This window comes from Arthrobacter sp. 4R501 (genome assembly GCF_002929755.1).
Taxonomy (GTDB): Bacteria; Actinomycetota; Actinomycetes; order Actinomycetales; family Micrococcaceae; genus Arthrobacter.
In genome coordinates this window covers 1-56,841 of record NZ_PJIW01000016.1, presented here as the reverse complement: position 1 = coordinate 56,841, position 56,841 = coordinate 1, and the positions used below count along the sequence as shown (strand labels likewise).

Genomic DNA, 56,841 nt, shown 5'->3' with positions numbered 1-56,841 from the left:
GGGGGAAGTGCGGCCAAGGCCGCGACTATCGAATCCAGATCGTAAGCCTCGCGCAGGACGACGAAGGCCCTGGCAACAGCGGCGGCGCTTGCCGTGGTTTCCTCGATGGCGCGGAACGCGAAAGTAATTCCGCCGATATTGACGATGTCGTTGGCCATGATGGTTCCCACGATCTCGCGGCGCAGCGGATGCCTGTCCAGTTCGGCGCCGAAGCGTTCCACGATCTGGCGGGGGAAGTAGCTGCGCAGGGCCTGGTGGAACCAGGGGTCGTCGGCGAGGTCGCTGGCGTTCAGTTCCCGGGCCAGTTCGATCTTGGCGTAGGCGGCCAGCACGGACAGTTCGGGGGACGTCAGACCTTCCCCGTGCTCCAGGCGGGCGTGCAGGGAGGCCGCGCTTGGCAGCCCCTCGAGGTTCCGGTCCAGGTCGGCGGTGGTTTCCAGCCAGTCCATGGTCCGCTCGAACCCGGGGCTCCAGTTCAGCACCAGCTGCCGCTCGGCCACGAGGAGCGCGTTTTGCTCGGTGTTGTCCTTCAGGACGAGCCTGGCCACCTCATCGGTGAGCGAATGCAGGAACCCGGGCCGCTCCTCCCGGCGCATCAGTCCTGCCGCGATCATCGCATCGACGAAGATCTTGATGTTGACCTCGTGGTCGGAACAGTCGACGCCGGCCGAGTTGTCGATCGCATCGGTGTTCAGGAGGACTCCGTGCAGCGCGGCTTCGATCCGGCCCCGTTGGGTGACGCCAAGGTTCCCGCCTTCGGCGATGACCCGGGCCCGCAGCTCGTGTCCATTGACGCGGATGGCGTCGTTGGCTTTGTCTCCCACCTCGGCCTGGGTTTCGCTGGAGGCCTTGATGTACGTCCCGATGCCGCCGTTGTAGATCAGATCCACGGGGGCGCGCAGGATGGCCTGCAGGAGTTCCTGCGGCGCCATGCTGCTCCGGCCCTTTTCGAGGCCCAGCGCGATCCGGACCGGATCGCTGATCGGGACGGTCTTTGCGGACCGGGGGTAGACGCCGCCGCCCGCGCTGATGGCCCGGGCGTCATAGTCAGCCCAGGAGGAACGGGGCAGCTCAAACAGCCGCCGGCGTTCGGCGTAGGAGGCGTCCGGATCGGGGTTGGGGTCCAGGAAGATGTGCCGGTGGTCGAAGGCTGCCACGAGCACGATATGGCGGGAGAGCAGCATCCCGTTGCCGAAGACGTCGCCGCTCATGTCGCCGATGCCCGCGACCGTGAAATTCTCCTGCTGCGTGTCCAGGCCCAGCTCGCTGAAGTGCTGCTTCACCGACGCCCACACGCCGCGTGCCGTGATGCCCATTTCCTTGTGGTCGTAGCCTACGGATCCGCCGGAGGCGAAGGCGTCGTCGAGCCAGAAGCCGTACGTGTGGGCCACCTCGTTGGCGGTGTCCGAAAAAGCAGCCGTCCCCTTGTCAGCGGCCACCACCAGGTAGTAATCGTCGCCGTCGTGCCTGACCACATTCTTGGGGGCCACCACAGTGCTGCCGCTTCCGGAACTAAGCAGGTTGTCCGTGAGGTCGAGCATTCCCCGGATGAAGATCCGGTAGCTCTCCTGTCCCTCCGCCATCCATGCGGCCCGGTCAGTCGTAGGATCCGGAAGCCGTTTGGGGTAGAAGCCGCCCTTGGCCCCGGTGGGTACTATGACCGAGTTCTTGACGTTTTGGGCCTTGACCAGCCCCAGGACTTCGGTGCGGAAGTCCTCGCTGCGGTTCGACCAGCGCAGGCCGCCGCGGGCCAGCATGCCGAAGCGCAGGTGAACCCCTTCCACGCGCGGCGAGTACACCCAGATTTCGAACTTGGGCCGCGGAAACGGTGCGTTGGGGATGGCGGCCGGGCTGAGCTTGAAGCTCAGGTGGGGCCTGTCCAGGAAGTAGTTGGTTCTAAGTGTGGCTTCGATCAGGTTCATGAACGTGCGGAGCAGCCGGTCGGCGTCGAGGCTGGGGATTTCCTCGATCGCGGCCATCAGTTCTTTCCTGGCGGCAGCCGTGTCGCGGAGGCGCCTGGTCCAGTCAATGCCGGGAACGAATTTGCCGTGGAAAAGCGCCAGCAGTGCGTGCGTGGCCCGGGTGTTGGACAGCAGGGTGTCCGCCATGAAGCCATAGGAATTCAGGGTGCCCAGCTGCTGCAGGTATTTGGCGTAGCTGCGGAGGACCACGGCCTGGCGCCAGCTGACCCCCTCCCTGATCGCCAGGGCATCGAAGCCGTCCGACTCGATGTCTCCGCGCATGGCCGCGCAGAACGAATCCGCCAACAGCATGCTGGTTTCCAGGGGATCGATGCCGGGCGGGTACTTCAGCCCGAGGTCGTAGAGGAAGAGGTCCTGTCCGTTGGCGCGCCGAAGCTCAAAGGGACGCTGGTCCAGCACCTCAAGCCCCAGGTTGTGGAGGAATGGCAGGAACCGGGTGAGGCTCTGGGCGCTGGTCAGGTAGAGGCGCATCCGCGCGTCCTCTGCCGGCGGCCGCGTGGCTTCCGGCCGGACATAGACAGTCAACAGAGGGTTGTCCAGCGCCCGCCCGCCCGTCCCGTCAAGGTCGAATTCCTCGAAGGCGGCGATGTCGCGGACCGCGTCCTCGGCGTCGTGGTCCGCACGGTAGCCGGGCGGAAACGAGCCCTGCCACAGTGTCGAGAGCCGCGCCGCCTCCTCTGCGGTGAATCGGTCACGGAGGGACTCGTCCAGGCCCTCCGTCCACGAGCGGCTTGCCGCCACTACACGCCGCTCCAGCTCCAGGGGGTCGACGTCGGGTGCTGGCGTCCCGGGGCCCAGCAGGATCCGGAAGAACACCCGGGCCATGGGGGAGTCGCCCAGCCGGACCTCGAACTCGATGGACGGGGATTTGAAGGCGTGCCTGAGTTCCTGCTCGATCCTGAGCCGGACCGCAGTGTTGTAGCGGCGCCGGGGAAGGAAAACCAGGGCGGACATGAAGCGACCGATGCTGTCCGGCCGCAGGAAAAGCCGCGTTTGGCGGCGCTGCTGCAGGCGCAGGATCTCCGTGGCCAGCTGGGCCAGATCGAGCTGTTCCATATGGAACAGCTCGTCGAGTGGAAACGACTCCAGCACAGCCAGCAGTTCCTTGCCCTGGTGCGAGGCAGTCTTGAAACCAAGGTGCTCCTGCACGGCCAGGACCTTGTCCCGGACCACCGGAATGCGGCGTACGGACTGGCCGGTGGCGCCCGGAGCGAGCAGGCCCACAAAGCGCCGCTCTCCGGCAACGGCTCCGCCATCGTCGAAGATCCGAAGACGGATCTCGTCCAGGTAGGCGGGCCGGGGGACCGAGGAACGCAGATCCGAGGTAGCGAGCGTGAGTGCTCGCGGGCTGAGGAGGCTTGCCTCCACGGACTCCGCTGTGTGCGGTGCGCCGGAGGCCGGACCAGTCCCGCCTTCCGGTCGGTCCTCCCGGAGCAGCCCCAGCCCCGCGCCCGCCCGCACGCGCAGGGCATCCCGGCCGCCCGCCGTCGTGCGCTCATATTCGCTGTACCCGAGGAACACGAAGTTGCCGTTGTCCAGCCAGAGCAGCAGTTCCCGGAGCTGATCCGGGGCCGGGTCCGTGGCGCTGGGGAATCCGTCAACGGAGCCGACGGCGGCTGTCACCTGGGCATGGATGGCTGGGAGGTCTTCGGCGACTGCCTGAACATCGGCCAGCACCCCGTGGAGGTTCGCGATGACTTCCTCGGCGCCCAAGTCCCCAGGCAGCCTGCCGATTTCCACAGCCACCCAAGTCTCTGTGGCCCCATCCTGGATGCCGTCCAACTCGTCCGGGCGGACGTCCGGGATTTCCGCGTGGCCCGCGTTCGCCGCTGTCAGTCCGGCCCGCGATGGCCCATGCGCGACGTCCAGCAACGCATGCGTTTCAGGGTCCCGCCGCACCCGGAACGTGGGGTGCACGAGCAGCCGGATCGACGCGCTCTCCCTGGTCAGCTCGGCTGTCACCGAGTGAACCAGATGGGGCATGTCATTGGCGACCACCATCACGATGCTCGCATCGGTTTCATTCAGGACCCCGACGACGGACTGTCCGGGAGCGCGGATGCCCGCTAATTCCGCGTGGTACCGGGCCCGCCGGCCCAGGGTCTCCGGACTGTAGTCCAGGAGGTCCTCCGCCGCGACGTGCTCGTAGTAGTCCGCGAAGAACAAATCGTTGGCCTCGAACGGACCGGCAGCCCCTCCCTGGGCAGCCGGTGCGGTTTCGCGTGACATTCCACTGCGCCTCCACGGCAAGGGCTGGCACCACTGGCCGTGGTCCCCTGGGGAAGCCTCATGCCTGACTTCATCATGGACGCCCCGCCGCATGGCGTCCAGTGTTTCCCAGCGGCTACGCGGCGCCGCCCATAGGGTCCTCGGCGGTCGGATCCGCGAGAGCGAGGCCGCCCACCGGGCTCCCGTCCCAGTGGATCAGCTTCCAGCCTGCGCCGGGGTCCCCTTCCAGGGCCACGATGCCCGTGTTGGACAGGACATGGCGGGCCGCGAACTCATGGTCGGCGCCGGCGGCGCGGAGCCCGGTCCAGGTGCGGATGGCCGCGCCGTGACTCACCACAGCCGCGACGGCGGAGCCACCATTGCTGGCCGCGCGCTCGGCAATCCGGTTGATGGCGGCGTCGTACCGTTCGAAAAACTCGTGGCCGTCCGGGCCGGCAGGCATCCGGCGGTCCAGGTCACCGGCTGCCCATGCGAACACTGTCCCCATGTAACGCATGTGCGACTCGTGGTCGGTCAGTTTCTCCAGCGCCCCTGCTTCGATCTCGTGCAGCCCATCCAGGACTTCAACCTCAAGCCCGCGGAGCCGGGACAGCGGGGCGGCCGTGATCTGGGTCCGCAGAAGGGTGGATGCGTACACTGCGCCTATCTGCTCGTTGGCTAGGGACCGTGCCATGGCCTCGGCCTGGCGTTCTCCCAGCTCGGTCAGCCCCGGCCCCGGGTGGGCGGTGTCCAGCTGGCCGAGTACGTTGCCGGGGGTCTGTCCGTGGCGGATGAGGAGCAGCTTCATGACTCCAGTTTCGCATCCGGCGGCGAGATCCGGAGTCTGCCTGCCGGGCCGACGTCGGGCGCGCCCACCGCAACCGTTCGGCAGGCTCAACCACGGAAGGCGCCGGGCCCGCCAAGGACCCGGCGCCGCCGTCGTACTTCTTGTGCCTGCAGCGTCCTACTTGAGGTGGTCCACCAGCTGGTCCGCGATGCCAGTGTACTTGCCGGGCGTGAGGGCGAGCAGCCGCGCCTCGGCCTCGGGGGAGAGCCCCAGGGACTGGACGAATTCCTGCATCCGGGCGGCGTCAACGCGCTGTCCGCGGGTGAGGTCCTTGAGCCGCTCGTACGGGTTTTCCATGCCTTCGACGCCGGCAATCGCCTCGGCGCGCATGACCATCTGGATAGCCTCGCCCAGGACTTCCCAGTTGGTGTCGAGGTCGCCGGCGAGGACGTCTTCGGCAACATCGAGGCGGTCCAGGCCTTTGGCCACGTTGGAGATCGCCAGGAGGGAGTGGCCGAATGCCACGCCGATATTGCGCTGGCTGCTGGAGTCGGTGAGGTCGCGTTGCCAGCGGGAGGTCACCAGCGTGGAGCCCAGCACGTCCAGGAGGCCGGAGGAGATTTCCAGGTTGGCCTCGGCGTTCTCGAACCGGATGGGGTTGACCTTGTGCGGCATGGTGGAGGATCCGGTGGCGCCGGCCACGGGGATCTGGGCGAAGTAGCCGATGGAGATGTAGCTCCACATGTCCGTGCAGACGTTGTGCAGGATCCGGTTGAACCGGGCGACGTCGGCGTAAAGCTCGGCCTGCCAGTCGTGGCTTTCGATCTGGGTGGTCAGCGGGTTCCAGGTCAGGCCCAGGCCCTCGACGAAGCTCTTGGCCACCTGCTGCCAGTCGGCGCCGGGGACAGAAGCCACATGGGCTGCGTAGGTTCCGGTGGCGCCGTTGATCTTGCCCAGGTATTCGGTCTTCGCGATCCGGTCCAGCTGGCGGGTCAGGCGGTGCGCGATGACTGCCAGTTCCTTGCCCAGGGTGGTGGGCGTTGCGGGCTGGCCGTGCGTGCGGGACAGCATGGGGACTGCGCGGTTGTCCTCGGCCATCTTGCTGATCTGGGCCACGAGGGCGCGTGCGGCGGGCAGCCACACGTCCTCCACCGCACCCTTGACGCCCAGTGCGTAGGAGAGGTTGTTGATGTCCTCGGACGTGCAGCCGAAGTGGACCATGGCGGTCAGGTTCTCGATGCCGATGGCGGGCAGCCGGCGGCCGATGTAGTACTCCACGGCCTTCACGTCATGGACGGTGACGGCTTCGATTTCGGCGAGCTCGGACACCGAGGCGGAGTTGAATTCGGTGACGATCGCGCGGAGATTTTGCTGCTGTTCCGCGGTGAGCTGGCCTGCGCCGGGAAGGACATTGTTGCTGGTCAGGTGGATGAGCCACTCGACTTCCACGGCCACGCGGTCACGGTTCAGGGCTGCCTCGGACAGGTAGTCAACGAGGGGCGCAACGGCGGACTGGTAACGGCCGTCCAGCGGACCCAGGGCAATCTGGTCCGGTGACGCGGCGAGGGCCAGGCGTCCGGAGGGCGTGCGGGTATCAGCTGTGGCGGCAGTTTCAGGCATGTGCTGATTCTTTCATGAACTCCTCACTGCCGCTGAAGCGGTCCGTCGCATGTGAACAGCGGCGTGACTTGTCCACATAGCCGACGGCGGTGCTTCCGTCGTGGGGGCGGCGTTCCGTAGCGTCGGGGTTCAGGAGTTGGCCTCACATGTGGTGGCGAGGGGGAGAGGGAATGAGCAGCGACTTCATAGTAGGTGACTTGGCGGCGCTCACAGCGAGGGGCAACGAGGTTCAGCACCTGGCGGGGCGGGTGGCCGTGTGCGAAGGGCAGGTGGATACGGTTCTTGCCAGGTTTAGGGAGATCCAGATGCTGGACTGGCAATCACCGGCCGGGCGGGCGTACCGGGTCTCGGTGGCTCTACAGGAGGTCGCATTGGGAAGGGCGCTCGCACGGCTCGAGGACGCACGGCTGGCAGTGAACCGCCACGCGCAGGAGGTGGGGCTGTCCTCCGGCGGCAGCCTGGTTGGGCAGTACTGATGGCCGAGGTGACGCCATCTGGAAGTGCTGGGCCCATTCAGGTGAGCGGGCCTGCCGTTGACGGCGGTCTGGAAATCAGGGGCGGAATTGGCGGCATCGCATTCCAGTTCGAGGAACTCATGGGCGGGGCGGAGAAGCTCGATGACCTTGCCAGCGAGCTGGCGGCGGTAGAGGCTGAAGTGAGCCGAATCCAGAGTGGTTTGCGTCTGTCCCAGGCCCAGGCATTCGGGACAGAAGCCGAAATCTCCTTGGGCGAGGCGCAGCGGAGCGTGCAAGCTGTCCGCGCAGAGCTGCAGGCGATCAGCAGCCAGGTGCGGGCCAGCAAACACGACTACGAGATGGCGGAAGCGGCGACCAACTGTTTTGCTGACATGGGAATTCCGTCGCTCAAGGACTTTGAACACGTGCGAATGGACGTTGCGGGCATGTTCCCAGACCTACGTGGCACTGATCTGGTGTTTCGCAACGTCGCGAGGGCACGGCACCACATTCTTGGCCTTGCGGAAACCCTGGTCCCTCCGCTCAAACCCCGGCCTGTTGCTGTTGAGCGGCAGGAAACGGTGCCTATTGAGTTCGACGGCTCCCTCGCTTCGCTCTTGGAGCGGGTGCGGATCATCGACGAGAGGGGGCGCGGCTACATCGAGGTCCTGGAAACGGACAACGGCGGACAAAAGGCCTATGTCGTCGTTCTTCCAGGTACTCAGACCGGGGGCGAATTGGGCGGAGCCAACCCGTTTGATGAAGCCGGCATCGTTGACGGCGTCGGAAACGGTTCCGCTGAACTAAACGCGGCCGTCTTGCAGGCCTTGGAGGATGCCGGCGCCGAAAGGGGTGCACCCGTAGTGGCCGTGGGCTACAGCCAAGGTGGAATCCATGCCATGAACCTTGCCGCCGACGAGTTGTTCCTGAACGAGTACGACTTGAAATATGTGCTCACGGCCGGCTCCCCCGTGGGTGGCATTGTTCCAACTTCCGACGTCGAGGCCCTTCATCTGGAACACAGGCAGGATTGGGTGCCCGGAACTGACGGGACACCGAACCCGGACACCAGGAACCGAGTTACAGTGACGCTCATCGACCAAGTGGGGACACCAGAGGGTGCAGGCTTCGGTCTGGGTCCGGGACATCAGATCACGCACTACCAGGAGGCGGCCCGCCGGGTCGCGGCCAGTGATGATCCCTCCCTCATGGCATCAACCGCGGTTCTTGGCGGGGTGCTCGGAGCGGGCGGCACGGCAACGGCCACGCGTTTCGCTCTGTCTCGCTCGAAGCGTCCCGAGTCGCCGACCCCTCCGAGGCCGTCTGAGATTGGCCGGGCGCGGTGACCCGCCCGTCAGCGCCGGTCAGCGCCTGCCGGCGCCTGTCAGCCGCCCGGCAACCAGTGAAATGAGCGTGATGATGATGGCAGCGAGGACGGCCGTCCAGAAGAACGAATCGATGGTGAAGTTCACCGGCGTGTAACTGCTGAGCCAGGACGTCAGATACAGCATGGCGGCGTTGATGACGATGGTGAACAGGCCCAGCGTGAGGATGGTGATGGGCAGGGACAGGAAGCTGACCAGGGGGCGGACAAACGCGTTCACCACGCCGAAGATCAGCCCGATAAACAGGTACGCGAGAACGACGCCGATGGTCTCCGTGCCCTGCGTGACGCCCGTGGTGGCCACCGCCTCGGTAGTGGCGGAAGTTGAGATATCCAGGCCCGGCAGTATCCAGCTGGCAATCCAGAGGGCCAGCCCGTTGATAAGGACTCGAACAATAAAAGAGCGCATAGGCCCATGCTGTCACACTGCCCTGAGCCCCGCCTGGGCGCCCACCCGGCCCGTGCCGGTCAGGCGAAGTAGGCTAGTTTGCATGTCATCAGAGATCCTGCCTGGCGAAATCCGGCCGCGCCCCGTGGTTAGCCGGCTACCCCGGTACGCCGCAGGAAAGCCTCCCGTCGCCGTGGATGGGCTGGCCAGCTACAAGCTGTCCTCCAACGAGAACCCCCTGCCCCCTCTTCCGGCAGTGCTGGAGGCAATTTCCAGCCAGACGGACTTCAACCGCTACCCCGATCCCCTCAGCAGCAAGCTTCGTGCGGCGCTCGCCGAATTCCTGGCAGTGCCGGCCGAGGACGTGGTCACCGGCGCCGGAAGCCTCGGCGCCCTCAACCAGCTGCTGTCCACGTTCGCCGGCCAGAACGACGACGGCAAAGCGGACGAGGTGATTTATGCGTGGCGGTCCTTCGAGGCGTATCCCATCAGCGTGGGCCTCGTGGGCGCAGAGAGCGTCCGCATTCCGCTGACGGCCGAGGGACGCCACGACCTGGATGCGATGGCTGCAGCCGTAACGGTCCGCACCAAAGTCATCCTGCTCTGCACCCCGAACAACCCCACGGGCCCCGTCCTGACCACTGCGGAAACGGAGAGGTTCATCCAGGCGGTCCCGTCTGACGTCGTGGTGGTGATTGATGAGGCCTACCAAGAGTTCGTCCGCGCCAGCGGTGCTGTGGACGGCATCGCGATGTACCGCAAATACCCGAACGTTGTGGTGCTCCGGACGTTCTCCAAGGCACATGGACTGGCGGGCCTGCGGGTGGGCTACAGCGTCTCGAACCCTGTGCTGACCCAGTACTTGCGTGTGGCGGCCACGCCGTTCGCCGTGTCACAGATCGCTGAAAATGCAGCCATAGTGTCGCTGCAGAATTACCCCCTGGTTGTAGAAAGGGTACAAAGCATCGTGGACGAACGAACCCGCGTAACCTCCGGACTGCGTGAACTCGGCTGGTTCGTACCCGAGGCGGAGGGCAACTTCGTCTGGTTGAACCTTGGCGAAAACAGCTCGGAATTTGCCGAACTGGCGGGCACGCAGGCGCTTTCGGTGCGAGCCTTCGGCGGCGAAGGCGTGCGGGTCAGCATCGGTGAGGCAGAGGCCAACAGCCGGTTCCTCGCTCTCTGTGCAAACTATACAAAGGCGCCACGACGTTCCTAGCGCTTAACATGCATCAGGAGCGGCACCTACTGAAGATAAAGTAAGGACCAGTAAGCCAATATATATGCCAACGCGGGAATGCATTCCTCTAGCGGCATATATCCCAGCGACATTGCAATGCATCCGCATGCGGCAAGCAAGGAGACGGTATGGGCGCCACACATCTGCCCTCCACCGAGTTCGATGAGACAGCGGCAGACGACCAGCTCGAGGCTGAGGCCGAGGCCCAACTGGGCAGTCCGGCCGAGCCTATGGTGCAACTGCTGGCGCCTGACGGGACCCTGGGGACGGATCCGGTCTTTTCCGCGTATGCGGATCGGCTGGACGGTGAAAAGCTGCGTGGCTTCTACGCTGACATGGCCAAGATCCGCCGGTTTGATGTTGAGGCAACCGCACTCCAGCGCCAGGGCCAGCTGGCCCTGTGGGTCCCGCTGACCGGCCAGGAGGCCGCGCAGATCGGCTCCGGGCGGGCCAGCCAGCCGCAGGACTACATCTTCCCCACCTACCGCGAGCATGGCGTGGCGCTGACCCGCAATGTGGACCTGGCGGAGCTCCTACGCCAGTTCCGCGGGGTTTCGAACGGCGGCTGGAACCCGAAGGACACCAACTTCCATCTCTACACCCTGGTCCTCGCCGCGCAGACGCCGCATGCCGTCGGCTACGCCATGGGGATCCAGCGGGACCAGAAGGCGGCCGCCGCAGTCGCCGCGGATGGGGCGCCGGACCGTCCGGCCGAGCCCAAGGCCGCGGTGATGGTCTACTTCGGTGACGGGGCCAGTTCCGAGGGCGATGTCCACGAATCCATGGTGTTCGCCGCCTCCTACAACGCGCCGGTGGTGTTCTTCTGCCAGAACAACCACTGGGCCATCTCCGTTCCCAGCTCGGTGCAGACCCGCATTCCGCTGTCCAACCGCGCCAAGGGTTACGGATTCCCGGGAATTCGGGTGGACGGCAATGATGCGATCGCCGTCCACGCCGTGACCGAGTGGGCGCTCGAACATGCCCGCGAGGGCAAGGGACCGGTGCTGATCGAGGCGTTCACCTACCGCGTTGGTGCGCACACCACGGCTGATGACCCCACGAAGTACCGGGAATCCGCCGAGGAAACCCTATGGCGGGCCAAGGATCCGCTTGACCGCCTGGAAAAGTACCTTCGGGCGCAGGGGCTGGCAGATGACGCCTTCTTTGACCAGGTCAAGGCCGACGGCGACGAACTCGCCGCCTATGTCCGCAAGACCACCTACGACCTCGAGACCCCGGACATCCGGACCGCCTTCGCCAACACCTATGTCGAGGCCCACCCCCTGGTGGCCGAGGAACTGGCCTGGTTTGAGGAATACAGCGCAGGTTTCGCCGAAACGCCGGAGCACAACAGCGCTGAACCCGGCAGCCCGGATCCGGATGACGCAGTGACAGGAGTGGCCCGCTGATGACCACCATGACCATAGCCAAGGCCATCAACGAGGGCCTGCGCGCCACCCTGGACAACAACCCGCGGACCCTGCTCATGGGCGAGGACATCGGGGCCCTGGGCGGCGTCTACCGCGTCACCGACGGACTCCTCGCGGAGTTCGGCGCGGACCGCGTGGTGGACACGCCGCTCGCCGAGTCCGGCATCATCGGCACGGCCATCGGCCTGGCCCTGCGCGGCTACCTGCCCGTCTGCGAGATCCAGTTCGACGGGTTTGTGTTCCCCGGTTTCAACCAGATCACCACCCAGCTGGCCAAGTTGCACGCCCGCAGCAACGGCAACCTCACCGTTCCCGTCGTTGTGCGGATCCCTTACGGCGGCGGTATCGGCTCCATCGAGCACCATTCGGAATCACCGGAGGCGCTGTTCGCCCACACCGCAGGCCTGCGCATCATCACACCGTCCAACGCCCACGACGCGTACTGGATGACCCGGCAGGCAGTGGAGTGCCAGGACCCCGTGATCGTCTTCGAACCGAAGCGCCGCTACTGGCTCAAGGGCGAGGTCGACACGCAGAACCCCGGCGCGTCGGCCGACCCCTTCAAGGCGCACGTGCTCCGCGAGGGTACGGACGCCACAGTGGTGGCCTACGGACCGCTCGTGCCGGTGGCCCTTGCCGCGGCTGACGCCGCTGCCGAGGACGGCCACAGCATCGAGGTCATCGACCTGCGCTCCATTTCGCCGATCGACTTCGACACCGTCACGGCGTCCGCCAAGAAGACAGGCCGGCTCGTGGTGGCGCATGAGGCACCGACCTTCGGCGGCATCGGCGGCGAGATTGCTGCCCGGATCAGCGAACGTGCATTCCTCTCACTGGAGGCTCCCGTGATCCGTGTGGGCGGCTTCCACATGCCGTATCCGGTGGCCAAGGTCGAGGAAGACTACCTCCCCGACATCGACCGCATCCTCGAGGCGCTGGACCGCGTCCTGGCCTACTAGGCGCAGGCACCTTCCCGCTCACGCTTCCCGCTCACGCTTGCCGCGAAAGAGGACACCATGACCCTGAACAAGTTCAACCTGCCCGACGTGGGCGAAGGCCTTACCGAGGCGGAAATCGTCGCCTGGAAGGTCAAGCCGGGGGACACCGTGGCCATCAACGACGTCCTGTGCGAGATCGAGACCGCCAAGTCGCTCGTTGAGCTGCCGTCCCCTTTCGCCGGCACCGTCACCGAACTGCTGGTCCCCGAGGGCGTGACCATCGACGTCGGAACCGCCATCATCAGCGTCTCTGACGCCGTCTCCGGTGACCCGACGCCAGCCGATGTCCCGGCCCCTGAAACTCCCGTCCAGCCCCTCTATGGCAAGCTTTCCGCGGACGACGGCGGCACTTCAGGCAGTGCCCTGGCCGGCGGTCCGCTGGTGGGTTCGGGCCCCAAGGCCGACGCCGTCAAGCGCCGTCCCCGGAAGGCGGCACCCGCCGCCCAGGCCGGGTCAGCCGCGGTCCCGGCGATTTCGACAAGCTCAATCACCGAAAACCCGGCGGTCAGGCCTGTCGAGACCCAGACGAGCTCAACCACCGGAATGGTTGATAACCGGCCCACCCTCGGCGGAACCATCACAGGCCTCGTGAACCGCGTCCTGGCCAAGCCTCCCGTCCGCAAGATCGCCCGGGATCTGGGGATCGATCTCGCCGATGTGGTGGCCACCGGTTCCCGCGGCGAAGTCACGCGCGAGGACCTGGTCAGCTACCAGTCCCAGCGCGATGCGGAGCTGGACCAGGCCGAGGGCTTCTGGGGCAAGGCAGGCAAGCCCCAGGACCAGCGGATTGAACGGATTCCGGTCAAGGGCGTCCGCAAGGCGACGGCCAAGGCGATGGTGGAGTCGGCTTTCTCCGCGCCGCACGTGAGCATCTTTGTTGATGTTGATGCCAGCCGCACCATGGAATTCGTCAAGCGGCTGAAGGCTTCACGAGACTTTGAGGGAATCAAAGTCTCCCCACTGCTGATCCTTGCCAAGGCCGTCATCTGGGCTGCCGCCAGGAACCCCAGCGTCAACGCCACCTGGGTGGACAACGTGGACGGGACCGATGCCGCGGAGATCCAGGTCAAGCACTACATGAACCTCGGCATCGCCGCAGCCACCCCGCGCGGGCTGATGGTGCCCAACATCAAGGATGCGCAGGACCTGTCGCTCAAGGAACTGGCGCTGGCCCTGAACAACCTGGCCACCACGGCCCGGGCGGGCAAGACCCAGCCCGCCGAAATGCAGGGCGGAACGCTCACCATCACCAACATCGGTGCACTTGGCATTGATACCGGAACGCCGATCATCAACCCGGGTGAGGTGGCCATTGTTGCCTTCGGAACCATCAAGCAGAAGCCCTGGGTCTTGGACGGAGAGGTCATCCCGCGCTGGATCACCACCCTCGGCGGCTCCTTTGACCACCGTGTGGTGGACGGGGACCTGTCCGCCCGCTTTATGGCCGACGTCGCCGCGATCCTTGAGGAGCCGGCGCTCCTGCTGGACTAGAAACACGGGACCACGAGCATCGATACCGTGAACCAGGCTGCCATTCGGACCAGGAACCGGACAGCCAGATGGCTGACAGAGGTGTTCCAGCCGCCGGTGGTGGTGACGCTTCAGCTGCTTATCAGCCCTGTGGTCGAGGCCGGATTCCCCGGCACCATCGGGTATGGAGCCCTGGCTGCGCTGTTTGTGTGCGTGCTGCCGCTGCTCGTGCTCTTGGGGCTCGTGCGGCTGGGCAAGGTCACGGACCACCACGTCAGCAACCGTAAACAGCGGGCACCCGTACTGCTCATGGCACTGGCGTCCGTGACCGCCGGCCTGGTGGTGCTGCAAGCCGCCGGTGCGCCGCGAAGCGTGATGGTCATGGTGCTGGCCATCGTCGGCGGCATCGTTGTGCTGGCTGCCGTGAGCCCCTTCTGGAAGATCAGCGGCCACGCGGCGGCGGTGTCGTCGGCCGCAGTTATTTCCGTCCTGATGCTCGGTCCGGCCTGGCTGCCGTTACTCCTGTTGGTTCCCGCCGTCGGCTGGTCCCGGGTGGTGCTCCGCGCGCACACCCTGGCGCAGGTGGTGGCCGGGTCGCTGTTCGGCGGACTGGTGATGGCCAGCCTGTGGTGGCTTTTGCGCGGCTGGCTCCTCTAGCGGAAGCCTGGCGTCAGTAGCCGTAGGCGGAGTAGGCCGTCATCATCTCGACCATCTCGGGATTACCCGCCATGGCGCCAGCCAAGGCAGGCAATGTGGCGAACATCAGGCCGCCCAGAACCAGGGCAATGCCTGAGAGGGCCGCGAAGAATTTCCAGTCGCCGCGCAGCACGCTCTCCAGGGTCTCCGGCAGGAGCAGCCCCGGCGCGATGAGGTTGGGGGCGCTGTCCACGGAGCCGTCATCCAGCAGCGCAATGACGCGGCGGTTGCCGCGGTCCACCCGCATGGAGCAGATGTGGTTGCCGTGGCGGGCCAGGAGAATGTCGTGGCCTACAAGTTGGCGGCGCTGAAGAGTAATCAAGGGGCCCCTTTGGCTGGAGTGGAGAGTGGTTGTCCGCTCCGTTGAGGGCACTCCCAATTTTATCGCTTGCCGGGTGCCGAAACCGGGCTTGAAGGGGTGAGAACGGACACCATGCACCGCTGCGGTGCTGCTGGCGCATGGTGTCCCGTTGTCAGTTAGTCGGCGTCGTAGGTGTTGGCGATGTAGACGTCGCAGGTGGCGTTGTGGGCCACGCTGTTGGCCACGCTTCCCAGGACCCGGCCAATGCCGCGCATCCGCCGGTTTCCCACCACGATCATCTTGGCGTCCAGGCGCTCGGCTTCCTTGATGAGCGCTTCGGCAGGCTTGCCGCGGGCGGCCGAGTAGGTCACCTTGATGGAACCGGCCAGAGCCTCGGCCACTGTCTTGGCAACGTGCTCGGCACTGTCGGCGTCGGAAACGATCCACTGGTCGCTGCCGGAGCCGAAGATCTCGGTCCGGTCGCTGTCGAAGGCTGAGACGACGTGCAGCGAGGCGCCCACGGCGGCGGCGAGATCCCGGGCTGATTCGGCGGCCTTCTTGGCGGTGCCGCTGCCGTCAACTCCGACAACAATAATTCCGCTCATGCTTTGTACTCCTTGTTCAGTATCATTCTTGGCCACACTCAGTCCGGCCAACGTTACAGCGCTGCAAGGGCTTCGCGCAGTACCGGTGCCAAGCGGCGGACGCCTTCCTTGATGGCGTCGGGCGGCACCGCGCTGAACGCCAGCCGCAGCTTATTGGACGGCGAATCGGACGGGGTGAAGGCAGCCCCGGGGATAAAGACGACGCCGGCCTCGATCGCCTTCTGCAGCAGGGGATAGGTATCCACGCCTTCCGGCAGCGTGACCCAGACGAAGAAGCCGCCTTCGGGGTTGGTCCAGCTGGTGCCGTCGGGCATGTGTTCGTCCAGGGCGGCGAGCATCGCCGTGCATCGTTCGGCGTAGAGTCCGCGGTAGGTCTCGATCTGGCCTTTCCAGTCATAATCCCTGAGGTAGGCGGACACCAGCATCTGGTTCAGCGTCGGCGGGCACAGCGTGACGGATTCGGATGCCAGGTAGTAGCGCCGCTGAAGGTGCTCCGGGACCAACGCCCAGCCGATGCGGAGACCAGGGGCAAAGATCTTGGAGAACGATCCCATGTAGATGACATCGGCGGGGTTGGCTGCGCGGAGCGGTTCCAGCGGTTTCCCGTTGTACCGGAGGAGCCCATACGGGTTGTCTTCCAACACGATAATATTCGCGTTGCGGCATATATCAACAACCCGCTGGCGGCGTTCCTCGGCCAGGGTGATCCCTGAGGGGTTGTTGAAGTTGGGGATGGTGTAGAGGAACTTGATGTTCTTCCCGGCTGTCTGGAGCGCGGCGATCCGGTCCTCCAATAGCTCAGGCACCAGGCCGTCGTCGTCCATTTCCACGGTGGCCACCTCCACCTGGTACGCCTCAAAGGTATTGAGGGCGCCCACGTAGGTGGGGTTCTCGACCAGCACCACGTCGCCCGGGTTGCAGAAGACCTTGGTGGCCACATCCTGGGCCGACTGAGAGCCCGCGGTGATCACCACATTCTCCGGGACCGCGTCCAGGATTCCTTCTGCCGCCATCACCTCGCAGATCTGGGTGCGCAGCTCTTCCGTGCCCTGCCCGCCGCCGTACTGCAGGGCCGTGAGCCCTTCGTTGGCGATGATGCTTGCCGCCGTGGCGGCCAGCCGCTCCAGCGGAAGGGATTGCAGGTACGGGCTGCCCCCGGCAAGGGACACCAGTCCGGGGCGCATCGAAATGTCGAAAACGTCCCGCACCGCTGACTGCTTAATGTTGGCTGCGCGCTCCGAAAACAGCGCCTCGTGGGGATGGGCGGCGCGGTGGGCGGACGTGGCCGCGCGCTCGATGGCATCAATGGCTTCGGCCGGCAACTGCACTGCGCCGGCATCAAGTGTTTCGTGGCTCACACCTTCAGGATACAGCCGGCAGTTGCCGATAAGGCAACATCTGTTGATCAGTTGCGCTACTGGAGGCGTAGTGCCTCGGCGAGCCTCACGCCGTTCACGTAGACCTCGGCGCGGATGGCGCCCACCGACGCGACGGCAGTCTGCGTGAGTTGGGCCTCGATGCGCGGGATGTCGCACACCCCCGCCGGACGGATCGAGCCGGACAGGTAGACCGTCACGGCCGTGCCGTCGAAGGTGCCGGACAGGAACGTGAGGGTTGAGCCGGACAGGGAGTTGTAAAGGCCAGGGGCCGGTTCTGCGGCGTTGTCCAGCAGGGCGCGCATGGCATTGGCCAACGGTTCCGTGGAGCCAGCCACGGTGCGGCGGACGCCGGCCAGGCTGTCGTTGCAGCCAAAACGCACACCTCCCGCCCCGCCGTCGTCGAGCAGCACGTAGTAGGCAGTCGCCGTCTGGGATTCGCCGGACTGGCCAGGGGCCGGCTGGGCCGGGGGCGGGGCCGAGGATTCGGGGGCCGGCGAGGGGCTCGCTCCCAAGGCAGTAGTTGTACCGGGTGCCGCGGCGGCTCCGGGCGCGGCAGTTCCGGGCGAAGCCGTTCCGGACGAGGGAGTGGTGCCGGAGCCCTGCCCGGGTGTTCCGGGCGTCCCGCCGGAGGCGTGGGCCGAGGGCTCGGGGGACGAAGCGGCGGACGGGCCGGTGGTTTCGGCGGGCACAGCGGTGACCGGCGGGGGTGCCTGCGGCTGGGGAATTGGAACCAAGGGCGGCTGGACGCGGTCCGAGTGTTCAATGGTGGTTGCGCCGGGCGCGACGCTGCTCCCGGCAGACGGGTTGGAGGTGGGGGCGCAGCATCCCAGCCACAGCGGAAGCGTAAGTGCTGCCGCCGTCGCCATCAGCTTTCCGGCGCTCCGCCTGCCTGCCATGTCCGCACCGCGTTCCATCCCCGAATGCTTTCCGTGCATTAAACGTTACGGCGGTCCCTCGGCCCTGAAAATGCCCGCGAGGTACCGGTTGGAACAAGACTTGGTCACACGTACGGGCGTGAGCGCCGGTCCGCTCACGGTGCGATAACAAATGCCCCGGCCACCTTGCGGTGCCCGGGGCATTTGGTTGCTTGGCGCTGCTGCGTGCGGCTGCCTTACGCTGCCGGTTTTGCGGCGGCGAGTGCGTCGAAGACGCCCTTGATCTGCTCCACTACCTCGGCATCGTCCTTCGGGTGCAGCTCGGCAAAGCGGACCATGGAGCCCGGGACGGCCAGCTTGACGTCCTCGAGCACCTGGGCGCCGGCAATGCCCACTGCCTTGCGGGCTTCGTCCTGTGCCCACACGCCACCGAACTGGCCAAAGGCGGTCCCAACGACGGCGGTGGGCTTGCCGGAGAGGGCGCCGGCACCGAAGGGGCGGGACAGCCAGTCGATGGCGTTCTTCAGCGATGCGGGCACGGTGCCGTTGTGCTCCGGGGTCACCAGGAGAATGGTGTCGGCATCGTTGGCTGCTGCGCGGAGGGCGGCGGCCGCGGCTGGAACCTGGCCCTCGACGTCGATGTCCTCGTTGTAGAACGGGATGTTGCCCAGGCTTTCGTGGATGACCACGTCAACCTGCTCGGGAGCGTTCAGCTGGATGGCTTCGGCGAGCTTCTGGTTGGTGGATTCGGCGCGGAGGCTGCCAACAAGGGTGAGGACGGTGCTCTTCGACATAACGGACTCCTTTAGTGGGCCGCGGTGGGACCGCTGGCCGGTGGAACGGTGGAGGCTTGGTGCCTTCGTGGACTAAACGGACCGTAGTCCGATTATTATTCCCGGGTCTAGGATATGGACTGTGAGCTTTATCCCGCTGCTGCCCGGTTCGCTCCCCGGCCCGCCCGCTGAGCGCAGTGATGCTGCCCGGAACCGTGAGCGGCTGTTGGGAGCGGCGCGGGAGCTGATTGCCGAGTGTGGCCCGGACGCCCTGACCATGGACCGGCTGGCCGAGCGCGCCGGCGTGGGCAAGGGCACCGTCTTCCGCCGCTTCGGCAGCCGCGCCGGGCTGATGATGACGCTGCTGAGCGATTCCGAGGCTGCCTTCCAGGCCCGCTTTATGTTCGGCCCGCCGCCCTTGGGGCCGGGCGCCCCGGGCCTGGAGCGGCTGATCGCCTTCGGTGCGGAGCGGATCGCCTATGTGATGGAGCACGGGGACCTGGCGAGGGCGGCCGAGGCTTCGGCCCACAGCCGCTATGAGGTCCCGGCAGTCAAGCTGTGGCAGCGCCACATCGAGCTCCTCCTCCGGGAGGAGGGCATGGATGCGGATCCGCTGCTGATGGCCATGTCCCTGACCGCAACACTGGATCCGGACCGGCTCCTGCACGCCGTCCGCGTCCACGGCCTGGCGCCCGAGCGGCTGACGGACTCCTGGCGGGAACTTGTTACGCGGGTGGTCCGCGGGCGGTAGGGTACGCCTGAATCCAGCGGTTCGTCCAGTCATATCAATTCCACTGAATTATTCATAACAATCTGATACGGAGCGCGCGGATTCCGCTCAGGTGCCCGCATTTCGGACGCTACTCTGTGGTAGTTTCCTCTGGAATGTGACCCGCAACATAGTCCACCCGGACTTGCTCTGCGCTGGTCGCGGGAGGCCGGCTACACGCTGGTGGGGACCCGGTGGCGGCGAGACCCGTTGCTGGCCGGGAAATCGGAAGGATCTGGAACGTGGATGTAGTGAAGGCAGGAACTCCGTTGCCGGCCCAAGGGCATCCCTTGGAGTGTTCGTCCAGAATCCCGGCGGCAACGAACCTGAAGTAGCTGCCACATGATCAGGTACCTCGCCAAGCGCGGCATCACCTACGTCTTTATGATTTTCCTGACCACGTCAGCCGGCTACTTCCTGGCCGTCAGCTCCCTCAAGCCAGCCCTCCTCGAACAGGAGCGGATTCCCCGCCCCACCCCCGAGCAGGTAGCCAATTCCATGCGCTTGAAAGGCCTGGATCCGGACCTCAGCCCATGGGAGCGCTACGTTGAGTGGCTCACCGGGATCGTGACCCGCTGGGACTGGGGACGCAGCCCCAACGGCGCCTTCATCAACGCTGAATTCGGGGACCGCGTCTGGATCTCCACCCGGCTCTTCCTCGCATCCATCGTCCTGACCCTCGTCATCGGCGTCGCCCTCGGGGTCTACTCGGCGGCCCGGCAGTACAAGTTCCAGGACCGGGTGATCACGTCCTATAGCTACCTCGCGTACATCGTGCCCGCCCCCATTGCCTACTTCCTGGTTCAACTCGGTGCCATCAACATCAACGAAACCGTCGGGGAGCGCATCTTCTTCGTGACAGGCATCTCCACGCCGGGCATGCAACCCGGGTGGGCGCAGTTTGTGGATATGGTGGCCCACTATGCGGTTCCGACGATCGCCATCACGCTTGTCGGCTGGGGTTCGTACCAGATCGCGCAGCGCCAGTACCTGCTGGACAACGTCAATGCGGACTTCGTCCGGACGGCACGGGCCAAGGGGCTCACGCGGAACCAGGCCATCACCCGGCACGCCCTCCGGGTTTCCTTCATCCCGGTCGCCCAAAGCATCGCCTTCACCATCCCGGCCATCTTCGCCGGCGGCTTCTTCGCCGAGAAGATCTTCGCCTGGCCAGGAGTGGGGTCCTGGAGCATTGACGCCATCTCGCTGCAGGATGTGAATGCGGCCACGGCCACCCTCGCCTACGGCTCGGTCATCTTCGCCCTGGGCGCCATCCTCGCCGACTTCGCCACCACGCTTGTTGACCCGAGAGTGAGGGTGCAGTAGCCATGACCAACCTCAATGCCGTTGATCCGGCAGCAGTGGCGCAGGACGCGCACCTCGAAAATGCCGATGTGGTGATCGCCAAATCCACCATCATTTTCCGCCGCTTTATGCGGAACAGGACTGCCGTCGCCGGGCTGGCGGTTTTCCTGGGCCTGACAATCTTCTCCTTCGTCGGCGGGTTCTTCAGTTCTTGGGACAAGGAGACCATCGACCCCTTCAATATCGGCATGCCACCTTCCGGCGACCACTTCCTGGGCACGTCGCAGGCCGGCATCGACCTCTATGCCATGACTGTCGAAGGCACCAGGATCTCCATCATGATCGGCCTGATTGTGGGCCTCGTATCCGTCCTGGTTGCCGCGGTCTATGGCTGCACCATGGCCTATTTCGGCGGCAAAGTGGACAAGGTGATGCTCTTCGTCCTGGAGGCCCTCATCATGATGCCCGCCCTGCTGGTGGTGGCAGTGGCCACCAGCGGCGGAGGCGACGGCCTGAAAAAGAACCTCCCCAGCTGGCTCCTGCTGATCATCGTGCTCCTGGTGTTCAGCTGGATGGGGACCGCGCGGCTTATCCGCTCGATGTCCATGTCGCTGATGCAGCGGGACTTCGTCAAGGCGGCCCAGTACATGGGCGTCCCGCCGCGGCGCATCGTGTGGCGGCACCTGGTCCCCAACATCGGGTCGCTGCTGGTCCTGGACATCACCCGCGGCGTCACCGGTGCCATCCTGGCCGAAGTGGCGTTCTCCTTCATCGGCATCGGCATCAAGGTGCCGGATGTGAGCCTCGGCGTGCTGATTGGCGGCGCCACGTCCCAGGTCCAGACCTTCCCCTGGATGTTCTGGGTCCCGCTCACAGTGATGTTCCTGCTTACGGGGTCCCTGGCCATGATGAACGATGGCCTGCGCGACGCCTTCGACCCGAGCTCCAGTTCGGTTGGCCGGGCCAAAAAGAACAGCGCAGAGAAGATGAGCAAATGAGCACCTTCCTTGAGCCGGCTGACCCGGCCCCCACAGCGGCCGAGCGGCTCCACATCGCCGGTCTCCACTCGCCGTCGGACGCTGTCCTGTCAGTCCGGGACCTGAACGTCAGCTTCAACTCCGAAAACGGGGCTGTGCATGCCGTTCGGGGCGTCAACTTCGACCTCATGCCCGGCAAAACGCTGGGAATCGTGGGGGAGTCCGGGTCCGGCAAGTCGGTGACATCGCTGGCCATCATGGGCCTGCTGCCCGCCACTGCCGAGATTTCCGGCTCGGTCAGGCTCAAGGGCAAGGAACTCCTGGGCCTGAGCGACAAGGCCATGTGTGCCTACCGCGGCAACGACATCGCCATGGTGTTCCAGGACCCGCTGTCCTCCCTCACGCCGGTGTACACGGTGGGAACCCAGATCACCGAGGCCCTTACCATCCACAACCCGGGCATGAGTAAAGCGGCGAAGGAAACCCGCGCCGTCGAGCTCCTGGCGATGGTGGGCATTCCCAGCCCCCGGAACAGGCTCAGGGCTTTTCCGCATGAGTTCTCCGGCGGCATGCGCCAGCGCGTGATGATCGCCATCGCCATCGCCAACAACCCGCGCGTGCTGATCGCGGATGAGCCGACGACGGCCCTGGACGTCACCATCCAGGCCCAGGTGCTTGAGGTGCTGCATACGGCGCAGGAGGAAACGGGCGCCGCCGTCGTGATGATCACGCACGATCTGGGCGTGGTGGCGGGCATCGCCGACGACATCATGGTGATGTACGCCGGCAAGCCGGTGGAAACCGGCAGCGTGGATGACATCTACTACGATCCCCGGATGCCCTACACGATGGGCCTGCTCGGGGCGGTGCCACGCGTGGACGTCGCGGAGAAATCCTCGCTGGTCCCCATCGACGGCATCCCGCCGAACCTCCTGCACACCCCCACCGGCTGCTCCTTCGCACCGCGGTGCCCGCTGGTGACCGATGCCTGCCTGGACGGCGAGCCCGCTTTGAGTCCGGTTCCGGGGACTGGCTACCACCAGGCGGCCTGCATCAAGTCCGGTTCCCTCGGCGGGGACGTGGATGTCCACGAGATCTTTTCCGCCCCGCCGGTCCCGGTCTCGCGCTTTGACCTCATCCCCCGCGGGGACCGCTCAACCGTGCTGGAACTCAAGGATGTCCGCAAACACTTTGCGCTGACCAAGGGTGCCCTGCTCAAGCGGCGCATCGGCACCGTGAAGGCCGTGGACGGCCTGAGCTTCGACATCCGTGAAGGCGAGTGCTTCTCCATTGTGGGCGAGTCCGGTTCGGGCAAAACCACCACCCTGCTGGAAATCATGGAGTTCCACAAGGACCAGGACGGCGAGGTGATCATCGGCGGCATCAGCAACAAGCAGGCCGCCGACGCCAAGACCAAAAGCGCCATGCGCAAGGAAATGCAGATGGTTTTCCAGGATCCCACCGGCGCTCTGGACCCCCGCTTCACCGTCTACGAGGTCCTGGCCGAGCCGCTCCAGAACGCCGGCCTGGATAAGCGGGCCATCAAGAAACGCATCATGGAACTGATGAATCTCGTTGGCCTGCAGCCGGACCATGTCAACCGGTTCCCCAACCAGTTCTCCGGCGGCCAGCGGCAGCGCGTGGGCATCGCCCGGGCACTGGCCGTGAACCCCAAATTGGTGGTCCTGGACGAGCCTGTGTCCGCGCTGGATGTCTCGGTCCAGGCCGGCGTCATCAACCTCTTGGACAAGCTCCGCGCCGAGCTGGGCCTGAGCTACCTGATGGTGGCCCATGATCTCTCCGTGGTCCGCCACATCTCCAACCGGGTGGCGGTGATGTACTTGGGGAAGATCGTGGAGATCGGTGAGGTGGACCGGGTGTTCGACAACCCCCGCCACCCCTATACACGGGCACTGCTGTCCGCGATCCCTGTCCCGGACCCGCAGTTCGAGCGCACTCGGGAGCGGATCATCCTGCAAGGCGACCTGCCGTCTCCGTTGGATGCCCCGAAGGGCTGCAACTTCGCCACCCGCTGCCCCGTCTTCGCGGCGCTTCCCGCCGCCAAGCAGGAGCAATGCCTGACCCTGGAGCCGCCGCTCGAGGCCGTGCAGCCTTCCGCTGCCGTGCAGATTTTGGAAGCCGGCCCGGCGCCTACACCGGATCAGCAGTTCGCCTGCTTCTTTCCGGATGGTGAACTGGACGAGCACATGCTGGTGGTCCACGAAACGGCGGAACCCCATGCACCCTAATTTTTTCGACCCATCACAAGCACTACCCGCACCTATGAAGGGAAAACCATGAGGAATCTGACCAAGATCGGCGGCGCAGCGGCCATTGCCGCAGCCTTGACGCTGACGGCCTGCGGCGGTGGCGGAACACCCACCGGACCGGAAACCGCCAAGGGGCAGGGGACGGGCAGCGACCTCGCCAAGCTCATCAGCATCAACGAGAAGCCGGCCGCTGATCTTGCGCCTGGTGGCAAGGTCACCCTGCCGCTGGGCAGCATCGGGCCGGATTTCAACGGGTTCTCCAACAACGGCAACAGCTCGGACAACTCCGCGATGATGGCCCCGATCAACCCGGTGGCCGTGAACAGTGGCGGTATCGGCGGTTGCTGGAAGGTCGACTTCGTCGGCAAGGCAACGCCTAACAAGGACTTCTGCGAGTCGGTGGAGAGCAAGGTTGTGGACGGCAAGCAGACCGTCACCATCAAGGTAAACGACAAGGCCACGTACAACGACGGCACCCCGATCGACATCAAGGCCTTCCAGAACACCTGGAACATCCTGAAGAGCCCGGATGCCGGCTACGACATTGTGAGCTCGGGGGCCTATGAATTCGTTGAGTCCGTCGAAGCTGGCAGCAGCGACAAAGAAATCATCGTCAAGACCACCCAGCCGGTTTACCCCGTGGATTCGCTCTTCTTCGGCCTGATCCACCCGGCCGTGAACACGCCTGCGATCTTCAACGAAGGCTTCGTGGGCGAAATGCATCCGGAATGGATGGCTGGCCCCTTCAAGGTGGACCAGTACGACGCCGCAGCCAAGACCGTCACCATGGTCCCCAACGACAAGTGGTGGGGCACCAAGCCGGTCCTGGAAAGCGTCGTCTTCCGCCAGCTGGAAACCAGCGCACAGATCGCTGCTTTCAAGAATGGCGAGATCGATGCCATGTCCGCCAACACCATCGCCCTGTACAAGCAGCTTGAGGGCACCAAGGACTCCGAGGTCCGCCGTGGCCAGCGCCTCTTCGCCGGTGGCATGAACATCAACGCCCAGAAGATCACCGACGTCGCCGTCCGCGAGGCCATCTTCGCCGCTGTTGACCGCGAAGCCCTCCGCAAGGTCCGCTTCAATGGCCTGAACTGGGAAGAGCCCAGCTCCGGTTCCATGATGGTCCTGCCGTTCTCGGACTACTACCAGGACAACTACCCTGTGAAGGAAACCGGCGCGGACGTTGCCAAGAAGGTCCTGACCGACGCCGGCTACGCGCCCAACGCCGCCGGAATCATGGAGAAGGACGGCAAGCCCGCCGCCTTCAAGATCAGCAACTTCGGTGACGACCCCACCACCCTCGCCTTCACCCAGACCCTGCAGAAGCAGCTCCAGGCCGGCGGCATGGATGTTGGTATTGACCAGCGCGCCTCCGCCGACTTCGGCAAGGTCATCGGCGGCCGCGACTTCGACATGAGCGTCTCCGGATACACCGTTGGCCCGGATGCCACCGATGCCGTCAAGCAGTACTACGACTCCAAGGTCAACGAAAACGGTCTTGGCGATGCCGAGCTGGACAAGAAGATCGCCGATCTCGCCTCCATCGAGGACAACGCCGAGCGCAACAAGGCAGCCATGGAGGTTGAAAAGGAGCACATGGCCAAGTACTTCTCCATGGGTGTTGTGATGAACGGCCCGCAGATCTCCTTCGTCCGCACCGGCCTGGCCAACTACGGCCCGTCCCTGTTCCAGAGCCTCTCCCAGGTTCCGGACTGGTCCACCCTGGGCTGGATCAAGAAGTAACATTTCCTGACTGAATCAGCGCTATACGGCGAAGGCCGGCACAACCCGCGAACCGGGAAGTGCCGGCCTTCGTCGTTCCCGCCCCCCGGACGCGCTCCCACCTTTCGCAGGTTTTTCCGGATCGCTCTCTCACAAGTGCTGGCGGGGTAGCCTAGCCCTTATGACCGGGACTGAAGCTGAACGCACTATCCGCACCGCCGTCGTCGGCTATGGACTCTCAGGGAGCGTTTTCCATGCGCCGCTTATCGCGGCGGATCCCCGCTACTCGTTGGACGTTATCGCCACGTCCGACGCCGGCCGGCAGGCTGCCGCGACACAGCGGTACCCCGGCGGCAAAACAGTGCCCGACGGCGATGCGGTCCTTGCGCTCGACAGTGACCTTGATCTTGTGGTGCTGGGGACCCCGCCGGCCACCCACTTTCCGCTGGCGAAGGCCGCCCTGGAGGCTGGGCTCGACGTCGTCGTCGACAAGCCGTTCGCGGTCAGCAGCGCCGAGGGGCAGGAACTGATCGCCCTCGCGGAGCGGCTGGGCCGCGTGCTGTCGGTTTTCCAGAACCGGCGCTGGGACGGCGATTTCCTGACCGTGCAGAAGTTGCTGGCCGGCGAAGCGCTGGGCAGCGTGACCCGCTTTGAGTCCAGCTTCGAGCGTTGGTCCCCGGACATCTCCAAGGCGTGGAAAGCCAGCGCCACGGCGGCGGACGGCGGCGGCGTACTCTTCGACCTGGGCTCGCACCTTATCGACCAGGCGCTCTTGCTGTTCGGTCCAGCCGCCGTGGCCCACGCGGAACTGCAGGCGCGGCGTCCGCACGAGAAGGTGGACGATGACGTTTTCCTGGTGCTCAACCACGAGTCCGGGGTGACCAGCCACCTGAGCATGAACATGCTTTGCGCCCAGCAGGGCCCGCGCTTCCGCGTTCTCGGATCCACTGGCGCGTTCACCAAGCACGGGATCGACCCGCAGGAACCGTACATCGTTGCCGGCGGCAGCCCGCTGGACACTGAATACGGCGTTGAGGAGCCGGAATGGGCAGGAGCCCTGGGCCGCGACGGCCACCTCGATCCTCTGCCCACGGAACGAGGTGCCTACCCCGAGTTCTACCGTCTCCTGGCAGCCAAGATCGACGACGGCGGAACCGCCTCCACGCTGCCCCTCCCGGTAGACCCGGCAGACGCCGTCGAGGTGCTGAAGATTATCGAATCAGCCCGGGCTTACGGAACCGCCGCCTATTGAAATTGCGTGACGTGAGTCACTAAGGTCTCTGTTGCGGGTGATACCGAATTGTTGGGCAGGTGTAGCCCGGAAGGATCCGAGGCAAACAGCCGTCAGGGTCGTGATCGATTGACTCTTGCCAGCGGCACCTGCGATCGCGTGGCGCCCGCCGGCAGAATTGGAGCAACACCATGCAAAGATTCACCAAGCTTGTGGCGCCAATCGGGGCACTAGCCCTCGCCATTGGCCTTTCGACCGCCGCGGCTCCTGCGGCGTTGTCGGCCAGTGCGCAGCCTGCCAAAACCGTAATGCAGGCAAATGCCCAAGCCGGAAGCCAAACCTACATTGTCCTGTACAAGGCCAACGGCGTTTCCCGCACTTCGCTTGCGGCAGTGCGGGCCGCCGGAGGCACGGTGGTGCAGGCTTATCCGCAGATCGGTGTGGCCATCGTAAAGTCGGACCGCACCGGCTTTGATGCGGTCCTGCGCGCAGCAGACTCTTCCGTTCAGGGGGCCGCTTCCACAGCGGGCTTCGCCGTGGCGGTCGAAGACGACAACTCCGGTGCGGCTGTGGCGGCCGTAGCACCCGGCACCCCGGCACCCGGAGATGACAACTTGGCCGCGCTCCAATGGGATATGGACCAGATCCAGGCCCCGGCGGCCCGCGCCCTCAACGGCGGCAGCGCCTCGGTGGTGGTGGGTGACATCGACACCGGACTGGACTACACGCACCCGGATCTTGCCCCGAACGTTGACTTCTCCAGGAGCGTTTCCTGCGTTGGCGGCGTCCCGAACACGGATCCGGCGGCGTGGATGGATAAGAACGGCCACGGCACGCACACGGCCGGCACCATTGCCGCCGCGAAGAACGGCATCGGCATGGTGGGCGTTGCGCCGAACGTGAAGATTGCCGGGATCAAGGCCGGCGATGACGACGGATTCTTCTACCCCGAAGCCGTGGTCTGCGCCTTCATGTGGGCAGGATCGAACGGTATCCAGGTCACCAACAACAGCTACTTTGCCGATCCCTGGCTCTTCAACTGCAAGAATGACCCCACCCAGCGGGCCATCTGGGAAGCCGAGCGCCGGGCCATCAAGTTTGCCCAGCAAAACGGCACCACAGTTGTGGCCTCGGCAGGCAACCAGTCAGACGACCTGGCTCATCCCACCCAGGATGTCACCAGCCCGGATAACACCACCCCGGTCACGCGCGACATCACCAACGCCTGCGCCGTGGTTCCGGTGGAAGTTCCCGGCGTGATCGGCGTGAGCGCCAACGGCAACAAGCTGATCAAGTCGTTCTACTCCAGCTACGGTGTGGGCGCCGTCAGCGTGATCGCGCCTGGTGGAGACTCGATCCTGCAGCAGACGGCGGCCGCCACTAACGGCCGCGTGCTGTCCGCGTGGCCGTCCGCTGCACCGTGCGCCCGTCCGGTGCTGGACTCGGGTGCCAGTTACTGCTACCTGCAAGGCACATCGATGGCCGGACCTCACGTTGCCGGTGTCGCGGCGCTGGTGGTCAGCACCGGAGTCAGCAAACCGGGCACCGTGGCATCGCGGATCAACACCACCGCCGACACGATGGACTGCCCGGCTGACATGAGTGTGTACGCCCCGTTCCCTGCAACGGACAACGGCGCACCCCAGGTGTGCCAGGGCGGTGCCGGCTACAACGGGTTCAACGGCCACGGCCAGGTGAACGCTCTCCGCGCGATCGGCGGCTGACGCGGGTCCGGTGGTTGAGCTTGCCGGGTTTCGACAAGCTCAACCACCGAACGTCGGAACGGCAGCCATCCAGAAAGCGTGCTCCCCACCAGCCCCCTAACCTCGCAAGCTCGGCCAGGGAAGCCTGCTGGCGTGGGCCCAGGCTCAACAAGGGGAGCAGCACGCGTTGGATGACTGCCGTTCAGGCGGCGACCTAGAGAACTAGGCGGAAACCAGTTCGTGCCAGTCCGTCACGAGGGGCAGGTTGTGCGCCTCGGAGACCGAGCGGTGAGCAACCTTGCCACCGGCGATGTTCAGGCCGGCGGCGAGGGACGGGTCGCGGTCGAATGCGGCCTTGACGCCCAGGTTGGCCAGGGCCACGGCGTAGCGCAGGGTGACGTTGGTCAGCGCGTAGGTGGAGGTGTTCGGGACGGCGCCCGGCATATTGGCAACGCAGTAGAAGATCGTGTTGTGGACCTTGTACGTGGGTTCCTGGTGCGTGGTGGGGTGCGTGTCCTCAAAGCAGCCGCCCTGGTCCACGGCGATGTCCACCAGCACGGAGCCGGGCTTCATCCGGGAGACGAGCTCGTTGGTGACCAGCTTGGGTGCCTTGGCTCCCGGGATCAGCACGGAGCCGATGACGAGGTCGGCGTCGACCACTGACTTCTCGATCTCGTAGGAGTTGGAGGCGACCGTCTTGAGCCGGCCCTGGTACTGGGCGTCGAGTTCGCGGAGACGGTTGATGTTGATGTCCAGGATGGTGACGTCGGCGCCCAGGCCCAGGGCCATTGCGGCGGCGTTGGTGCCAGCTACGCCGGCCCCCAGGACAACCACCTTCGCCGGGCGGACGCCGGGGACGCCGCCGAGGAGGACGCCTTTGCCGCCGGCGGGTGCCATGAGGGAGGTGGCGCCGACCTGCACGGACAGGCGGCCGGCGACCTCGGACATGGGGGCCAGCAGCGGCAGGGTGCGGCCTTCCTGCACGGTCTCGTACGCGATCGCGGTGACGCCGGAGTTGATGAGCGCCTGCGTAAGCTCGGGCTCGGCCGCGAGGTGGAGGTAAGTGAAGAGGATCAGGCCCTTGCGGAAGCGGTGGTACTCGGCCTTGATGGGTTCCTTGACCTTCATGACCATGTCGGCCCGGGCCCAGACGTCGTCGGCCTCGGCAACGATTTCGGCGCCGGCGATCGCGTATTCCTCGTCCGTGATCCCTGAGCCCAAGCCTGCGCCGCGCTCTACCAGGACCGTGTGGCCGTGGGTGCGGAACTCGTGAACGCCAGCAGCGGTGATGGCGACGCGAAATTCGTTGTTCTTGATCTCTTTGGGGACACCGATGATCATTTGTGGCTCCATATTCTCAGGCCGGGTAGGCCCGAAATTGCGGGGGAAGTTGTGATTCCAGAATAAATCCGGTTGTGACCCAACTGACAGGAACGCACGTCTCGGGGCGTGCAATCTCAGCGTCATTCCGGGAATTTCTGCTTTCGCGGGTCGACAAATGTTCAGCGTCAGGGCGTCAGGTGTCGCCTGCTGTTCGTTCGCCTGGATGCCTGCCGGAGCAGTAGGGTTACCCCATGCAGCAGGACGTGGAACAACTGGTGGAGCAGGTGGCGCAGAAGCTTGGCCGGGGACTGTCGCTGGAGGACCTGGACGGCCTGCTGCTCGCTTACAGCTCCAACCAGTCCCACGCGGACAGGGTCCGGGTGAACTTTTTGTTGAGCAAGCGTGTCCCGGCCGATGTCAGCGCCTGGCAGCTTTCCCATGGCATCGCCACGGCAGTCCGCCCGGTAGCGATTCCCGCCAACCAGGAGCTGGGGATGCTGGGCCGGGTGTGTGTTCCCCTGATGGTGCGTGGTTTCCGGGTCGGCTATCTCTGGGTGCAGCAGGACTCGGCAGAGGATAATCCGACGGCGATCCTCTCCCAGTTGCCGGACGTGGCCCCGGAGATCGGGCTGCTTTCCGGCCTGCTGCTGGAGTCCAACACCGCCGAGTCCGAGTTCCGGCGGGGCCGCGAACGCGAGTTCCTGGCCGCCTGTACCGGCGAGGCCAACGCGGTGGCCGCCGTCGCAGGCTGGAAGGAAATCCAGGGCAAAGGGCCGTGGCAGATGGTCACAGTGCTCGACGCCGATGGCTGGGCCGGCGGCCCGGACCCCATCGCCTTCACGCTGATCCACCGGTCAGCCGCCCTGCAGGCCACGGTGGGAGTGGACGTGGCGCTGTTCAGCGCGGGCACGGAAACCCATTCCGTGGTGTTGTTCCGTGAGTCAGTGGGCCGGGCCAACCACGCCCAGGTACTGGTCCACTACCAGCTGGAGCTGGCCAAACGTTCGGGCCGGCCGGTGCACCGCATCATCCTTGGCATCAGCGAGGGTTTCGCCAAGCCACGCGAGCTAGCCGAGGCATACAGGCAGTCCCGGCTGGCGGCGCAGGCGGCGGCTGTGGACCCCCAGCTGGGCGAACTGGTGGACTGCCGTGCCACCGGGGTGTACCAGCTGCTGGCTTCGGCGGGCGGGGGAGCCGGCGCCTGGGCTGACTCGGGGTCCGTTTATGTGCGGATGCTGGAGGACCACGACCGCAACGATGAGCTTCTCCCCGTACTTGAGCTCATTTATGACAACGACGGCTCAGTCCAGGACGTAGCCACCAAACTCCACCTGCACCGCAGCAGCATCTACAACCGGCTGGGCCGCATCCGGCAGCTCCTGGGCGTGGACCCTCTGAAGGGGATGCCCCGGCTCGAACTCCATGCAGCACTGAAAATGCGGCGCTGGGCGGCGCGCCCGCGGATTTAAGCTCGCGCGCCGGGATCCAACACCCGGGGTCCAACACCCGGGCCCGCCTACCCCTGAGCCAGCTCACGACGGGGCTAGGCCTGCTCTGGCTGCTCTGCCTGCTCTGGCCCGTCAGGCTTCTTCTGCCGGTCCAGCCAGGCCATGATGGCGGCCAACCTGATCCGGCGGTGCGTGCCGCGGTATTCCACGGGGATCTCGCCGCGATCGGTCATGTTGCGCAGGTACGTGTGGGAAATCCCGGCGAGTTCGGCCGCCTGGGAGGTGGTGAGCATTTCCTCCACGCTGCTGACGGTCACCGCTTCGCCGCGGCCCAGCCGAGCGAGCAGGTCCACGACGGCGTCCCTCGCTTCACCCGGGAGGCGGTGGACCGTGCCGTCCACGAACACGGTGATGTCGTTGCTGTCCCGGAGGGAACGCGCGAGGTTCAGGGCGTCGTCGGCGGGCAGGCCAGCCGTGACGCGTGGAGCTATCAGTGCCATGCCAGAAGCCTAACCCGAGCACTTCCGCGGCCGCTTCTCCGGAACGCGCGAATGATGGAGCTGAATCCGACGCCCGCACCGCACTCCAGCCACGGCAGGCACGTTTCAGAGGCGAGATCTCGGCGTTATTGGGTCCTCGCAGGGCCGAGATCTCACGTTTGGAGTCCGCGGCGGAGCTCGTCGGCGTTGGCCAGCTCGGAGCAAGCGCCTGCCGTGCCTCGGGGTCGAGTTCCAGGGCGCCGACGGTGTCCAGGACAGACCGGGCCAGCCCGTGGTTTCCGGTGCGCTCGTGCAGCTCGCGAGGTACACCAGCAGCGGCAGCTTCTCGGCGTCCGTCGCCTCCGGATGCCGCTGGAACCCGGCCTCGATCACGGAGATGGCCGTCGCCTCGCTGCCATGGGCGTCGCCCTGCCGTGCCGCGTTCAAGAGGACCCGGTCGAGGCGCCCCGCAGCCCGGCGGCGAACTCGTCGAAGAGTCGCCCCGTGTCCGGGACCAGCAGGATCACGCTGCCCAGGGAATCTTCGGGCTCGAAGCTTTCCAGCCCGAAGAAGTGCAGGTCGATGCCGCCACGCGTGAAGCACATGTACGGATTCGGCCGCTCCTGCCGGAACGTGACCTGGAAGCCGAGCGCTTCGTAGAACGGCGCCACATCGTCCAGGCGGCGGCACGGCAGGATGGGGATGGCGCGCTCGTTCATACGCTGAACCTACCCCCGCGGAGCCCTGGCCGTCGCCCGTTTCGATGGTTCCCTGCCCACCAGATGTTTGCGAGCGTCGATCCGGCAGGGAACCATCGAAACGGCGAAGCAGAAGCTATTCGGCGTCGAGGTCCGTTTCCAGGAGCTTGACCAGCGAATCCAGTGCCGCGTCGGCGCCGTCGCCTTCAGCCCGGAGCACCACAACATCGCCCTTGGCGGCGCCCAGGGTCATCAGCGACAGGATGCTCGAAGCGTCCAGTGCGTCGTCCTCCGGGTCGCCCTGCATGGCAATTGTGACCTCAACTCCCACGTCTCCGGCGGCTTCCGCAAACAGCGCGGCGGGGCGCGCGTGCAGGCCGGAGCGGCTGGCGATGGTGGCGATGCGTTCGGGCATTGTTCCTCCTGGTGGGTGCTTCTTTGTGGCTAGCGGCGGGCGGTGGGTCGAAGGCGGGCGGTTGGTCCGAACCGGCCGGTCAGAGGCCGAGTTCTTCGAGGACGGGCAGTTTTTCCCGCACCCAGGCCTTGGCTTCGGTGGCGCTGGGCGCGGACAGGGCCAGCTTGGCCAACTGCTGCGCCTCGGCCAGCGTGACGGTCTTCAGCACCGCGGCCACGGCGGCCAGGGACCGCGCGGTCATGGACAGCGTGTTGACGCCCAGCCCGGTAAGCACGACGGCGAGGGCCGGGTCAGCGGCCGCCTCACCGCAGACGCCCACGGGCTTGTTGTGGCCTTCCGCGCGGGAGCCTTCCACGGTCAAACCCACCAGGCGCAGCACGGCAGGCTGCCACGGGGTGTTGAGGTTTGCCAGGGGGCCCAGCTGACGGTCGGCCGCCATGGCGTACTGGGTGAGGTCGTTGGTGCCCAGGCTCGCGAAGCCCACCTCGCGCAGGATGGCCTCGGCGGTGAGCGCGGCGGAGGGGACTTCAACCATCACGCCGGGCGTCTTGATGCCGGCGTCGGCGCACATGGAGGCGAAGCGGGCCGCCTCTTCCGCCGTCGAGATCATTGGGGCCATGACCCACACGTCCGCTTCGGACTGCTTCTCGGCCAGGGCAATGGCTTCCAGCTGGCGGTCCAGCACGCCCGGTGTGGTGAAGTCCGTGCGGTAGCCGCGGACGCCCAGGGCAGGGTTGGGCTCCGTGGAGTCGGTCAGGAACGGAAGCGGCTTGTCGGCGCCGGCGTCGAGCGTACGCAGAACCACTTTTTTGCCCGGGAACGCATCAAACACGCTCTTGTACGCGGCTGCCTGCTCTTCCACGGAGGGTTCGGTATCGCGTTCCAGGAAGCAGAATTCGGTGCGGAAAAGGCCCACGCCCTGGGCGCCCAGCTTGGCTGCCGCCTCGGCATCCTTGCCGCCGCCCACGTTGGCGAGGAGCGGCACCAGGTGGCCGTCCGCCGTCGTGCCCGTGCCACTGAACTCGGCCAGCAGGGAAGCTGTGGCCGCCCACGCATCCGCTGCGGCACGCAGCGAGGCATCGGGATCGGCGGTGATGCTGCCTGCGGCGCCGTCAACATAGACTTCCGTGCCGTCAGGGAGTTCGTCCACCCCTATAGCAGCCACGACGGCCGGCAGGCCAAGCGAACGCGCAATGATGGCGGTGTGGGACTGTGGGCCGCCGCCGGCTGTTACGAGTGCCAGGACCTTGTTCGGGTCCAGGGTTGCGGTGTCGGCCGGTGCCAGGTCCTCGGCAACCAGGATGAAGGGCGTGCTGGAGGTGGGGATGCCGGGCGCAGGGACGCCGCGGAGTTCCGCCACGATCCGGGCGCGGACGTCCAGGACGTCGGTGGCGCGTTCGGCCATGTAGCCGCCAAGGTTATGGAGCATCTCAGCGACGGAGGAACCGGATTCCCAGATGGCGCGTTCGCTCGAGAGGCCGCGGGCAATGAGCTTGGCCGCGCCCTTGATCAGCATGGTGTCCTTGGCCATCAGCGCTGTGGCCTCCAGGACGGCCTTGCCATCTCCGGTGGCATGCGCCGCCCGGGCCTTAAGTTCGTCGTGGACGGACTGAGAGGCTGCCTTGAGCCCGGCCGTGGCTTCTTCGGCGGACGTACCGCCGGCCAGCTGCTCACCTGCAGGGGGTTCGCTGATCGGTTTGGGCATCTGCCGGACGGTTCCGATGATGCGGCCGGGGCTGACGCCAACTCCTGGGAAGGTCTGCACTGAAGGTCCTCATTCTCTGCCGGTAGCCAGGCCCGCCTAGGTTATCCCGGCGCCATGCCGGGGCTGCCGCGACCACTATGTGCGAGGGCGGAAACGTGCCTGAAAAAATTGTATGTGATTCAGTTCATATAGCAATGCTATAGGTGATAGGGTAGCGGCTATGAGTTTGGATGGCCAGCTTCCCCCCAAAATGCGTCTGTTGCGTGCAGCGGCCGAATTGCTGGCAAAGTCCGCGGGATCAGCCGTCTCCACCCGCCAGATCACGCAGCTGGCAGGGGTCACGGCGCCCACCCTGTACCACCACTTCGGTGACAAGGAAGGTCTTTTCGACGCCGTCGTCGCCGCAGGTTTTGAAGAGTATGTTGCGGGCGAGAGGGACTTCGCCCCGTCCGGAAAACCGCTGGAGGACATCCGGCGGATGTGGGATAACCACGTCCAGTTCGGGCTCAAGCAGCCGGAACTGTACCTGGTGATGTTCGGCAATATCCGCCCCGAAAGCCGCCCCGCCATCGTTGCCGATGCCGAGGCGCTCATGGAGGAGATGCTGAACAAGGCAGCGGCAGCGGGCCAGCTGAACGTCCAGCCGCGCGAAGCAGCCAGGTCCATCTTGGCCGCCAACGTGGGTGTGACCCTGATGCTGATTGCGGAACCCGCCGCCGAACGGAACCTCGAACTGTCCACTATGACCCGGGACGCCATGATCTTTGCGGTGTCTGCGGCACAGGCCGAAGGGGCCGCGCCGGAAGACTCCGGCAAGTCCTCGGTAGTGGTGGCAGCGATTGCCCTGAATGCCGCACTTCAGGCTTCGCACTCAGACCAGCTTTCAAGCTCGGAACTCAAACTGTTCCTCGAATGGCTTCACCGAATCTCCACCAGCACTTCGTCGTAAGTATCGGACCCATCCTGCGCTGCAGCAGGAATGACGGTTAGGAAAGCACATGGCAACAGAGACAGTTGCGAAATCCCGCACCAGCCTGCGGGTTCACGTCCAGAAGTTCGGGACGTTCCTGTCCGGCATGATCATGCCCAACATTGGCGCGTTTATCGCGTGGGGCCTCATCACGGCCCTCTTTATTGAGAAGGGCTGGATCCCGGTCCCAGCCTTGGGCGGCTTCGACACCAACGCCGACGGAACGCCCAACGTGGGCCTGGTTGGCCCCATGATCACCTACCTGCTGCCGCTCCTGATCGCCTACACCGGCGGCCGGATGGTCTACGACGTCCGCGGCGGCGTGGTGGGAGCCATCGGCACCATGGGCGTCATTGTGGGCGCCGGCATCCCGATGTTCATCGGCGCCATGATCATGGGCCCGCTCGGCGGCTGGACCATGAAGAAGATCGACCTCCTGTGGGAGGGCAAGATCCGCCCCGGCTTCGAGATGCTGGTCAACAACTTCTCGGCCGGTATCTGGGGCGCGCTGCTGGCGATGCTGGGCTTCTACGGCATCTCGCCGCTGGTCCAGGCCTTCAGCACGGCCGCCGGCAACGTCGTGCAGTTCCTGGTCAACAACGGCCTGCTGCCGCTCACCAGCATTTTCATCGAGCCCGCCAAGGTGCTGTTCCTGAACAACGCCATCAACCACGGCGTGCTGACCCCGCTCGGCATCCAGCAGTCGCTGGAGCAGGGCAAGTCCATCCTGTTCCTGCTGGAGGCCAACCCCGGCCCCGGCATGGGCATCCTGCTGGCCTACATGTTCTTCGGGAAGGGCATTGCCAAGGGTTCGGCCTCCGGCGCAGCGATCATCCACTTCTTCGGCGGCATCCACGAAATCTACTTCCCGTACGTCCTGATGCGCCCGCTGCTGATCCTGGCCGCGATCGCCGGCGGTATGACGGGCATCGCCACCATGGCCATCACCGGCTCCGGCCTCGTTGCGCCGGCGGCGCCTGGTTCGATCATCGCCGTGCTCGCCCAGACCTCCCGTGACAGCTACGTCGGGGTGATCCTCGCGGTGGTGCTCGCCATGACGGTCTCGTTCCTGGTGGCCTCGGTGATCCTGAAGACCACTAAGCACAGCGACGAGGTGGACCTGGGCGACGCCACATCGAAGATGGAAGCAATGAAGGGCAAAAAGAGCTCCGTCTCCTCCATGCTGACCGGCGCGGGCGCAGGCGTGGGTACGGCCGTCCTGGCCGGCCCCATCAAGAACATCGTGTTCGCGTGCGACGCCGGCATGGGCTCCAGTGCCATGGGCGCCTCGGTGCTGCGGAACAAGATCAAGGCGGCTGGGTTCCCGGACGTCAAGGTCACCAATGCCGCGATCGCCAACCTCAGTGACACCTACGACGTGGTGATCACCCACCAGGACCTGACCGAACGCGCCAAGCCCGTCACGTCCAGCGCAGCGCACTTCTCGGTGGATAACTTCATGAACAGCCCGCGGTACGACGAGATTGTGGAGCTGGTCAAGGAGCATAACACCGAAGGCGCAACGCCCGACGCCGGTGCTGCCGCCGCCGCAACTGCCGCCGGCCACGGCGCCCACGTCGCCAGTGCCCCGGTGGAAGCGGCACCCGGCAGCGGTGAGGCACCCGCCGCCGTCGCGCCTTCCGACATCCTCGTGGCCGACAGCGTCATCCTTAACGGCACAGCCACCACCCGCGATGCCGCCATCGACGAAGCAGGCCAGCTGCTCCTGGCCCGCGGCGCTGTGGACGAGGGCTACCTCGCGGCCATGCACGAGCGCGAGGAATCCGTGTCCACCTACATGGGCAGCTTCCTGGCCATCCCGCACGGCACCAACGCCGCCAAGGACCACATCCTGAAGTCCGCTGTGTCCGTGATCCGCTACCCGGACGGCATCGACTGGAACGGCAAACAGGTCAAGTTCGTGGTGGGCGTGGCCGGCATCAACAACGAACACCTCCACATCCTGTCCTCCATCGCGAAGGTCTTCACCAGCAAGGCCCAGGTGGCCCAGCTGGAAGCGGCCACGTCCGTTGAGGAAGTCCTGGAGCTATTCGGAAAGGTGAACGCATAGTGAAGGCGGTACATTTCGGAGCCGGGAACATCGGCCGCGGCTTTGTGGGGCTGTTGCTGCACCAGGCCGGTTATGAGGTGGTATTCGCGGATGTCGCGGACGCACTCATCGACCAGCTCGCGGCAGCAGACAGCTACAACGTCCACGAGGTGGGGGAGAAGCCCACCGTCCGGACGGTGGACAACTTCCGCGCGCTGAACTCCGGCACGCAGGAAGCGGCGCTGGTGCGGGAAATCGCCACGGCGGACATCGTCACCACTGCCGTGGGGCCGCACATCCTGAAGTTCGTGGCGCCGGCCATCACCAAGGGCATCGCCGCGCGGGCTGCCGGGCTGGCGCCGCTGCAGGTCATGGCCTGCGAGAACGCCATCAACGCCACCGACGTCCTGCGGACCGAAGTCGCCGCCCTCTGGGACGACGCCGCCGGGTCCCTGGACGCCGCGGCGGTGTTTGCGAACACCGCTGTGGACCGGATTGTGCCCAACCAGGCGCCTGGGCAGGGCCTGGACGTGACCGTGGAAACGTTCTACGAGTGGGTCATCGACCGGACGGCGTTTGGCGATGCTGCGCCGGTCATCCCGGGCGCGACGTTTGTGGATGAGCTCTCGCCCTACATCGAGCGGAAGCTCTTTACGGTGAATACGGGGCACGCCTCCGCTGCGTACTTCGGCTTCGAGGCCGGGCTGGAAAAGATCTCCGAGGCCATGGCCGATCAGGACGTGGCGGAAGATGTGCGGGCCGTCCTGGAGGAAACCAAGCAGCTCCTGGTGGCCAAGCACGGCTTCAACAACGACGAGCAGGAAGCCTACGTCCAGAAGATCCTGGTCCGTTTCTCCAACCCGCACCTGCCGGACACCGTGAACCGGGTGGGCCGCGCCCCCATGCGCAAGCTCAGCCGGCACGAACGGTTCATCGGCCCCGCGGCTGAACTCGCCGAACGCGGGATCGTGCCCGAGGCGCTCCTGGGTGCCATCGCGGCGGCCCTGCGCTTCACGGACCCCGCCGACGCCGAGGCCACCGAACTCGCGCAGATCCTGGCTTCGTCGTCGCCTGCCGACGCCACAGCCAGGATTACCGGGCTGGCACCGGAGCACCCGCTGTTTGCGGCGGTGTCCACGCTGGTGGAGGAACGCCAGGCGGAAGGGGCGAAGGCACCGGCCTGACCCCCACCGGCCTGACCCCCACCGCACGCACCCACCCCCAGGACGCTCTCTCACTTGATGTGGGTTTTCGAGCAACCCTCTCGCAGATAATGCGGTTCTTGGCCAACGCTCTCTCACCTGGATGAGAGAGCGTTGGCGTTTAAGGCGCCGAAAGTGAGAGAGGTTCTCGGAGGGATAGTTTCGCAAGCCTTGTGGAATGCTGGGGAGATGACCACGAGCCCCGGTGCCCTGACCGCCTTGCTGACTGCCGACGTCGACGGCGGGACCTTCCGCCTCAGGCACGCCGTGTCCGGGGACCTGCCCGCCATTGTGGCGCTGCTGGCCGACGATTCCCTGGGCGCCAGCCGCGAAGTGGGCCATGACATGGCGCCGTACGAGCGGGCCTTCGAAGCGATCGACGCCGACCCGTGCCATTTGCTGGTGGTGGGCGAGCACGTGCCGGCTGGGGCGGCTGACGGCCGCGTCGTGGGCACCTTCCAGCTGAGCTTCCTGCCCGGCATCTCGCGGCAGGGGTCGTGGCGCTCGCAGCTTGAGGCGGTCCGTGTGGCGGGCAGCCTTCGTGGCCAGGGCCTGGGAAACCTGATGGTGGGGTGGGCGATCGAGGAATCGAGGCGCCGCGGCTGCACGCTGCTGCAGCTGACCACTCACAAGTCGCGGACAGCCGCCCACCGGTTCTACGAGCGGCTCGGCTTTGACGCCAGCCATGAGGGCATGAAGCTTACTCTCTGACCCGGCGTCAGGCCTTCTTGGAGCCCTTGGGCACAAACAGCGTCTCGGCCTGCTCCAGGGACATGCCGTTGGTCTCCGGCACCTTGAACATCACAAAGAAGAACGACGCCGCCGCGAACAGCGCGTACATGGCGTAGGTCAGCGGCAGGGAAGCCGCGGCCATCACGGGGAAGCTGAGCGTGATGGCAAAGTTGGCCACCCACTGCGCGGCTGCGGCCAGGCCCAAGGCGCGGGCACGGATCCGGGACGGGAAGATCTCACCAAGGAGGACCCAGACCAGCGGGCCCCAGGAAGCGCCGAAGCTGACCACAAAGATGTTGGCCGCCACGAGGGCCACCGGACCCCAGGCGCCCGGCAAGGAGATCTCGGAGCCTGAACCGACCGCGGCGGAGAACGCCAGCGCCATGGTGCCCAATGAGACCGCCATGCCGATGGACCCGGCCAGGAGAATGGGGCGGCGGCCGATCCGGTCCACCAGTGCGATGGCCACGAGTGTCACCAGGATGTTGGTGATGGAGGTTGCCACCGAGATGGTTAGCGAGTCCTTCTCCTGGAAACCGACGGCCTTCCACAGCGTGGTGGAGTAGTAGAAGATCACGTTGATGCCAACGAACTGCTGCAGGACCGAGAGGACGATGCCCACCCAGACCACTGCCTGCAGGCCGAACGTCTTGCCACGGAGCGAGCCCTTCTGGCCGGACAGCTTGTCCTCTTCGATGGCGTCCTGGATCTCGCGGATGTGCCGGTCGGTGTCCTCGGACGGGGCGATGGAGTCGAACACCTTGCGGGCTTCGTCTTCCTTGCCCTGGAACACCAGGAACCGCGGGGATTCCGGGAGGGTGTAGGCGATCCAGCCGTAGACCACGGCGGGAACCGCTGCGGTGAGGAACATCCAGCGCCAGGCTTCCAGTCCGAGCCAGAAGGCCTGGTCCGCGCCGCCGGCGGTGGTGGCGAAGAGCGCGTCGGACAGGAGTGCGGCGAAGATACCGGTGGTGATGGCCAGCTGCTGCAGCGACGCCAGCCGGCCACGGACCTGCCGCGGGGAAATCTCGGAAATGTAGGCCGGCGCAATCACCGACGCGAGGCCGATGCCCAGGCCGCCCACCAGGCGCCAGAAGATCAGGTCCCAGACGCCGTAGGCGAAGCCGGTTCCGATGGCGCTGACCAGGAACAGCACCGCGCCCAGCTTCATGGCGGGGATGCGGCCGTGGCGGTCGGCGACTTTGCCAGCGAGGAAGGCGCCTGCCGCGCAGCCCAGCAGGGCGATGGCCACGGCGAAGCCGGTCACGGCCTCGGAAAGCGCGAACTCATCCTTGATGGCATCCACTGCACCGTTGACCACGGAGGAGTCGAAGCCGAACAGGAATCCGCCCACCGCGCCTGCGAGTGCCAGCCAGATCACCCGCTGCGGGATCTTGGCGGTGGTCTGCTCCTTGGCGGTGGACATGGTGCTCCCTGGGTTTGGGGTTGGGTGGATGCGAGTGCGGACGTCGTCGGCTGCGGTACCGGCTCACAGGCCGGCGCACACGCGCTAAACAGTGTGGCACGTCACCGCCCGCCGTTCCACTTCGGACCAGTGCCCGCCGAAACAGAAAGACGACGACGGCGGGGTGTGCCGCCGTCGTCGTCTGTCTGTTTCAGGGGAGGCGGCTTAGTGCGCCGCCACCGCAGCTGCGTTTCCCTGCGGGGCCAACTTCGGGTCCGTCAGCTTCTTGTTCGGCAGGGCGAAGCTGATCAGGAACGCGATCCCGGTGAGGACAGCAGCGGTGATCATCACGGTGTCGATCGCGTACGCGAAGCCCTCCGTAATGGGCCGGGTGAGCACGCTGTTGGCGGAGTGGAGCCAGCTCGTGTCATTGAGCGATTCGTTCGATGCCCCGTTCTGGAAGAACTCGTACAGCTTGGCGTTGGCGGGGTCCGCTGCCACGGCCGGGTCGCGCAGGACGGCCTGGTAGTCGGCACTGGACATGGCTGACTTCATCGTTTCGGCGATCCGGCTCGCGGCCAGGCTGAACAGCATGGAGATGAACACGGCCGTGCCCACCGCGCCGCCCATGGACCGGAAGAACGCCGCGGAGGAGGTGCCCACGCCCATGTCCTTCGGGGGCACGGAGACCTGCATGGCCAGGGTGAGCGGCTGCATGCAGAAACCCAGCCCCATGCCGAAGAACACGGCGATCACGCCGGGAACCCAAAGGCCCGTGTCCACGCCCAGGGACAGTCCCATGACCAGCGCGGCGGTGGTGAGAATGCCCGTACCCACGATGGGGAAGATCCGGTACGTGCCCGACGCCGAAATGGTGCGGCCCGCGGTGATGGAACCAGTCAGGATGCCGAGGGTGAAGGTGATCATCATCAGGCCGGCTTCAGTGGGCGTCAGCCCCTTGACCAGCTGCAGGTACATGGGCAGCATGGCGATGGCGCCGAACATGCCGATGCCGATGATGAAGTTCAGCAGCGAGGACAGGCCAAAAGTAGCGTTCCGGAAGAGCCGGAGCGGGATCAGGGCGTAGTCTCCGGCGCGTTTTTCGGCCAGCAGGAACCACATGATGCCCACCGAGCCCAGGCCGTAGCAGAGGAAGGAGTTCAGCGACATAAAGCCCCAGCTGCGGCCCTGTTCCGCCACCAGCAGCAGCGGGACGATGGCGAGCGTGATGGCGGCTGCGCCGAAGTAGTCGATCTTCTGCTTCACGTGCTTGGCCGGCAGGTGCAGGAACATAAACACCACGGCCAGGGCCGCCAAGCCGATGGGCAAGTTGATGAAGAACACCCAGCGCCAGCCGTCAAAGCCCAGGATGTTGGCCGACCCTGCGAACGCACCGCCCACCACCGGGCCGAGCACGGAGGAGATGCCGAACACCGACATAAAGTAGCCCTGGTATTTGGAACGGTCCTTCAGGGACACGATGTCGCCGATGATGGTCAGCGCGAGGGCCAGCAGGCCGCCGGCGCCCAGGCCCTGGACACCGCGGGCGATGGCCAGCTCGGTCATGGAGTGCACTGAGCCGGCGTAGAGCGAGCCGACCAGGAAGATGACGATGGCGATCAGGTACAGCGGGCGGCGGCCGAAGATATCGCTCAGTTTGCCGTACAGCGGCGTGCTGACGGTGGAGGTGATGAGGTAGGCGGTGGTGGCCCACGCCTGGAGGGACAGCCCGTCCAGGTCATTGGCGATGGTGTAGATGGAGGTGGACACGATGGTCTGGTCCAGGGATGCCAGGAACATGCCCAGCATGAGCCCCACCATCACGGTGACGATCTGACGCTGTGTCAGGATTTCGCCGGCGGCACGCACAGCGGTTGTTTTGGACATGGCTTCTCCAGGAAAGAATGAGGGATCGCGCTCGATAGTTGCTTTCAGTAACTATGTTAGTTCGCGTTTCATTCCCGCTGCCAGATATTCTTCCGGAACCGCCGCTCCTGCCGCGGACTCCCGAAGCTGGAGACCCAGATCAGCGCTCCACGAGGATGCCGTCGGGATCGCACCAGACGGTGACGCCGGGACGGAAGGTCACGCCGTCGAGCACTACATCCACGTCAACCTCACCGGCGCCGGCCTTGGCGCTCTTGCGCGGGTTGCTGCCCAGCGCCTTGACGCCCAGATCCAGTTGGGCGATCGCCTCGCGGTCGCGGATGGCGCCGTTAATTACGACGCCGGCCCAGCCGTTCGCCACGGCGCTCTCGGCGATCATGTCCCCCATCAGGGCTGAGCCCAGCGAACCGCCGCCGTCCACCACCAGCACGGCTCCGTTGCCGGGGGTGGCCAGGGTGGACTTGACCAGGGCGTTGTCCTGGAAGCAGCGGATGGTCCGCACCGGGCCGCTGAAGTGTGAACGGCCGCCGAGGGACTGGAACTGGAGTGAAACGGACGCCAGGTCCTCGCCGCGCTCATCGTACAGATCGGCGGTGTTGACGGGGCTCTTGGTGTTGCCGGCAGATGCGGTCATTGGATCTCCAGGTGTTCAGTGTCGTGGGGGCTGCGTGCTGTCCATCGCCACACAGGCAAGCGCCGTATGACAAGCGGGGCGATGCAGCCCACGATAGTCTGATTTTCAGAATCACCAACCGTTCCAGGGGGAACCAGCATGAGCCTGTCCGACACACCCGCAGCACCGGATCCCAGCGCTGCGTCGGTTCCCGGGGCGGGATCGGAAAGCCCGACGGCGGCGCTCGCCGAGCCGACGCAGAAGGTCACCGCGCGCTGGGTGACCGGGCTGGTGCTGGTCAACGTCGGCATCAACGCCGCCTTCTTCGGCCCCATCAATGTGTTCATCGGCCAGCAGGCCATCAGCATTGACGCCCTCAACAAGGAAGCCATCCTGTCCCTGGTGACGGGTTGTGGCGCCGCCGTCTCGCTGGTGGCCAACCCGCTGTTTGGGGCCCTGTCCGACCGGACCGTCTCAGGCTTCGGCCGGCGTGCCCCGTGGGTCCTGGCCGGCGCCGTCCTGGCCACGGCTGCGTTGCTGGCGATGTCCGGAGCCACGGCCGTGGCCCTCATGGTCCTCTTCTGGTGCCTGGTCCAGCTTGGCGCCAATGCTGCCTACGCGGCCATCACCGCCGCCGTCCCGGACCGTGTGCCGGTCCTGCAGCGCGGCGGAGTGGGCGGGCTGGCAGCCATGGGCCAGACCCTGGGAATCCTGCTCGGCGCGGTTTTCGGCGCGGTGGTCTCGGGAAATTTCATGGTGGGGTACACCATGTGTGCGGCCGCCCTGCTGTTCTCCGTCCTGCCGTATCTCTTCCACCGGAATGATCCGCCGCTCCCGCGGGAGGCCCGGCCGCCGTTCACCTGGGCCGGATTCCTGCGCGGTTTCTGGATCAGCCCCGCCCGCCACCCTGACTTTGGCTGGGCCTGGCTCACCCGCTTCCTGGTCAACGTGGGCAACCAGCTCACCATCGTTTACCTGCTCTTTTTCCTGCGGGACGTCATCAAGCACGAGGACCCGGCGCTGGGCGTCCTGATCCTCACGGGAATTTATGCCGTGATGGTCATGATCACCGCGGTGTTGGCCGGACCGTGGAGTGACCGGGTGGGCAAACGCAAGCCGTTTGTGATCGGCTCGTCCGCCACGATCGCCGTCGCCGGACTGATCATGGCGTTCTTTCCGGTGTGGCCGGGGGCTCTGGTGGGGGCCGGGGTGCTGGGCATCGGATTCGGCGCCTACCTGGCGGTGGACTTCGCGCTGCTCACACAGGTGCTCCCGAAGGCTGCTGACCGGGGCAAGGACATGGGGGTCATCAACGTGGCCAACTCGCTGCCGCAGGTGTTCGCCCCGCTGATCGCCTTCCTCTCCCTGCAGTTCCTGGGAGGGTACGTCACGTTGTTCACCACGGCCGCCGTCATCGGCCTGCTGGGCGCTGTGTTCGTGGTCAAGATCCGAGGGGTCGACTGATTCCGGCTTTTGCCTGTGCCGCGTATAGTTGAGGCGGACTGCAGGCACACGGGATGGGGACGCTCCCTGCCGCTGCACCATAAGAACACAACCCCGGAATCCTGATGCCCGAGACCCTTTCAGCCCATCCGTCCATGGCGGCCCGGCCCTCCACGCCGCGCCAGCGGCTGCGCTACGCGCGCGTCCTTGAATCTGCCGCAGGGTTTGCCCGCAAGGGGCTGGAGTCCGTGGACCTAGCGGAAATTTCGGAAAAGTCCGGCGTGCCGCTGGGAACCGTCTACCGTTATTTCCCCACCGCCAAACACCTGATGCTGTCCCTCTACCGCCAGCAGCTGGACGAGCTTCAAGGCCGGGCCCGCACGTCAGCGGCCAGCTTCGGCGGCCGGGCCCTCACCGGCGTGGTCATGGAGATTTTCCATATGAGGGTGATGCAGCCGGCCGTCGAGCAGTGCCTGAGCCGCTGCGTCTACCTCAAGGAGAAGGACACCACGGCACTCCTGCATGAAATCGATGCGCTGAGCGAAGCGGCGGTGGCCACCGCCTCCGACGACGACGTGGCGGCCCGGGTGCTCCTGCTGACCGTCACTGGTCTGGTCCAGTCCGTCCGCAACCGCCGGCTTTCGCTGTTTGAGGCCGAAGAGGACCTCAAAAAGGCCTGCACGCTGCTTGCTCCGGTGGCTGCCGGGGCCCGTGCGGCCCACCGATCGGCGTAACTGGTCTAGACCGGTGAGCCAATAAAGACGTCTTTATGCGGTGACGTGGCTCACAAAAGTGCCTGATTAAACGATTTGGCACGCGTGAAAGCCAACGAATGCACTTTCCGGGGCGTGAGCGCTGCTTAGTATTGAAGGACCGGAGTGGCTGGCAACCCGCATCTGCAAGGGCTTCACACCGGGCCCGCCACCTCTGGGCCCAAGAAGCAACGAATTCCACCTTGAGCCTCCCTGTGCTTGAGCCATTCTGCGCCGTGCGCCCACGGCTAGCCCCAGGAGACAACGACGTGTCCATTGACGTAATCGCACCTACAGACAATTCAGCAGCCACTGCCCTGACCGAGGCCGAGATCTTCGACGCCCATCAGGGCGGGAAGCTCTCGGTGACCAGCACGGTCCCGCTGTCCAACAAGCGCGACCTTTCCATCGCCTACACCCCCGGTGTCGCCGAGGTCAGCCGCGCCATCCACAACAACCCGGAACTCGCCAAGACCCTCACCTGGGCGCAGCGCCTGGTGGTTGTGGTCAGCGACGGCACCGCGGTGCTGGGCCTGGGCAACATCGGCGCCGCCGCTTCATTACCCGTGATGGAGGGCAAGTCCGCCCTGTTCAAGACCTTCGGCGAGCTGGATTCCATTCCCCTGGTCCTGAACACCACGGACGTTGACGAGATCGTGGAAACCCTGGTCCGTCTCCGCCCCAGCTTCGGCGCGGTCAACCTCGAGGACATCTCGGCGCCGCGTTGTTTCGAGCTCGAAGAGAAGCTCATCGAAGCACTGGACTGCCCGGTCATGCACGATGACCAGCACGGCACTGCGGTGGTGGCCCTCGCCGCCCTGACGAACGCCGCCAAGGTCACCGGCCGCGAACTCGCTGACCTCCGCGTGGTGGTTTCGGGCGCCGGAGCCGCAGGCATCGCCGTCGCCGAAATCCTGCTCGCCGCCGGCATCACGGATGTAGTCCTGCTCGACTCCAAGGGCGTCATCAACCGCGAGCGGGCGGACATCGCCGCCGACCCGCAGAGCAAGAAGTCCCAGATGGCGCAGCGCAGCAACCCCCGCAGCGTCACGGGCGGCCCCGGCGAAGCGCTGCTCGGCGCCGACGTGTTCATCGGGGTTTCCTCCTCGAAGCTGGACGAGGCGCATCTGAAGCTGATGAACGCCAGCTCCATCGTGTTCGCCCTCTCCAACCCGGACCCCGAAGTCCTGCCCGAGGTAGCCGCCAAGTACGCCGCCGTGGTGGCCACCGGCCGCAGCGACTTCCCCAACCAGATCAACAACGTCCTGGCCTTCCCCGGAATCTTCCGCGGCGCGCTGGACGCCGGCGCCCGCCGGATCACGCCCGCCATGAAGCTCGCCGCGGCCCGCGCCATTGCCGAACTCGCGGAAGCTGACCTTTCGGTGGACTACATCGTGCCCAGCCCGCTGGATCCGCGCGTTGCCCCGGCAGTGACGGCCGCCGTAGCCGCCGCCGTGGAAGCCGAGTAACCTCCGCAGCCACACACTGCCACACGCCCGACGGCGGTGCCTCCCCGAGCAGGGGACGCGCCGCCGTCGGGCGTTAAGCGGCGAAGCTGACCGCCGTGCCGCCCTAAACTGGGGCTCATGAACTCCGAAACCGTGGTGAGCATCCTGTGCGGTCTGGCGATCCTGGTGGGGGTGGCCGGCACCATCATCCCGGTCCTGCCCGGCAGCTTCCTGATCGGGCTCAGCCTGCTGGCGTGGGCCATCTGGGGCGGTGCCGGGGCCACGGGCTGGGTGGTCTTCGCGGTGGGAATGGTGTTTGTGCTGGCCGGTATGGCTGCCAGCGCCGTGCTGACCGGACGAAAGCTCAGGGAGCACAGCATTCCCAACCGCAGTGTGGTGATTGGCCTGGCAGCGGGTGTGGCCGGCATGTTCGTCATCCCGGTGGTGGGGCTTTTTGTGGGTTTCGCCGTGGGACTGCTGCTCAGCGAGTTCCTACGCACTCGGAACTTCGGCACTGCAACCACCACCAGCTGGGCCGCCCTGAAAGCCACCGGGCTGGGCATGCTGGCCGAGTTCGGGCTCGCGTGCCTGGCGGCCAGCACCTGGGTGATCGGGCTCTGGGTCGCGGCGGCCACGTAGGCTGCGCACGGAGGTCTGCCACGTAGCATGGAGAGATGACCGCGGGGGATGCCAGAGGACCGATCTACCGGGACGCGCGTGACCTGACGCCGTTCGGGAACGCCCACCTGCAGACCCCTGTCCGGGAACTCGCCGGCAGTGTGGGCGGCCTGATCCATGGTGTGCTGGGTGGCCGGGATGCCGCGCTGATTGCCGTGGACGGCGAGGTTCCCAGGCTCAAGCGGATGCCGGGCAAAGCGCCCAAAGCAGTCCACGATGCCATCTTCACCAGCAGGGAACCGGAGCGGCTCATCGCCGTAGGCCGCATGTATCCGGGCTGGGCGGGGCTCTGCTCCGTTATGGCCGGCCTCCTGGCGTACCAGCACGGCGGCTACCTGCGCGCATCCGAACTCCTCCAGCGCGGCCTGTCCATCAGGAACGACGACGACGCCAACCAGTATGCGGCCACTTATCTCACGCGCGTGGTCACCCGGGTGGAGGTTGCCGAGCGCATCGAAGTCCCCGTGCTGTTCAGCCAGGAATCGGTCTTCCTGGCCCTGTCGCACTCCCTGCGGGAGACGGGCCAGCTGGAAGCCGCGCTGCAGACGGTGGCCGGGCTGCCGCCGTCGTTGCCTTCAGCCTTGGCCCGCTGCGCACTGGCGTTCGCGCTGGGACGCGACAAGGAAGTGGTGATCTGGACCGAGGGGCTGCTGAACTCCGACGACCTCTCGGCGGCCCTGCTGCTGCTCCGCGGGCGCGCGCTCCGGCGGCTCGGCGCCCACGCAAAGGCGCACGAAGCCCTGAAGGAGGTGCTCCGCCGTCGGAAAACAGACGTGGTGCTCCGCAACGACGCCCTCACCGACCGTGCCCTGCTGGTGCTCGACAACGGCCGCAAATCCCTCAACCCGCGGGACTGGCTCCGCGGCCGGCCGGCGGAGCTGGAAACATTCGAAGTCATCCGCAAGGACATTGACGAGCGCCGGCTGTGGGAGCAGGAGTGGGAAAACCTGGACGGGAAATAGGCTTCGGGCGCGGGCGGCCCTAGGGACTTGCCTTGTGGACCAGGCCGCCCCGGAGTACAACGGAGGCATGAGCGACGCAGTGCGGTCCTGGATGGAAAAGTACATCGCGGCGTGGACTTCCAACGACCCGGAGGACATCAGGGCGCTGTTCACCGAGGAAGCCGTTTACGCCACCCGGCCGCATGATGCCGACGCATGGCGGGGCCGCGAGCAGATCGTGGACCGCTGGCTGGAGGCGCGGGACGACCCCGGGAACTGGACCTTTGACTGGACGCTGTTGGGGGCGGATAGCGGGCTGGGGACCGACGGCGGGCTGGCCTTTGTGCAGGGTTTCACGGACTACCTTGGTGATGGTCCCAGCTACGACAACCTGTGGGTCATCCGCCTTGAACCGGACGGACGGGCGTCGGAGTTCACGGAATGGTTTATGGAGCGCAAGGCCTAGGCTTGCTGCGTGAGCCCTGCAACCAGCGGAACCAGCTGCTCTGAGAGGAGCACCACGCCGAGGGCAACCATGATGATGCCGCTGGCCAGGGTGACTGTCCGCGCGGCGCCAGGCCGGGACTGCAGGAGCTTGCGGGCCAGCAGCGCCACACAGGTGTAAACGGTCCCGGCCAACAGGACAAACGTCAGGCCCAGCAGGCCGGACTGGACGGGGACCGGGAGGGAGGCCTCCGGGCTGACGAACTGCGGCACCAGCGCCACATAGAACAGCAGCCCCTTGGGATTGATGCCGCTGGTGCCCATGCCCTGAAGGAACGTGCGGAGCTGGTTGGCGGGCTTCCCGACGGCGTCTGCCGCGCTGAAGGAGGCCCCGCGCCAGGAGCGGAGGGTGCTGATGCCCAGCCACAGCAGGTAGCCCGCGCCCGCCACCGTAAGCCAACCCAGGACGCCCGGCAGGCCGGACAGCAGGGCCGCGAGGCCTGCCACCATCAGCAGCGTATGCAGGACGTAGCCGCCGCAAAGTCCGGCCACGGCCGGGACGAAGCTGCGCTGCCGCAGACCGGCCGTGATGGAGTACGCCCAGTCCACGCCGGGGGTGCAGGCGAGGGCTACAGCCACCAGCACAAAGGCGAAAAACAGCTGGGGATTCATGGCGGGCTCCTGTCCGATGGGTATAGGACAAACCTTATGAAGTTTCGGGCCATAAGTGCTTACCCTTTTCGCCCGGTTTGAGTCCGAATTGGTAAGATATTTGCGTGATTGACCACATTGACAGAAGTATTTTGCGCCACCTCAAAGAAGATGGCCGGATGACCGCCACGGCGCTGGCCGCGAAGGTCGGGCTTACGGTGGCGCCATGCCACCGGAGGCTCCGGGACCTGGAGGCGTCGGGGGTGATCCGCGGCTACAAGGCGGACATCGATCCGGCCGCCGTCGGGCTGGGTTTCGAGGCCATTGTGTTTGTCACTTTGCGCCAGGTGGACCGTTCCACCATGGAGATCTTCGAGAACCGGGTGGCGGACAATCCGAACATCGTGGAGGCGCAGCGGCTCTTCGGCTCCCCGGACTACCTGCTGAAGGTCATCGCCGAGGACCTGCCCGGCTACCAGCGGTTCTACGACGCCGAGCTCACGTCGCTGCCCGGGGTTGAGCGGCTGACGTCCACGCTGGTGATGAAGAACATCAAATCCAACGCCGGTCCGCCGCTGTAGCGCGTGTGCCCTTGAGGTGCGTTCGTCCTGCGTTGCCTTAGTCCGTGGGGCGGACGTGGACGATGATCACCTGGGTGTCCTTGCCGCCGTCGTACCGGAGGTCGTAGTTCACGTCCAGTCCCGTTGACGTACCCGACTTGATGGAGAAGTCGGTCTTTCGTTCCGGGTCCCGCTGGGCACCGGCGATCCAGCGTTCGGCGGAGTCGGCGTCGATCCCGTACCGCGCCACACCGTCCCGGATGAGCTCAAAATACTCGTCAGGAGAGCCGGCGGTGAGGAAGTAGGTGACCTCGCTGAAGTCCGGCCGCTTGTCCGTGGTGTTCAAGCGGATGCGGTCCGTTTCCCCGCTGATCTCGCCGCTCGGAGCAACGATGGTGAGCTTGATCTTTCCCGAGTCCCTGGTGTTGATCTCGGGCCCATAGCTGTCTTCCGTGACCCGTACAGCAGCCTTTTCCAGCTTTCCCGAACTCATGTCCAGCCGCGCGGTCTTGGAGTTGCGGATCTGGTCCACGCCGGCAGCGTCGAGGGTGGAAAATTCCGAGGTGCTCATGGTGCTCCCTTGAGAGGTCGGTTCGTTCGTGGTGCCACTGATCTGGCAGCCCGTCAGGGCGAGGCAAGCGGAAAGGGCGAGGAGTACGACGGCGGGCCGCCGCCTCTGGCGCCGAGCGGTGGTGGGGCATGTGGTGTTCACTGGTGGACCTCCGCGCCGAAGCCATCCGCAAAGCGGTCCATGATGCCGGGGATGTTGTTGGTGGGGCGGTGCTGCTCCACGCGGTCGTTGAAGTCAGAACCGATAATCTGCTCTGCCCGTCCCGGATCTGTCGCCAGGAGGCCCTGGTAGGCCGGGAGGGTGTCCTGCCGGATGAGCTCCCACCGCTGGTCCGCGTGGGAGATGTTCCCGTCTGGGAAGCCGGTGGTGAAGTCGGTGCGGAACTGGGTGGGGTTGTCCCAGTTGGTGAAGGGCACGCTTTCCGGGCCGGGGCTCTCCACGCGGAAGGTGTAGGGAAAGACTTCCGGGTAGCTCTTTGCGCCCGGGATGGACGGCTCGCCGGCCAGCGTGACCAGGTACGTTACGGCTTCTCCGCCAGGGTGGTTCCGCATGTCGTCGTAATCGTCCGCGATGATCTCGTTCTGCTCGCGGTACAGCAGGGCGGTGTTGCCCTCCTGGATCAGGTCCGGGTCACCGGAATCGATCTTGGCCCATTCCTCGGCGGTGCCGGTATCAATGGCGCCCGAGTCCTGCAATCTGTTGATTTCCTCGATGCCGCCGTTCATGTAGGCCTCGTGCTGGCGGGCCTGGTCCAGGAAGATCTCCTTGTTCATGTCCAGCATGCTGGTCTCGTAATAGCGGATCTCCTGGTCGGTCATGCCGGCCAGCTGTTCGATCTGGTCAAGGATGGGGAGCGGGATGTCCGAAGCCGGATTGTCCGCGATCTGCTGGGCGAGGTCCCGCAGCATGGCCATGTCCTTGAAACCGCCCGCGAAGGACGGGCCGATCATGTTGGCCATGCCGGCCCACTGCAGGTCCGGGTTGGAGAGGTACGCCTGGCCGTAGAAGTCGTAGACCTTTTTGATGGTCTCCCAGTTGTGTTCGGTGCCTTGGGAGGTGTCCCAGCTGGCGGGGTCGATGCCCATGTCCAGCATTGCCTGGTTGTTCCAGTAGTCGCTGAGGAAATCCGCGTATTCCTCGGAGCTTTTGTCGATCAGCCCGGAATCGGCGGCAGCATCCATGGCGGCCTTAGCAGCCTCGGGGTTTTCGAGCGCCCACTGCCTGAATTCCTCGCTGACGAGGTAGTCCTGGCGTTCTTCAGGGGTCATGCCGTTCAGCCGGTCCGTCAGGTCCTGGGCAGCGCCGTTCCCGGAACCGCTGCCACCACTCCCGGAGCCACCGCCTGAGCCGGCACCGTCGCTGGCCTTCTCCTGCTCGTCGGCGTTGGCGAGCACCGACCTGGAGGCCGACTCCAGCCCGGCCGTTGCGGACTTCAGCAGCAACATACACGATGACGTCCAGTCGCTGCGGAAGCGCTCGCCGTCGTGCCCCTTCCAGGCGCCTGTGCCGATAGCGCTGCTGAGCTGCTGGCCGAGCAGGCTCAACCTGTTGGCGCCGCCCGCCAGGTCCTTGGCGAGCTGCCGCAACTGGGCAACGTCGCCGCCGTAAAAGTTTCCCGCCATGTTTCCCCCCGAATGGATTCCCGTGCCAGCCTAGCTGCGATGCGTCCGCGAGGGCGATGGGGAGAGCTCCCCGTGCGGGGTCGAGTGCGGGCCCGGAGAGACGGAACTCAGTCCTGCAGCAGTCCGGTGGTGCGGTACGGGATGACTTCCCGCAGGAACATGCTGGTGGACGTCCGGACAATGCCGGGGCAGAGCCTGATCTCCTCGGACACGCGGTAGAGGTCGTCCGGGCTGGTGGCCACCACGCGGATCAGCAGGTCGGTGTCGCCGGCAGGGGCATGGCATTCGAGGACCTCGGGGATTTCTCGCAGGGCCGCGATGGCTTCGTTGAGGTGGCTCTGGTCCAGTTCGGCGCTGACGGCCGCCGCTACACCCCGGCCTAGGGCGGAGGGGAGCACCCGGCTGCTGTTGGGACGGAGAGCGCCCGACGCCGTCATCCGCTCCAGGCGCGACTGGACTGTCCCGCGCGCCAGGCCCAGCCGCTGGGCCAGCACCATGATGGGGACGCGCGGGTCCTCGTCCAGGGCATTGAGGATGCGCTTGTCCGTGGCGTCCAATTGCTGCAATCTGATCAGTTCCTGTCGGAGTTTGTGGTCCCTATTGGTCAGACTGACCAACAAAATGCTTGCCGATTGTGCCAACTGTATGGCGTCTGCTCAAATTGTGGCAACAAAGGGCTGAGGCTACCGCCGAATCCCGCAGGCTACAGGAACCCGGCACACCACCCGGCAACTGGACACCGCCTCCCGCAAGGAGGACGCCGCTGATTGACACTTGTTCACACCACGGTCATTCTGCACACACGGCAAGAGCCCCTGAGCCACCGACGTCGGATCCCCGAAGTCATCGGTAGCTGAGGGGCTCTTGTGCTGCCCCGGACTAGGGTTGGTCCATGACCCCAGCCGGCCGCTTTGCCCCCAGCCCCTCCGGCGAACTGCATGTAGGAAACCTCCGCACCGCGATGCTCGCCTGGCTGTTCGCCCGGTCCTCCGGCCGCGACTTCCTGCTGCGCGTCGAGGACCTTGACCGGGCGCGGGCCGGCGCGGAGTCGGAGCAGCTCCGCGATCTGGAGGCCGTGGGCCTGACGTGGGACGGCGCCGTCGTGCGCCAGACGGACCGCGGCGCCGTCTACGCCGAAGCGATCGGGCGGCTGGCTGCCGCAGGCCTCACCTACGAATGCTTCTGCACGCGCCGCGAAATCCAGGAGGCGCCGTCCGCGCCGCACGCGCCGCAGGGCGCGTATCCGGGCACCTGCCGGGACCTCGATCCTGCCGAGCTGGAGTTCAAACGCTCCACCCGGCCTGCGGCCATCCGGCTCCGCGCCGAAGTGACGGAGTACACCGTACGGGATGTGTTGCACGGTGATTTCACCGGCGTGGTGGACGATTTTGTCCTGCGCCGCAACGACGGCGTGACCGCCTACAACCTGGCCGTCGTGGTGGACGACGCCGCACAGGGCGTCGACCAGGTGGTGCGGGGCGATGACCTGCTGCCGTCCACGCCGAGGCAGGCATATCTTGCGTCACTGTTGAATATTCCTGTCCCGGAATATGCGCATGTGCCGCTGGTGGTGAATTCCGACGGCGCCCGGCTGGCCAAGCGCGACGGCGCCGTGACGCTGGCCGATCTCGCCCGTACCGGCGTTTCCGCCGCGGACGTGCGGAACCTCATCCTGCAGTCCCTTGGGCTGCCGGCTGGGACGCTGGAAAACGCACTCGCGGGCTTCCGCCCGGCGGACCTCCCGCGGGAACCGTGGGTCTGGACCGGCCCCTAGGCAGCGAGCGAACGGACGCTTGCGGCCCCACCGACGTGAGGTCACTTGCTGCCCTACGCGTAGGCTGGAGCTATGTCGGCACCCGAATTCACTGAAGCACAAATCCCTCAACCGCGATTCACTGTCGAGACGGCGCGAGTCCTGGCCGAGGTGGCCCACAACCGGCAGAAGGACAAGCTCAAGAGGCCCTACCGTGACCACGTGATTGCGGTGGGTGATGCCCTTGCAGATTTCGACGACGATATCCGGATTGCCGGTTACCTTCATGACATTGCCGAGGACACTCCCATCACGCGCCAGGCGCTGCTGGACATGGGCGTTTCCGAGCGGGCAGCGGACATCATTGAACGCGTCACCAACCGGCTGCACGATAATCCTGATGACTATCAGGCGGGGATGCACTTCATCGCCGAGGACCACGACGCGGCCCTGGTGAAGATCGCGGACAACGCCCACAATTCCCTGCCCGAGCGCGTCAGGGCTCTCGCTGCGAAGTGGCCGGACAAGCCGCCCGTCACCAAGTACCGGGATGCCCGTCCGGTGCTGTATGCCGCCGTCGACGTCGAGGAAGTCCGCAAGATCCTTGCACGGGTTAATCCCTGGCTGCTGAAGGAGTTGGACGACAGGCTCGACGACGAAGACGACACAGATTACGAGAACCTGACGTACGACGAGGCTCCAGCCGCGGAGCCGGCCCCGGTGGTCGAGCCTGTCGAGACCTTGGAAACGGCGGACAGCCGGCGAGACGGAGCCTCTTAGGCCCCTGCTTTCATCTGCTCCAGGGCTGCGTTCATCCGTTCGGTGCCGCGCTTCTCATCAATGACAATCGACACGCCCAGCGCCAGCACAACCACCAGCAGGCAGACCGGCACCGAGACCCCGGCGGCGGCAAGTCCCACGCTGCCCGCCAGCGCGACCACGATGCCAGCCGCCACGGCAAGGACCGTCCGGTCCACGCAGATCATGACGCTGAAGAGCCAGGTCAGGGAGAGTTTGAACAGCGCCACGGGTACCGCGATGCTGGCCACGGCCACGGCGGCGCTGATGTGGGCCTCATGGTCGACATAGTAGGCCGCCACGTGCAACCCCGCGCCAGTTGCGGCGATGGCCGCAAAGATGGGCATATGCCCGTAGCCGAAGAAGAATGAGCGGTGGCGCTGGAAATGTAGGGCCGGGCCGGCGGGCAGGATGAAGTAGATCCACCACATGCTGAACGCGAGGGCCGTTCCGCCGAATCCCACCAGCGCCGCGTCGACGCTCCAGCCATGGTGGGCCACAATGGCACGGAGGGTTTCGATCGCCCCGATTAGGCATTCGCCAAGGGCAATGATGGCGAGCAGCCCGTAGCGCTCGGCGATGTGGTGCGCATGCCACGGGGTCCGCATGCCGCGCTCCGCGGCGTAGGGTATGGCCATTTCCAGGATGAACAGGGGCGCAGCCACGAGGAACGTGGTCAGGATATCCGCCTCAATGATGAGCACCGCGATCCAGCCGAGCTGAACCACGCCAAGGTACGCCGCGTACCGCCGGCAGGTCTGCCGGCGTGCCGGATCCTGCCGTGCCGCGCGCAGCCACTGGAAGACCAGGGCCAGGCGCATGATCACGTAGCCGCCCACCATCACGGCGTTGTCCACGTGGTCGCCCTCCACGAGCGAGCGGAACATCGGCTCAATGCCCATTGCCAGGATCAGGACCCCGAGAAGCTGGACCATGGTGACCACGCGGAACACCCAGTCGTCGGTGTCATAGGCGCTGGCGAACCAGGTGAAGTTGATCCAGGCCCAGATCACGGCGAACATCGCGAAGGAGAATCCCAGCAGCCCGGCGCCGAAGTGGGCCTCCGCAATCTCATGTGCGAACTGGCTGCCGGCCACACCGAAGGCAATGACAAAGGTCAGGTCGAAAAACAGTTCCAGCGGGGTGGCGGCCCGGTGCTTCTCATGCGGATCCCGGCCGCCCATGCGGGCCATGGCATGCCGGATGGGATTGTTGGACATGGCTCAAAGATTACCGCCAGGTCCGTGGCCGGCTCCAGCCCGGAGAGGGCTCCGGATCCTGGAGGGCTGACCCCAACTGGGCCCACGCTGGCGAGCGATCTTCAGCGAGCAGACTTCCGGACAGGGTGCTTGAGGGCGGGGTGCTTTCGGGCAGAGAGTCGTCAGATAGTGGACGGACAGGTTCTTGGTGGCCCGTCACTTCAAGGATCTCAGGTGGCCAGGTCTGTGGTTCCCAGTCGGGGTGTTCGCTTTGGTAGTGGCGTCCGGTGGGTGATATCCAGCTTGGCGGTTCATTCTTAGTGGCGGTGGTGGGTTTCCAACCGGTGATGTGTCTGAGTCTGTGGTGCTTGCGACATGGCTGGCCGAGGTTACTGATCCCGGTGGTGCCGCCGTGGGCCCAGGCGAGGAGGTGGTCTGCTTCGTTGTCGAGGGAGTGGTTGCTGCAGCCGGGGAACGGGCACT

General features: G+C 65.8%; 51 protein-coding genes (1 of these 51 only partly in view). 28 read left to right on the top strand and 23 right to left on the bottom strand.

The features are described 5' to 3' along the window. From CXR02_RS16020 to purB, 3 genes are all read right to left on the bottom strand, one after another. A protein-coding gene (locus CXR02_RS16020; protein ID WP_104062893.1) for an NAD-glutamate dehydrogenase crosses the window boundary here: on the bottom strand, positions 1-4,211 show its 5' portion. The gene continues 679 nt to the left of window position 1, outside the view; only the first 4,211 of its 4,890 coding nucleotides appear in the window; the start codon lies at positions 4,209-4,211; the stop codon falls past the left edge of the window. A gap of 115 nt (positions 4,212-4,326) precedes the next feature. Further along, entirely contained in the window at positions 4,327-4,998 is a 672-nt protein-coding gene (locus tag CXR02_RS16015) for a histidine phosphatase family protein (RefSeq protein ID WP_104062892.1), read from the bottom strand. Between the two features lie 156 nt (positions 4,999-5,154). Further along, positions 5,155-6,597: an adenylosuccinate lyase gene (purB, locus tag CXR02_RS16010; RefSeq protein WP_104062891.1), complete on the bottom strand. Its 1,443-nt coding sequence runs from the start codon at positions 6,595-6,597 to the stop codon at positions 5,155-5,157. A 170-nt stretch (positions 6,598-6,767) separates the two neighbouring features. Here purB and CXR02_RS16005 point away from each other — a divergent pair, with 170 nt between their 5' ends. Together CXR02_RS16005 and CXR02_RS16000 are read left to right on the top strand one after the other, a co-directional pair. Next, a complete protein-coding gene (locus CXR02_RS16005; RefSeq protein WP_104062890.1) occupies positions 6,768-7,073 on the top strand; it encodes a hypothetical protein in 306 nt (101 codons plus the stop codon). A 41-nt stretch (positions 7,074-7,114) separates the two neighbouring features. After that, on the top strand, positions 7,115-8,398 hold the full coding sequence (locus CXR02_RS16000) for a hypothetical protein (RefSeq protein ID WP_258061032.1): 1,284 nt from the start codon (positions 7,115-7,117) through the stop codon (positions 8,396-8,398). An 18-nt stretch (positions 8,399-8,416) separates the two neighbouring features. Here the strand turns inward: CXR02_RS16000 and CXR02_RS15995 are convergent, their stop codons facing one another. Next, positions 8,417-8,845 (bottom strand): phage holin family protein, encoded by a 429-nt coding sequence (locus CXR02_RS15995; protein ID WP_104062888.1) that lies wholly within the window; start codon positions 8,843-8,845, stop codon positions 8,417-8,419. A gap of 82 nt (positions 8,846-8,927) precedes the next feature. Here CXR02_RS15995 and CXR02_RS15990 point away from each other — a divergent pair, with 82 nt between their 5' ends. The 5 genes from CXR02_RS15990 to CXR02_RS15970 all read left to right on the top strand — a co-directional run bounded on the left by CXR02_RS15990 (position 8,928) and on the right by CXR02_RS15970 (position 14,619). Continuing rightward, complete coding sequence (locus CXR02_RS15990) at positions 8,928-10,043, top strand: histidinol-phosphate transaminase (protein ID WP_104062887.1); 1,116 nt, start codon at positions 8,928-8,930, stop codon at positions 10,041-10,043. Between the two features lie 149 nt (positions 10,044-10,192). Beyond that, positions 10,193-11,473 carry a thiamine pyrophosphate-dependent dehydrogenase E1 component subunit alpha gene (locus tag CXR02_RS15985; RefSeq protein ID WP_258061030.1) on the top strand — a complete coding sequence of 427 codons (1,281 nt, stop codon included), beginning with the start codon at positions 10,193-10,195 and terminating at the stop codon, positions 11,471-11,473. Further along, entirely contained in the window at positions 11,473-12,453 is a 981-nt protein-coding gene (locus CXR02_RS15980; protein ID WP_104062886.1) for an alpha-ketoacid dehydrogenase subunit beta, read from the top strand. The genes CXR02_RS15985 and CXR02_RS15980 overlap by 1 nt, the downstream gene beginning before the upstream one ends. 57 nt (positions 12,454-12,510) lie before the next feature. Then, positions 12,511-13,983: a dihydrolipoamide acetyltransferase family protein gene (locus tag CXR02_RS15975; protein ID WP_104062885.1), complete on the top strand. Its 1,473-nt coding sequence runs from the start codon at positions 12,511-12,513 to the stop codon at positions 13,981-13,983. Between the two features lie 27 nt (positions 13,984-14,010). Further along, positions 14,011-14,619 (top strand): phosphatase PAP2 family protein, encoded by a 609-nt coding sequence (locus CXR02_RS15970; protein WP_181037262.1) that lies wholly within the window; start codon positions 14,011-14,013, stop codon positions 14,617-14,619. Positions 14,620-14,632: 13 nt separating this feature from the next. Here CXR02_RS15970 and CXR02_RS15965 read toward each other — a convergent pair whose 3' ends face one another. The 5 genes from CXR02_RS15965 to CXR02_RS15945 form a co-directional block, all read right to left on the bottom strand. Beyond that, on the bottom strand, positions 14,633-14,980 hold the full coding sequence (locus CXR02_RS15965) for a hypothetical protein (RefSeq protein ID WP_104062884.1): 348 nt from the start codon (positions 14,978-14,980) through the stop codon (positions 14,633-14,635). 155 nt (positions 14,981-15,135) lie between these two features. Beyond that, positions 15,136-15,564, bottom strand: a complete 429-nt coding sequence (locus CXR02_RS15960; RefSeq protein ID WP_104062883.1) for a universal stress protein — start codon at positions 15,562-15,564, stop codon at positions 15,136-15,138. Positions 15,565-15,617: 53 nt separating this feature from the next. Then, positions 15,618-16,922: a PLP-dependent aminotransferase family protein gene (locus CXR02_RS15955; RefSeq protein WP_104062882.1), complete on the bottom strand. Its 1,305-nt coding sequence runs from the start codon at positions 16,920-16,922 to the stop codon at positions 15,618-15,620. Between the two features lie 56 nt (positions 16,923-16,978). Continuing rightward, a complete protein-coding gene (locus tag CXR02_RS23035; protein ID WP_258061028.1) occupies positions 16,979-17,857 on the bottom strand; it encodes a hypothetical protein in 879 nt (292 codons plus the stop codon). 197 nt (positions 17,858-18,054) lie between these two features. After that, complete coding sequence (locus CXR02_RS15945; protein WP_104062881.1) at positions 18,055-18,612, bottom strand: NAD(P)H-dependent oxidoreductase; 558 nt, start codon at positions 18,610-18,612, stop codon at positions 18,055-18,057. Positions 18,613-18,733: 121 nt separating this feature from the next. On the opposite strand from CXR02_RS15945, the gene CXR02_RS15940 reads away from it, so the two are divergent. The 7 genes from CXR02_RS15940 (at position 18,734) to CXR02_RS15910 (ending at position 28,592) form a co-directional block, all read left to right on the top strand. After that, complete coding sequence (locus CXR02_RS15940) at positions 18,734-19,342, top strand: TetR/AcrR family transcriptional regulator (RefSeq protein WP_104062880.1); 609 nt, start codon at positions 18,734-18,736, stop codon at positions 19,340-19,342. A gap of 360 nt (positions 19,343-19,702) precedes the next feature. Further along, a complete protein-coding gene (locus CXR02_RS15935; RefSeq protein WP_104062879.1) occupies positions 19,703-20,686 on the top strand; it encodes an ABC transporter permease in 984 nt (327 codons plus the stop codon). A gap of 2 nt (positions 20,687-20,688) precedes the next feature. Next, entirely contained in the window at positions 20,689-21,663 is a 975-nt protein-coding gene (locus CXR02_RS15930) for an ABC transporter permease (protein ID WP_104062878.1), read from the top strand. Next, positions 21,660-23,891, top strand: a complete 2,232-nt coding sequence (locus CXR02_RS15925; RefSeq protein WP_104062877.1) for an ABC transporter ATP-binding protein — start codon at positions 21,660-21,662, stop codon at positions 23,889-23,891. Before CXR02_RS15930 ends, CXR02_RS15925 begins: the two co-directional genes overlap by 4 nt. A gap of 48 nt (positions 23,892-23,939) precedes the next feature. After that, positions 23,940-25,658, top strand: coding sequence for an ABC transporter family substrate-binding protein (locus tag CXR02_RS15920; RefSeq protein ID WP_104062876.1), 1,719 nt, complete (start codon positions 23,940-23,942; stop codon positions 25,656-25,658). Between the two features lie 160 nt (positions 25,659-25,818). Beyond that, positions 25,819-26,889 (top strand): Gfo/Idh/MocA family oxidoreductase, encoded by a 1,071-nt coding sequence (locus CXR02_RS15915; RefSeq protein ID WP_104062875.1) that lies wholly within the window; start codon positions 25,819-25,821, stop codon positions 26,887-26,889. A 170-nt stretch (positions 26,890-27,059) separates the two neighbouring features. Continuing rightward, complete coding sequence (locus CXR02_RS15910) at positions 27,060-28,592, top strand: S8 family serine peptidase (protein ID WP_104062874.1); 1,533 nt, start codon at positions 27,060-27,062, stop codon at positions 28,590-28,592. Between the two features lie 201 nt (positions 28,593-28,793). Here CXR02_RS15910 and ald read toward each other — a convergent pair whose 3' ends face one another. Further along, positions 28,794-29,912 (bottom strand): alanine dehydrogenase, encoded by a 1,119-nt coding sequence (gene ald / locus CXR02_RS15905; RefSeq protein ID WP_104062873.1) that lies wholly within the window; start codon positions 29,910-29,912, stop codon positions 28,794-28,796. A 233-nt stretch (positions 29,913-30,145) separates the two neighbouring features. On the opposite strand from ald, the gene CXR02_RS15900 reads away from it, so the two are divergent. Further along, positions 30,146-31,363 (top strand): CdaR family transcriptional regulator, encoded by a 1,218-nt coding sequence (locus tag CXR02_RS15900; protein WP_104062872.1) that lies wholly within the window; start codon positions 30,146-30,148, stop codon positions 31,361-31,363. 74 nt (positions 31,364-31,437) lie between these two features. Here the strand turns inward: CXR02_RS15900 and CXR02_RS15895 are convergent, their stop codons facing one another. From CXR02_RS15895 to ptsP, 4 genes are all read right to left on the bottom strand, one after another. Beyond that, the gene (locus CXR02_RS15895) at positions 31,438-31,842 is read right to left on the bottom strand and encodes a helix-turn-helix domain-containing protein (protein ID WP_104062871.1); all 405 of its coding nucleotides are present in this window, start codon (positions 31,840-31,842) and stop codon (positions 31,438-31,440) included. A gap of 422 nt (positions 31,843-32,264) precedes the next feature. Next, on the bottom strand, positions 32,265-32,540 hold the full coding sequence (locus tag CXR02_RS15890) for a hypothetical protein (protein ID WP_104062870.1): 276 nt from the start codon (positions 32,538-32,540) through the stop codon (positions 32,265-32,267). A 115-nt stretch (positions 32,541-32,655) separates the two neighbouring features. Beyond that, the gene (locus CXR02_RS15885) at positions 32,656-32,934 is read right to left on the bottom strand and encodes an HPr family phosphocarrier protein (RefSeq protein ID WP_056341927.1); all 279 of its coding nucleotides are present in this window, start codon (positions 32,932-32,934) and stop codon (positions 32,656-32,658) included. Positions 32,935-33,013: 79 nt separating this feature from the next. Then, entirely contained in the window at positions 33,014-34,699 is a 1,686-nt protein-coding gene (gene ptsP / locus CXR02_RS15880) for a phosphoenolpyruvate--protein phosphotransferase (protein ID WP_104062869.1), read from the bottom strand. A 160-nt stretch (positions 34,700-34,859) separates the two neighbouring features. Here ptsP and CXR02_RS15875 point away from each other — a divergent pair, with 160 nt between their 5' ends. The 4 genes from CXR02_RS15875 (at position 34,860) to CXR02_RS15860 (ending at position 39,572) form a co-directional block, all read left to right on the top strand. After that, positions 34,860-35,588, top strand: a complete 729-nt coding sequence (locus CXR02_RS15875) for a TetR/AcrR family transcriptional regulator (protein ID WP_104062868.1) — start codon at positions 34,860-34,862, stop codon at positions 35,586-35,588. 49 nt (positions 35,589-35,637) lie between these two features. After that, positions 35,638-37,680: a PTS mannitol transporter subunit IICBA gene (locus CXR02_RS15870; protein WP_104062867.1), complete on the top strand. Its 2,043-nt coding sequence runs from the start codon at positions 35,638-35,640 to the stop codon at positions 37,678-37,680. Then, entirely contained in the window at positions 37,680-38,843 is a 1,164-nt protein-coding gene (locus CXR02_RS15865) for a mannitol-1-phosphate 5-dehydrogenase (RefSeq protein ID WP_104062866.1), read from the top strand. Before CXR02_RS15870 ends, CXR02_RS15865 begins: the two co-directional genes overlap by 1 nt. Positions 38,844-39,050: 207 nt before the next feature. Further along, complete coding sequence (locus CXR02_RS15860; RefSeq protein ID WP_104062865.1) at positions 39,051-39,572, top strand: GNAT family N-acetyltransferase; 522 nt, start codon at positions 39,051-39,053, stop codon at positions 39,570-39,572. Between the two features lie 7 nt (positions 39,573-39,579). On the opposite strand, the gene CXR02_RS15855 is transcribed toward CXR02_RS15860, so the two are convergent. The 3 genes from CXR02_RS15855 to rraA form a co-directional block, all read right to left on the bottom strand. Further along, the gene (locus CXR02_RS15855; protein ID WP_104062864.1) at positions 39,580-41,019 is read right to left on the bottom strand and encodes a sugar porter family MFS transporter; all 1,440 of its coding nucleotides are present in this window, start codon (positions 41,017-41,019) and stop codon (positions 39,580-39,582) included. A 204-nt stretch (positions 41,020-41,223) separates the two neighbouring features. After that, positions 41,224-42,885 carry an MDR family MFS transporter gene (locus CXR02_RS15850; RefSeq protein WP_104062863.1) on the bottom strand — a complete coding sequence of 554 codons (1,662 nt, stop codon included), beginning with the start codon at positions 42,883-42,885 and terminating at the stop codon, positions 41,224-41,226. A gap of 139 nt (positions 42,886-43,024) precedes the next feature. Continuing rightward, positions 43,025-43,519, bottom strand: a complete 495-nt coding sequence (gene rraA, locus CXR02_RS15845; protein WP_104062862.1) for a ribonuclease E activity regulator RraA — start codon at positions 43,517-43,519, stop codon at positions 43,025-43,027. A gap of 138 nt (positions 43,520-43,657) precedes the next feature. Here rraA and CXR02_RS15840 point away from each other — a divergent pair, with 138 nt between their 5' ends. The 6 genes from CXR02_RS15840 to CXR02_RS15815 all read left to right on the top strand — a co-directional run bounded on the left by CXR02_RS15840 (position 43,658) and on the right by CXR02_RS15815 (position 49,226). Further along, positions 43,658-44,962 (top strand): MFS transporter, encoded by a 1,305-nt coding sequence (locus CXR02_RS15840; RefSeq protein ID WP_104062861.1) that lies wholly within the window; start codon positions 43,658-43,660, stop codon positions 44,960-44,962. A gap of 104 nt (positions 44,963-45,066) precedes the next feature. Beyond that, positions 45,067-45,675 (top strand): TetR/AcrR family transcriptional regulator, encoded by a 609-nt coding sequence (locus CXR02_RS15835; protein ID WP_104062860.1) that lies wholly within the window; start codon positions 45,067-45,069, stop codon positions 45,673-45,675. Between the two features lie 287 nt (positions 45,676-45,962). Continuing rightward, entirely contained in the window at positions 45,963-47,162 is a 1,200-nt protein-coding gene (locus CXR02_RS15830; protein ID WP_104062859.1) for an NADP-dependent malic enzyme, read from the top strand. Positions 47,163-47,279: 117 nt separating this feature from the next. Continuing rightward, entirely contained in the window at positions 47,280-47,780 is a 501-nt protein-coding gene (locus CXR02_RS15825) for a DUF456 domain-containing protein (RefSeq protein ID WP_104062858.1), read from the top strand. A gap of 35 nt (positions 47,781-47,815) precedes the next feature. Next, a complete protein-coding gene (locus CXR02_RS15820; protein ID WP_104062857.1) occupies positions 47,816-48,781 on the top strand; it encodes a hypothetical protein in 966 nt (321 codons plus the stop codon). A gap of 67 nt (positions 48,782-48,848) precedes the next feature. Further along, a complete protein-coding gene (locus tag CXR02_RS15815) occupies positions 48,849-49,226 on the top strand; it encodes a nuclear transport factor 2 family protein (RefSeq protein ID WP_104062940.1) in 378 nt (125 codons plus the stop codon). Here CXR02_RS15815 and CXR02_RS15810 read toward each other — a convergent pair. After that, positions 49,223-49,876, bottom strand: coding sequence for a LysE family translocator (locus CXR02_RS15810; protein ID WP_104062856.1), 654 nt, complete (start codon positions 49,874-49,876; stop codon positions 49,223-49,225). The two genes, CXR02_RS15815 and CXR02_RS15810, sit on opposite strands and share 4 nt — an antisense overlap. 104 nt (positions 49,877-49,980) lie before the next feature. Here CXR02_RS15810 and CXR02_RS15805 point away from each other — a divergent pair, with 104 nt between their 5' ends. Next, complete coding sequence (locus tag CXR02_RS15805; RefSeq protein ID WP_104062855.1) at positions 49,981-50,436, top strand: Lrp/AsnC family transcriptional regulator; 456 nt, start codon at positions 49,981-49,983, stop codon at positions 50,434-50,436. Positions 50,437-50,473: 37 nt separating this feature from the next. Here CXR02_RS15805 and CXR02_RS15800 read toward each other — a convergent pair whose 3' ends face one another. The 3 genes from CXR02_RS15800 to CXR02_RS15790 form a co-directional block, all read right to left on the bottom strand. Then, positions 50,474-50,986, bottom strand: coding sequence for a hypothetical protein (locus CXR02_RS15800; protein ID WP_308470696.1), 513 nt, complete (start codon positions 50,984-50,986; stop codon positions 50,474-50,476). Between the two features lie 137 nt (positions 50,987-51,123). After that, on the bottom strand, positions 51,124-52,608 hold the full coding sequence (locus CXR02_RS15795) for a WXG100 family type VII secretion target (RefSeq protein WP_104062853.1): 1,485 nt from the start codon (positions 52,606-52,608) through the stop codon (positions 51,124-51,126). A gap of 107 nt (positions 52,609-52,715) precedes the next feature. Then, entirely contained in the window at positions 52,716-53,174 is a 459-nt protein-coding gene (locus CXR02_RS15790) for an Lrp/AsnC family transcriptional regulator (protein ID WP_181037261.1), read from the bottom strand. 326 nt (positions 53,175-53,500) lie between these two features. Between CXR02_RS15790 and gluQRS the strand changes: the two genes are divergently transcribed. After that, a complete protein-coding gene (gene gluQRS / locus CXR02_RS15785; protein ID WP_104062852.1) occupies positions 53,501-54,382 on the top strand; it encodes a tRNA glutamyl-Q(34) synthetase GluQRS in 882 nt (293 codons plus the stop codon). A gap of 72 nt (positions 54,383-54,454) precedes the next feature. Next, complete coding sequence (locus CXR02_RS15780; protein WP_258061025.1) at positions 54,455-55,141, top strand: phosphohydrolase; 687 nt, start codon at positions 54,455-54,457, stop codon at positions 55,139-55,141. On the opposite strand, the gene CXR02_RS15775 is transcribed toward CXR02_RS15780, so the two are convergent. Together CXR02_RS15775 and CXR02_RS23030 are read right to left on the bottom strand one after the other, a co-directional pair. After that, positions 55,138-56,379, bottom strand: coding sequence for a low temperature requirement protein A (locus CXR02_RS15775; protein WP_104062851.1), 1,242 nt, complete (start codon positions 56,377-56,379; stop codon positions 55,138-55,140). The two genes, CXR02_RS15780 and CXR02_RS15775, sit on opposite strands and share 4 nt — an antisense overlap. A gap of 10 nt (positions 56,380-56,389) precedes the next feature. Continuing rightward, positions 56,390-56,841 (bottom strand): HNH endonuclease signature motif containing protein (locus CXR02_RS23030; RefSeq protein ID WP_258061023.1); only part of this gene is annotated, 452 nt, incomplete at its 5' end.

Bases quoted from the DNA above. Each gene is read 5' to 3' on its own strand.
- CXR02_RS16015 (WP_104062892.1), bottom strand. From the start codon at position 4,998: ATGAAGCTGCTCCTCATCCGCCACGGACAGACCCCCGGCAACGTACTC.
- purB (WP_104062891.1), bottom strand. From the start codon at position 6,597: ATGCCTGAAACTGCCGCCACAGCTGATACCCGCACGCCCTCCGGACGC.
- CXR02_RS16005 (WP_104062890.1), top strand. From the start codon at position 6,768: ATGAGCAGCGACTTCATAGTAGGTGACTTGGCGGCGCTCACAGCGAGG.
- CXR02_RS15995 (WP_104062888.1), bottom strand. From the start codon at position 8,845: ATGCGCTCTTTTATTGTTCGAGTCCTTATCAACGGGCTGGCCCTCTGG.
- CXR02_RS15990 (WP_104062887.1), top strand. From the start codon at position 8,928: ATGTCATCAGAGATCCTGCCTGGCGAAATCCGGCCGCGCCCCGTGGTT.
- CXR02_RS15985 (WP_258061030.1), top strand. From the start codon at position 10,193: ATGGGCGCCACACATCTGCCCTCCACCGAGTTCGATGAGACAGCGGCA.
- CXR02_RS15980 (WP_104062886.1), top strand. From the start codon at position 11,473: ATGACCACCATGACCATAGCCAAGGCCATCAACGAGGGCCTGCGCGCC.
- CXR02_RS15975 (WP_104062885.1), top strand. From the start codon at position 12,511: ATGACCCTGAACAAGTTCAACCTGCCCGACGTGGGCGAAGGCCTTACC.
- CXR02_RS15960 (WP_104062883.1), bottom strand. From the start codon at position 15,564: ATGAGCGGAATTATTGTTGTCGGAGTTGACGGCAGCGGCACCGCCAAG.
- CXR02_RS23035 (WP_258061028.1), bottom strand. From the start codon at position 17,857: ATGGAACGCGGTGCGGACATGGCAGGCAGGCGGAGCGCCGGAAAGCTG.
- CXR02_RS15945 (WP_104062881.1), bottom strand. From the start codon at position 18,612: ATGTCGAAGAGCACCGTCCTCACCCTTGTTGGCAGCCTCCGCGCCGAA.
- CXR02_RS15935 (WP_104062879.1), top strand. From the start codon at position 19,703: ATGATCAGGTACCTCGCCAAGCGCGGCATCACCTACGTCTTTATGATT.
- CXR02_RS15930 (WP_104062878.1), top strand. From the start codon at position 20,689: ATGACCAACCTCAATGCCGTTGATCCGGCAGCAGTGGCGCAGGACGCG.
- CXR02_RS15925 (WP_104062877.1), top strand. From the start codon at position 21,660: ATGAGCACCTTCCTTGAGCCGGCTGACCCGGCCCCCACAGCGGCCGAG.
- CXR02_RS15920 (WP_104062876.1), top strand. From the start codon at position 23,940: ATGAGGAATCTGACCAAGATCGGCGGCGCAGCGGCCATTGCCGCAGCC.
- CXR02_RS15915 (WP_104062875.1), top strand. From the start codon at position 25,819: ATGACCGGGACTGAAGCTGAACGCACTATCCGCACCGCCGTCGTCGGC.
- CXR02_RS15910 (WP_104062874.1), top strand. From the start codon at position 27,060: ATGCAAAGATTCACCAAGCTTGTGGCGCCAATCGGGGCACTAGCCCTC.
- ald (WP_104062873.1), bottom strand. From the start codon at position 29,912: ATGATCATCGGTGTCCCCAAAGAGATCAAGAACAACGAATTTCGCGTC.
- CXR02_RS15900 (WP_104062872.1), top strand. From the start codon at position 30,146: ATGCAGCAGGACGTGGAACAACTGGTGGAGCAGGTGGCGCAGAAGCTT.
- CXR02_RS15895 (WP_104062871.1), bottom strand. From the start codon at position 31,842: ATGGCACTGATAGCTCCACGCGTCACGGCTGGCCTGCCCGCCGACGAC.
- CXR02_RS15890 (WP_104062870.1), bottom strand. From the start codon at position 32,540: ATGAACGAGCGCGCCATCCCCATCCTGCCGTGCCGCCGCCTGGACGAT.
- CXR02_RS15885 (WP_056341927.1), bottom strand. From the start codon at position 32,934: ATGCCCGAACGCATCGCCACCATCGCCAGCCGCTCCGGCCTGCACGCG.
- CXR02_RS15875 (WP_104062868.1), top strand. From the start codon at position 34,860: ATGAGTTTGGATGGCCAGCTTCCCCCCAAAATGCGTCTGTTGCGTGCA.
- CXR02_RS15870 (WP_104062867.1), top strand. From the start codon at position 35,638: ATGGCAACAGAGACAGTTGCGAAATCCCGCACCAGCCTGCGGGTTCAC.
- CXR02_RS15860 (WP_104062865.1), top strand. From the start codon at position 39,051: ATGACCACGAGCCCCGGTGCCCTGACCGCCTTGCTGACTGCCGACGTC.
- CXR02_RS15855 (WP_104062864.1), bottom strand. From the start codon at position 41,019: ATGTCCACCGCCAAGGAGCAGACCACCGCCAAGATCCCGCAGCGGGTG.
- CXR02_RS15850 (WP_104062863.1), bottom strand. From the start codon at position 42,885: ATGTCCAAAACAACCGCTGTGCGTGCCGCCGGCGAAATCCTGACACAG.
- rraA (WP_104062862.1), bottom strand. From the start codon at position 43,519: ATGACCGCATCTGCCGGCAACACCAAGAGCCCCGTCAACACCGCCGAT.
- CXR02_RS15840 (WP_104062861.1), top strand. From the start codon at position 43,658: ATGAGCCTGTCCGACACACCCGCAGCACCGGATCCCAGCGCTGCGTCG.
- CXR02_RS15835 (WP_104062860.1), top strand. From the start codon at position 45,067: ATGCCCGAGACCCTTTCAGCCCATCCGTCCATGGCGGCCCGGCCCTCC.
- CXR02_RS15825 (WP_104062858.1), top strand. From the start codon at position 47,280: ATGAACTCCGAAACCGTGGTGAGCATCCTGTGCGGTCTGGCGATCCTG.
- CXR02_RS15820 (WP_104062857.1), top strand. From the start codon at position 47,816: ATGACCGCGGGGGATGCCAGAGGACCGATCTACCGGGACGCGCGTGAC.
- CXR02_RS15815 (WP_104062940.1), top strand. From the start codon at position 48,849: ATGAGCGACGCAGTGCGGTCCTGGATGGAAAAGTACATCGCGGCGTGG.
- CXR02_RS15810 (WP_104062856.1), bottom strand. From the start codon at position 49,876: ATGAATCCCCAGCTGTTTTTCGCCTTTGTGCTGGTGGCTGTAGCCCTC.
- CXR02_RS15800 (WP_308470696.1), bottom strand. From the start codon at position 50,986: ATGAGCACCTCGGAATTTTCCACCCTCGACGCTGCCGGCGTGGACCAG.
- CXR02_RS15795 (WP_104062853.1), bottom strand. From the start codon at position 52,608: ATGGCGGGAAACTTTTACGGCGGCGACGTTGCCCAGTTGCGGCAGCTC.
- gluQRS (WP_104062852.1), top strand. From the start codon at position 53,501: ATGACCCCAGCCGGCCGCTTTGCCCCCAGCCCCTCCGGCGAACTGCAT.
- CXR02_RS15780 (WP_258061025.1), top strand. From the start codon at position 54,455: ATGTCGGCACCCGAATTCACTGAAGCACAAATCCCTCAACCGCGATTC.
- CXR02_RS15775 (WP_104062851.1), bottom strand. From the start codon at position 56,379: ATGTCCAACAATCCCATCCGGCATGCCATGGCCCGCATGGGCGGCCGG.